This is a genomic window from Pedobacter cryoconitis (assembly GCF_001590605.1).
GTDB lineage: Bacteria > Bacteroidota > Bacteroidia > Sphingobacteriales > Sphingobacteriaceae > Pedobacter > Pedobacter cryoconitis_A.
In genome coordinates, this window is record NZ_CP014504.1 from 3863568 (window position 1) to 3921238 (window position 57671).

At 39.0% G+C, this 57671-nt stretch carries 50 protein-coding genes (2 of these 50 cut by a window edge); 23 read left to right on the forward strand and 27 right to left on the reverse strand.

All coding sequences use genetic code 11. The features are described from left to right. Nucleotides 1-351, forward strand: partial view of a type I restriction enzyme HsdR N-terminal domain-containing protein gene (locus AY601_RS15980; protein WP_068402852.1) — the 3' portion only. Its footprint begins 111 nt before the window's first position; the window shows 351 of its 462 coding nt (coding positions 112-462); its start codon lies beyond the left edge, outside the window; it ends in the stop codon at nt 349-351. Between the two features lie 518 nt (nt 352-869). On the opposite strand, the gene AY601_RS15985 is transcribed toward AY601_RS15980, so the two are convergent. From AY601_RS15985 to AY601_RS16005, 5 genes are all read right to left on the reverse strand, one after another. Then, nucleotides 870-1784, reverse strand: a complete 915-nt coding sequence (locus tag AY601_RS15985; RefSeq protein ID WP_232324616.1) for an IS3 family transposase — start codon at nt 1782-1784, stop codon at nt 870-872. A gap of 13 nt (nt 1785-1797) precedes the next feature. Then, complete coding sequence (locus AY601_RS15990) at nt 1798-2193, reverse strand: transposase (RefSeq protein WP_068402854.1); 396 nt, start codon at nt 2191-2193, stop codon at nt 1798-1800. Nucleotides 2194-2701: 508 nt separating this feature from the next. Then, the gene (locus tag AY601_RS15995; RefSeq protein ID WP_068402856.1) at nt 2702-5374 is read right to left on the reverse strand and encodes a valine--tRNA ligase; all 2673 of its coding nucleotides are present in this window, start codon (nt 5372-5374) and stop codon (nt 2702-2704) included. 50 nt (nt 5375-5424) lie between these two features. Beyond that, on the reverse strand, nt 5425-5970 hold the full coding sequence (locus AY601_RS16000) for a GNAT family N-acetyltransferase (protein ID WP_068402858.1): 546 nt from the start codon (nt 5968-5970) through the stop codon (nt 5425-5427). A 4-nt stretch (nt 5971-5974) separates the two neighbouring features. Next, a complete protein-coding gene (locus tag AY601_RS16005; RefSeq protein WP_068402859.1) occupies nt 5975-8128 on the reverse strand; it encodes a S9 family peptidase in 2154 nt (717 codons plus the stop codon). Nucleotides 8129-8475: 347 nt separating this feature from the next. On the opposite strand from AY601_RS16005, the gene AY601_RS16010 reads away from it, so the two are divergent. Next, on the forward strand, nt 8476-10515 hold the full coding sequence (locus AY601_RS16010) for a M13 family metallopeptidase (protein ID WP_068402860.1): 2040 nt from the start codon (nt 8476-8478) through the stop codon (nt 10513-10515). Between the two features lie 57 nt (nt 10516-10572). On the opposite strand, the gene AY601_RS16015 is transcribed toward AY601_RS16010, so the two are convergent. Continuing rightward, on the reverse strand, nt 10573-11589 hold the full coding sequence (locus AY601_RS16015) for a hypothetical protein (RefSeq protein ID WP_068402862.1): 1017 nt from the start codon (nt 11587-11589) through the stop codon (nt 10573-10575). 75 nt (nt 11590-11664) lie between these two features. On the opposite strand from AY601_RS16015, the gene mnmD reads away from it, so the two are divergent. From mnmD to mazG, 4 genes are all read left to right on the forward strand, one after another. Further along, entirely contained in the window at nt 11665-12354 is a 690-nt protein-coding gene (gene mnmD, locus AY601_RS16020; protein ID WP_068402864.1) for a tRNA (5-methylaminomethyl-2-thiouridine)(34)-methyltransferase MnmD, read from the forward strand. Nucleotides 12355-12452: 98 nt separating this feature from the next. After that, nucleotides 12453-13409, forward strand: coding sequence for an aldo/keto reductase (locus tag AY601_RS16025; RefSeq protein ID WP_068402866.1), 957 nt, complete (start codon nt 12453-12455; stop codon nt 13407-13409). Nucleotides 13410-13501: 92 nt separating this feature from the next. Continuing rightward, entirely contained in the window at nt 13502-14611 is a 1110-nt protein-coding gene (locus tag AY601_RS16030) for an AI-2E family transporter (protein WP_068402868.1), read from the forward strand. Nucleotides 14612-14697: 86 nt separating this feature from the next. Continuing rightward, nucleotides 14698-15504, forward strand: a complete 807-nt coding sequence (gene mazG, locus AY601_RS16035) for a nucleoside triphosphate pyrophosphohydrolase (protein ID WP_068402869.1) — start codon at nt 14698-14700, stop codon at nt 15502-15504. Nucleotides 15505-15571: 67 nt separating this feature from the next. Here the strand turns inward: mazG and AY601_RS16040 are convergent, their stop codons facing one another. Continuing rightward, a complete protein-coding gene (locus AY601_RS16040; protein ID WP_068402870.1) occupies nt 15572-16876 on the reverse strand; it encodes a DEAD/DEAH box helicase in 1305 nt (434 codons plus the stop codon). A gap of 183 nt (nt 16877-17059) precedes the next feature. Here AY601_RS16040 and AY601_RS16045 point away from each other — a divergent pair, with 183 nt between their 5' ends. Beyond that, complete coding sequence (locus AY601_RS16045; RefSeq protein WP_068402873.1) at nt 17060-19468, forward strand: alpha/beta hydrolase family protein; 2409 nt, start codon at nt 17060-17062, stop codon at nt 19466-19468. 78 nt (nt 19469-19546) lie between these two features. Here AY601_RS16045 and AY601_RS16050 read toward each other — a convergent pair whose 3' ends face one another. Next, nucleotides 19547-20767, reverse strand: a complete 1221-nt coding sequence (locus tag AY601_RS16050) for an ABC transporter permease (RefSeq protein WP_068407627.1) — start codon at nt 20765-20767, stop codon at nt 19547-19549. Nucleotides 20768-20872: 105 nt separating this feature from the next. Here AY601_RS16050 and AY601_RS16055 point away from each other — a divergent pair, with 105 nt between their 5' ends. Continuing rightward, entirely contained in the window at nt 20873-22129 is a 1257-nt protein-coding gene (locus AY601_RS16055; RefSeq protein WP_068402875.1) for an exo-beta-N-acetylmuramidase NamZ domain-containing protein, read from the forward strand. Between the two features lie 17 nt (nt 22130-22146). Beyond that, nucleotides 22147-22359 carry a hypothetical protein gene (locus AY601_RS16060; RefSeq protein ID WP_068402877.1) on the forward strand — a complete coding sequence of 71 codons (213 nt, stop codon included), beginning with the start codon at nt 22147-22149 and terminating at the stop codon, nt 22357-22359. Between the two features lie 56 nt (nt 22360-22415). On the opposite strand, the gene AY601_RS16065 is transcribed toward AY601_RS16060, so the two are convergent. Then, the gene (locus AY601_RS16065; protein WP_068402879.1) at nt 22416-22964 is read right to left on the reverse strand and encodes a 5' nucleotidase, NT5C type; all 549 of its coding nucleotides are present in this window, start codon (nt 22962-22964) and stop codon (nt 22416-22418) included. Nucleotides 22965-23052: 88 nt separating this feature from the next. On the opposite strand from AY601_RS16065, the gene AY601_RS16070 reads away from it, so the two are divergent. Beyond that, on the forward strand, nt 23053-23802 hold the full coding sequence (locus AY601_RS16070) for a DeoR/GlpR family DNA-binding transcription regulator (protein WP_068402881.1): 750 nt from the start codon (nt 23053-23055) through the stop codon (nt 23800-23802). 7 nt (nt 23803-23809) lie between these two features. Here the strand turns inward: AY601_RS16070 and AY601_RS16075 are convergent, their stop codons facing one another. Beyond that, nucleotides 23810-24859, reverse strand: coding sequence for a DNA topoisomerase IB (locus AY601_RS16075; protein WP_068402883.1), 1050 nt, complete (start codon nt 24857-24859; stop codon nt 23810-23812). Between the two features lie 114 nt (nt 24860-24973). Between AY601_RS16075 and fmt the strand changes: the two genes are divergently transcribed. Then, nucleotides 24974-25882, forward strand: a complete 909-nt coding sequence (gene fmt / locus AY601_RS16080; protein WP_068402884.1) for a methionyl-tRNA formyltransferase — start codon at nt 24974-24976, stop codon at nt 25880-25882. A gap of 8 nt (nt 25883-25890) precedes the next feature. On the opposite strand, the gene AY601_RS16085 is transcribed toward fmt, so the two are convergent. Beyond that, nucleotides 25891-26730: an aminotransferase class IV gene (locus AY601_RS16085; protein ID WP_068402885.1), complete on the reverse strand. Its 840-nt coding sequence runs from the start codon at nt 26728-26730 to the stop codon at nt 25891-25893. A 7-nt stretch (nt 26731-26737) separates the two neighbouring features. Beyond that, nucleotides 26738-27766: an RluA family pseudouridine synthase gene (locus AY601_RS16090; protein ID WP_068402887.1), complete on the reverse strand. Its 1029-nt coding sequence runs from the start codon at nt 27764-27766 to the stop codon at nt 26738-26740. A 172-nt stretch (nt 27767-27938) separates the two neighbouring features. Between AY601_RS16090 and AY601_RS16095 the strand changes: the two genes are divergently transcribed. From AY601_RS16095 to AY601_RS25755, 5 genes are all read left to right on the forward strand, one after another. After that, nucleotides 27939-28811, forward strand: coding sequence for a 1-aminocyclopropane-1-carboxylate deaminase/D-cysteine desulfhydrase (locus AY601_RS16095; RefSeq protein WP_068402889.1), 873 nt, complete (start codon nt 27939-27941; stop codon nt 28809-28811). A 39-nt stretch (nt 28812-28850) separates the two neighbouring features. Further along, complete coding sequence (locus tag AY601_RS16100) at nt 28851-29600, forward strand: hypothetical protein (RefSeq protein ID WP_157287966.1); 750 nt, start codon at nt 28851-28853, stop codon at nt 29598-29600. A gap of 195 nt (nt 29601-29795) precedes the next feature. Beyond that, complete coding sequence (gene lat, locus AY601_RS16105) at nt 29796-31127, forward strand: L-lysine 6-transaminase (RefSeq protein WP_068402893.1); 1332 nt, start codon at nt 29796-29798, stop codon at nt 31125-31127. A 5-nt stretch (nt 31128-31132) separates the two neighbouring features. Beyond that, on the forward strand, nt 31133-31537 hold the full coding sequence (locus AY601_RS16110; protein ID WP_068402895.1) for a hypothetical protein: 405 nt from the start codon (nt 31133-31135) through the stop codon (nt 31535-31537). Between the two features lie 158 nt (nt 31538-31695). Continuing rightward, nucleotides 31696-31854 carry a hypothetical protein gene (locus AY601_RS25755; protein WP_157287968.1) on the forward strand — a complete coding sequence of 53 codons (159 nt, stop codon included), beginning with the start codon at nt 31696-31698 and terminating at the stop codon, nt 31852-31854. Here the strand turns inward: AY601_RS25755 and AY601_RS16115 are convergent. The 10 genes from AY601_RS16115 to AY601_RS16160 form a co-directional block, all read right to left on the reverse strand. Then, nucleotides 31841-33097 (reverse strand): YdcF family protein, encoded by a 1257-nt coding sequence (locus AY601_RS16115; protein WP_068402897.1) that lies wholly within the window; start codon nt 33095-33097, stop codon nt 31841-31843. The genes AY601_RS25755 and AY601_RS16115 overlap by 14 nt on opposite strands. Before the next feature lie 66 nt (nt 33098-33163). Continuing rightward, nucleotides 33164-34528, reverse strand: a complete 1365-nt coding sequence (locus AY601_RS16120) for a RagB/SusD family nutrient uptake outer membrane protein (RefSeq protein WP_068402903.1) — start codon at nt 34526-34528, stop codon at nt 33164-33166. A gap of 10 nt (nt 34529-34538) precedes the next feature. Next, nucleotides 34539-37832, reverse strand: coding sequence for a SusC/RagA family TonB-linked outer membrane protein (locus AY601_RS16125; RefSeq protein ID WP_068402904.1), 3294 nt, complete (start codon nt 37830-37832; stop codon nt 34539-34541). A 90-nt stretch (nt 37833-37922) separates the two neighbouring features. Continuing rightward, nucleotides 37923-38951, reverse strand: a complete 1029-nt coding sequence (locus AY601_RS16130) for a FecR family protein (protein ID WP_084359319.1) — start codon at nt 38949-38951, stop codon at nt 37923-37925. 79 nt (nt 38952-39030) lie between these two features. Then, on the reverse strand, nt 39031-39579 hold the full coding sequence (locus AY601_RS16135; RefSeq protein WP_068402907.1) for an RNA polymerase sigma factor: 549 nt from the start codon (nt 39577-39579) through the stop codon (nt 39031-39033). Nucleotides 39580-39752: 173 nt separating this feature from the next. Next, complete coding sequence (locus tag AY601_RS16140) at nt 39753-40886, reverse strand: TlpA disulfide reductase family protein (protein WP_068402909.1); 1134 nt, start codon at nt 40884-40886, stop codon at nt 39753-39755. Between the two features lie 110 nt (nt 40887-40996). Next, nucleotides 40997-42358, reverse strand: coding sequence for an acyl-CoA dehydrogenase family protein (locus tag AY601_RS16145; protein WP_068402911.1), 1362 nt, complete (start codon nt 42356-42358; stop codon nt 40997-40999). Between the two features lie 55 nt (nt 42359-42413). Continuing rightward, nucleotides 42414-43148 (reverse strand): bacillithiol biosynthesis deacetylase BshB1, encoded by a 735-nt coding sequence (gene bshB1, locus AY601_RS16150; RefSeq protein ID WP_068402913.1) that lies wholly within the window; start codon nt 43146-43148, stop codon nt 42414-42416. Between the two features lie 38 nt (nt 43149-43186). Next, nucleotides 43187-43684: a glutathione peroxidase gene (locus tag AY601_RS16155; protein ID WP_068402915.1), complete on the reverse strand. Its 498-nt coding sequence runs from the start codon at nt 43682-43684 to the stop codon at nt 43187-43189. A 2-nt stretch (nt 43685-43686) separates the two neighbouring features. Next, entirely contained in the window at nt 43687-44307 is a 621-nt protein-coding gene (locus AY601_RS16160; protein WP_068402917.1) for a DUF4294 domain-containing protein, read from the reverse strand. A 110-nt stretch (nt 44308-44417) separates the two neighbouring features. Here AY601_RS16160 and AY601_RS16165 point away from each other — a divergent pair, with 110 nt between their 5' ends. The 4 genes from AY601_RS16165 to AY601_RS16180 all read left to right on the forward strand — a co-directional run bounded on the left by AY601_RS16165 (nt 44418) and on the right by AY601_RS16180 (nt 49908). Then, the gene (locus AY601_RS16165) at nt 44418-46625 is read left to right on the forward strand and encodes a RelA/SpoT family protein (protein WP_068402921.1); all 2208 of its coding nucleotides are present in this window, start codon (nt 44418-44420) and stop codon (nt 46623-46625) included. 142 nt (nt 46626-46767) lie between these two features. Then, nucleotides 46768-47256, forward strand: a complete 489-nt coding sequence (locus AY601_RS16170; RefSeq protein WP_068402925.1) for a Fur family transcriptional regulator — start codon at nt 46768-46770, stop codon at nt 47254-47256. Nucleotides 47257-47291: 35 nt separating this feature from the next. Next, nucleotides 47292-48569, forward strand: a complete 1278-nt coding sequence (locus AY601_RS16175; RefSeq protein WP_068402926.1) for an adenylosuccinate synthase — start codon at nt 47292-47294, stop codon at nt 48567-48569. A 79-nt stretch (nt 48570-48648) separates the two neighbouring features. Beyond that, nucleotides 48649-49908, forward strand: a complete 1260-nt coding sequence (locus tag AY601_RS16180) for an anthranilate synthase component I family protein (RefSeq protein ID WP_068402927.1) — start codon at nt 48649-48651, stop codon at nt 49906-49908. Nucleotides 49909-49949: 41 nt separating this feature from the next. Here the strand turns inward: AY601_RS16180 and AY601_RS16185 are convergent, their stop codons facing one another. From AY601_RS16185 to AY601_RS16200, 4 genes are all read right to left on the reverse strand, one after another. Further along, entirely contained in the window at nt 49950-50777 is an 828-nt protein-coding gene (locus AY601_RS16185) for a M48 family metallopeptidase (protein WP_068402928.1), read from the reverse strand. 91 nt (nt 50778-50868) lie between these two features. Beyond that, nucleotides 50869-51522 (reverse strand): glycerol-3-phosphate 1-O-acyltransferase PlsY, encoded by a 654-nt coding sequence (plsY, locus tag AY601_RS16190; RefSeq protein ID WP_068402929.1) that lies wholly within the window; start codon nt 51520-51522, stop codon nt 50869-50871. 3 nt (nt 51523-51525) lie between these two features. Continuing rightward, entirely contained in the window at nt 51526-52368 is an 843-nt protein-coding gene (gene nadC, locus AY601_RS16195; RefSeq protein WP_068402930.1) for a carboxylating nicotinate-nucleotide diphosphorylase, read from the reverse strand. 48 nt (nt 52369-52416) lie between these two features. Beyond that, a complete protein-coding gene (locus AY601_RS16200) occupies nt 52417-52812 on the reverse strand; it encodes a DUF4783 domain-containing protein (RefSeq protein WP_068402931.1) in 396 nt (131 codons plus the stop codon). Nucleotides 52813-53026: 214 nt separating this feature from the next. On the opposite strand from AY601_RS16200, the gene gpmI reads away from it, so the two are divergent. After that, entirely contained in the window at nt 53027-54547 is a 1521-nt protein-coding gene (gpmI, locus tag AY601_RS16205) for a 2,3-bisphosphoglycerate-independent phosphoglycerate mutase (RefSeq protein ID WP_068402932.1), read from the forward strand. After that, on the forward strand, nt 54547-55077 hold the full coding sequence (locus tag AY601_RS16210; protein ID WP_232324617.1) for a hypothetical protein: 531 nt from the start codon (nt 54547-54549) through the stop codon (nt 55075-55077). The genes gpmI and AY601_RS16210 overlap by 1 nt, the downstream gene beginning before the upstream one ends. A gap of 85 nt (nt 55078-55162) precedes the next feature. Here AY601_RS16210 and AY601_RS16215 read toward each other — a convergent pair whose 3' ends face one another. Continuing rightward, nucleotides 55163-55789, reverse strand: a complete 627-nt coding sequence (locus AY601_RS16215) for a tetratricopeptide repeat protein (RefSeq protein ID WP_068402936.1) — start codon at nt 55787-55789, stop codon at nt 55163-55165. Between the two features lie 277 nt (nt 55790-56066). Between AY601_RS16215 and lon the strand changes: the two genes are divergently transcribed. Next, nucleotides 56067-57671, forward strand: the 5' portion of a protein-coding gene (lon, locus tag AY601_RS16220) for an endopeptidase La (RefSeq protein ID WP_068402938.1). 870 nt of this gene lie beyond the right edge of the window; the window shows 1605 of its 2475 coding nt (coding positions 1-1605); its start codon is at nt 56067-56069; its stop codon lies off the right edge, out of view.

Here is a 57671-nt window from a genome sequence, read left to right on the forward strand (position 1 = left end):
ACCCCTGAGGAATGGGTAAGGCAGCATTTTATCCATTATTTAATAAATAATAAAAAATTCCCAAAGTCTTTGATACAAATTGAAGGCGGATTAAGCCTGAATCAACTTCAGAAAAGAACTGATATTGTTATTTTCAATACCAGTGGAGAAAGAATCATGGTGATAGAGTGTAAAGCTCCTTCCATTAAAATCTCTCAGAGTGTATTTGATCAGGCCGCCAGATATAACTCCGTACACAAAGCCAAATGGCTTGTAGTGACCAATGGCATGAAGCATTGCTATGCGCAGATTGATCATGTGGCTGCTCAGTTTTTATTTATCGAAGAGCTTCCGGAGTATTCTTTGTTGTAAGGTGATTTTATAGTAAGTGTCCTTTGTTGCCCGCGCCTGCCTGTTGTATATTTAAGATTTGGTAGTAAGTGCCTTTTCTGCATATTCTTTAGTATGAGTAATCTGCTGTAATATTTATCATTTGATGTTAAAAAACCATGTACCATGTTTTTTAAACTTATAGTAGAAAAACTATGGCCGTATAGTATTTCAAAAATTGTGAACACCGCTAATCGTTTGCTAAAAGTGCAGGGTTAGCGTATAAAAATGATGATAACAAGCTATTTTAATAAAACTGAAAAACACAAATCATTTATCTGGCGGTGCTTTTGAAGCCATATAGATATCAAGTTACTTAGAAGTTTGCATATCTAGATATACTAGGATATAGAAGCTGTCTCGTCCGGAAAAGTCTTTACAGTTGGGAGCTGTTAATACTATGTATTCTTTACAATTGCTATTTCGTCCGGTTTAGGGTTTACATTGACCTTTTAGGTGATCCTCTCCCGGCTTTACACCATTGGTTGCAGTAATCCTTATTAGGCTTTACTGAATTGACTTTGAATATCCAAAGTAGGTAATTTATTTTTCTCATCCTGCATGATTTTATTATTGTTTTCTTTCCAATAGTTTTTCCACTTTCTGGGCAAATCCCCTTCAGAGGAATGTGCTGCTTCTGGCGTCATCATATTGATGCTCAAATGAGGTCTTTTAGTATTGTAGGCCTCAATGATCCCTGATATTTTTAATGCAGTATCATACTTGGTGGTAAGCGCAGATTTGTTTAGCCATTCAGTTTTTAGAATCCCATTAACCCGCTCTGCGATAGCATTTTCTAAAGGATCACTATTCTCAGTCATACTGATGTGGATACTAAAGGATCTTAGTTTCGAAATGTACTTATCACAGCAATATTGAACGCCACGATCTGAATGATGGATAAGACCAGCTGCTTTATCAGCTGGTAACTGAGTAAGAGCCATTTCCAGAGCAGATACAGCACCATCTGCTTCTAGCTTATTCGATATGTTCCATCCAATTATCTTTCTGGAATAGGCATCAGTGATCAAGGAGAGGTATAAATGTCCCTCGCTGGTTGTAACGTATGTGATATCACTTACCCACAGTTGATGTGGACGTAATAGCTGAATACCTCTGATCAGGTTGGGATATTTACGATACCAATGCCTAGAATTTGTAGTTATGATTTTGATTTTATGGTGCCGAATCAGTAAATGGTTTTCCCTCAATAAATCAAAAAAGGCATCTCTACCCATTCTTATATTTTCTCTTTTCATTTCTGCCATAATTAAACTAAGCACCTTACGACCACCTATACCAGGTAAGCTACTGCGCTCATTTTTAATCATTTCAAGCACTATTTGAGATTGCGCCCGACATTTATACTCGTATTTCTGTAACTGATAATAAGCCTGTCTGGTAAAGCCAAACAATCCGCAGAGCTTGTCAATGCTTAGCTCTGGACATTGTTCTTTTATTTCTTTGACTGTTTGGCTCCGACTTTTTTCTGATGGAGATATTTAAATCACGCTCTGCAATATCTATCATCTTGTTTGTAGCCAGATTCATTAGGCGTTCCCTTTCCAGAGCCTCTTCCAATTCTTTAATACGTTTTGCCATGCCCTGATGAGTATCAGGCGTTTGGATTTTGGAGTTTTCTGGAGTTTTGTTCATAACAACAGTTCTGAATTCACCACCAAATTTACTAACCCATTGCCCAACTGAAGCAGGAACAGCTAATTTAAATTTATCAGCAGTTTTTTGCATGCTGTCATCAGAACTTAAGTAATGTTGAACAACCTCACGCTTGAAATCGTCCGAATAATGCCTTACAATTTTCATCTTTTATTGAGTTTTATGTGCTCAAAATTGTAAACCTAATTCCGGACAAGACAAGCTAAAGGTTCTCAAAAATAAAGACACCTTAATATACAGATATCTATACATCTCTATAAAAAAGGAACCCATATGTCTTTATATTATAGATATCTATATATAAAGACATTGCATCTTTAAACAAGATTAAGAGAACAATTATAGCTATTAATGCTAGCTAGCCCTAAATACAATCAATTCAGCAAACCAGATATCAATATTATAAAGATATCTACACATCTAAAAATATAAACATCTATACACCTTTATACATTATCAATAAAAGCGGGAAAGTATCTAACAATAAAGACATCAATATATCCAGATATATTTAAATCTAAACATCAAACAGGTAACCATCATTCATGTTCCAGTTCAAATTGCAGGTAGAAAATAAAAAAAGGAAGGGGCGTTTTCCTTGCCTCGGATGCGCTTCGCACCGTAAGCAAGGAAAACGCCCCTTCCTTTTTTTATTTTACAAACTTAGAAGAGACTCTTGAATAATCTTCACCTTAGCTTCAGCATCAGCCTTCTTATTCCTTTCATTCTGAATAATCTCTGGCTTCGCATTCTGTACAAATCTTTCATTGCTCAGCTTTGCATCTACAGATTTCAAGAACCCTTGCAAATACACAAGCTCTCCATTCAATCTCTCCCTTTCTGCATCCACATCAATCGTCTCATTCAGCTGTATAAAAAACTCATCATTTCCAACCATGAAACCAGCAGCACCCGCCACCTTATCACTTACAAAATCTACCTCAGTAATATTTGCCAGTTTAGAAATAATAGTCAACCATTTATCATAAGCTAAAGAAGAATTAACCTTCACACTCAAAGGCAAACCCTCTTTCGGAGAAATCTGTTTTGTATTCCGGATATTACGTACCTCAGCAACAATCCCTTTAACAACCTCAACATCTTTCAATAAAGATAAATCAGCAGCCCCAACCACAGGATAAGGCGCTACAATAATGCAATCCATCTCTCCTTTTGTGCCAAATAGCTCATCATGCCATAATTCTTCGGTGATAAACGGCATAAACGGATGCAGTAAGGTTAGAATCTTTTCAAAGAAACCGATCGTTGCTTTCAGAGAAACCGGGTCAATCGGATGTTGATAAACAGGTTTTACCATTTCCAGGTACCATGCACAGAAATCATCCCACACCAATTTGTAAGTAGTCATTAAAGCCTCTGACAAACGGTACTGCTTGTAATTATCTTCAATTTCAGCTAAAGCCTCATTGAAACGATTCTCAAACCACAAAATAGCCTGCGTATTAGGATTCGCTAAAGTCTCATCAACCTCCCAACCTTTTACCAGGCGGAAAGCATTCCAGATTTTATTCGCAAAATTCCTTCCCTGCTCGCAGTAACTTTCATCGAACATCAAGTCATTACCAGCAGGAGAACATAATAACATCCCTACTCTAACCCCATCTGCACCATACTTCTCAATTAAACCAATCGGATCAGGAGAATTGCCCAAAGATTTAGACATTTTACGGCCTAACTTATCACGTACAATACCAGTCAGGTAAACATTAGTAAATGGCTTTTTACCCATAAATTCATGACCAGCCATAATCATACGTGCTACCCAGAAGAATAAAATTTCAGGGGCAGTAACCAGATCATTCGTAGGATAATAATAATTAATATCTTTATTTCCCGGATCTTTCAATCCATTGAACACCGAAATCGGCCATAACCATGAAGAAAACCAGGTATCTAATACATCATCATCTTGTCTGATAAAATCAGCTAACTGGTGTTTAAATCCATTCGCTTCTTCTTCAGTAAACTTGCCATCAATATCTTTAAGCTTTAAAAACTCATTTAAAGCATCTTCTTTAGTTCTCGCAACTACCCAATCTCCTTTATCATCGAACCAGGCAGGAATACGTTGCCCCCACCACAATTGGCGGCTGATATTCCAATCCCTTACGTTCTCCATCCAATGGCGGTAAGTATTCACGAATTTCTCAGGAATAAGCTTCACGTCACCATTCAGTACATCAGCTAAAGCTGGTTTAGCCATTTCGTCCATTTTACAGAACCATTGTAAAGAAAGTTTAGGCTCAATTGCAGCATCAGTACGTTCAGAAAACCCAACCTGCGATTTATATTCTTCTACTTTCTCCAGATGACCGGCTTCGTCCAGTAATACTGCAATCTTTTTACGGGCAATAAAACGGTCTTCGCCTACCAGAATAACAGCAAGTTCATTTAAAGTACCATCATCATTTAAGATATCGATTACCGGAAGTTTATGTTTCACACCCAGTTCATAATCATTCAGATCATGCGCAGGTGTTACCTTTAAACAGCCAGTACCAAAATCCATTGTTACATATTCATCCTCAATAATCGGAATCTCACGGTTGATTAAAGGAACAAATACTTTTTTACCTTTAAGATGCGTATAACGCTCATCATTAGGATTGATACAGATTGCTGCATCAGCCATAATCGTTTCAGGACGTGTAGTTGCAATCGTTAAAAATTCAGTGTCGGAACCTGTAGCAGGAGCGATAGAATATTTAATATAATACAACTTCTGATTTACTTCCTTACGGATTACTTCTTCATCAGAAACGGCAGTTTTACCAGCCGGATCCCAGTTGACCATACGGACACCACGGTAAATTTTCCCTTTTTTATACAGGTCAATAAAACAATCGATTACAGATTCTGAAAGATCATCTTCCATTGTGAAACGCGTCCGGTCCCAGTCGCAGCTTGCACCCAGTTTCTTCAGCTGATCCAGAATAATACCACCGTATTTTTCTTTCCACTCCCACGCGTAGGCCATGAATTCTTCTCTGGTCAGATCTTTTTTACTGATCCCTCTCTCTTTCAACATGGCAACCACCTTTGCTTCAGTAGCAATAGAAGCATGGTCAGTTCCAGGAACCCAGCATGCATTTTTACCTTGCATACGTGCGCGGCGAATCATGACATCCTGAATTGTATTGTTGAGCATGTGGCCCATATGTAATACCCCAGTGACGTTTGGTGGAGGAATTACAATTGTATAGGGTTCACGTTCATCTGGTTCAGAATGAAAGAACTTTTTTGACAGCCAGTAGCTGTACCACTTGTCTTCGGTTTCGGCGGGATCGTATTTAGTAGAAATGCTCATTTATAGGGTGCTGATTAAAATGCAAAAATAAGGTTTTTAGCGGAAAATAGTTAAGCTTTCCACTCTTCGTCCAGAATGGCGTATTCAAAACTATCCATCCAGCCGGTCACTAACGGCAAAATTTGTCGCTTCCTGCCTTCCTGGGTCATTCCTGCTTTTTCCAGTACACGGATAGAAGCTAAGTTTTCTACTGCGCAGCCAGCTTCAATACGGTGTAATTTTAAACGGTCAAATCCAAACCTGATGATCGCTCTGATTGCCTCTGTAGCATAACCCTGATTCCAGAAATCTACATTGATTTTATACCATATTTCTGCACTGTTGAATTTAGAAGAGGATAGTTTAAGGGATACCAGTCCAACAAAGCCACCTTTCTCAAATTCCACAGCAAAAGTGTAATTCTTAATCGTTTTTTTCTGATGGTCATTAATCCAGCCATCTACAATAATATTAGTCTCCTCCAGATCTTTAGGAATACCTAAAGTATTATACTGATCTGTTTCAGCCAAATGGTGCAATACATGAATCGCTTCAAGATCAGCCATTTCTACTAATCTGAGTTTTAGTCTTTCCGTAAAAAATTTCAATACTACCATGCTCCTATTTAAGATTTTGCATAAAATAATCTGTTACTTTCTGGTAAAGATGTGTTCTGTCTTTACCCAATACATTATGTTCGTGCCCCGGATAAATCATATAATCCAGCTGTATATTATCATCTACAGCTTTTTTTACGAGTTCAACGGTATGTTGCTGTAGCACTACATTATCCTGTAATCCATGAATAAGCAATAATTTGCCTTTTAGTTTTTGAATCTGGTTAGTCAGGTCAGTTGCGGCATAACCTTCAGGGTTTTCTTTCGGTGTATCCATATAACGTTCTGTATACATAGCCTCATAAAAATTCCAGTTCGTCACGGCTCCGCCAGCTACTGCCGCTTTGAAAACACCGGGATGGTTCACCATAAAATCTACGGTATTAAAGCCACCAAAGCTCCAGCCAAATAAGCCCATATTTTTCTCATCAGTATAAGACAGCCCTTTCAAATAGTCTACAGCAGACATCATATCTTCCATCTGTACATCACCGACTTTTCTAAACATCGCTTGTTCAAATGCCTTTCCACGGTTATCACTTCCCCTGGTATCAATCACCATCACTACAAAGCCCTGCTCTGCAAGATATTGGAACCAATAATTACTTCCTCCTCCATTCCACTGGTCAAGAATTAATTGTGCATGTGAACCGCCATACCAGTAAACTACAACAGGATGTTTTTTAGTACTGTCAAGCCCTACAGGCTTAAATAAATTACAATAGATAGGATCGCCACTTTTTCCCTTGATCGTAAAAATGGATGACGCACCTAAAGCATAGTTCGCTAATGGATCTGCCGATTGGAAGATTTGCTTTTTAACTCCTTTTTTAACGTCCAGCAGCTCGACAGTGCCTGGATTTTTAGTAGAGCTGAAATTATCAAGGACAGTATTCCCCGAAGTACTTACTTCTGTTTTGTGCGCTGCAAAGCCCGAAGTGATTCTTTTCGACTGACCAGATTTAATGTTTACGACATATAAGTTCCTGGTGATCGGTGATTCTGCAGTGGAGACATAAAATAAGTTCTCACCTGTTGCATCGAAACCTTTGACTTCGGTAACTTCCCAATTCCCCTTAGTTAGCTGTTTAACCAATTTACCGTCTGTATTGTATAAGTATAATTGATTCCATCCATCACGGTTACTTTGCCAGATAAATTGCTGAGGATTCTTTTTAAGAAACAATGCAGGAACAAGTGGTTCGACATATTTCTCATCCCGCTCTTCAAAAAGTGTTTTTACATAACGACCAGTTTGCGCATCAAACTGTTTAAATTCCATATGATTTTGTCCGCGGTTTAAAACAGCGATATAAATAAATTTGTCGTCAGGGCTCCAGGCGATATTGGTCAGATACTGTTCTGCCGGCTCTCCTGTTTGAAGATAAACGACAGTTTGGGTTTCCGCATTGTAAACACCTACAGTTACTTCATGGATTTTATCTCCTGCCATAGGATATTTGATATTGATGTTTTTTGCCGGGCGGGTTGTCCAGTCAATGATTGGATAATCCGAAACCATGCTTTGATCCATCCGGTAAAAGGCTAGCTTTTTGCCTTGGTTACTCCAGAAAGTTCCTTTTGAAATGCCAAATTCGTCACGGTGTACTGAGGAGGCATAAACGATATTATCTGTTCCGTCAGTCGTTACTTGTTTTGCTTTTTTACCATCGGTCACAAATAAATTGTAATGATCCAGGTAAGCAGTATAGCCGGCAACACTTCTTTCGGCTTTATTTTGGCCAGCCAATTTACTGTCCATCAAAGTGGTGAAACTGCTTTTTACTGGATTATAAGCTAAGGATGCCCCATGAACAGGAATAATCCAATCTGCCCCCTGATTAAAGGAAATATCAGGCATCGTTTTTAAAGTATCCAGTTTTGCCGCACGCAATTTTTGATTGAGCTGAGTTAAGTTGAGCAATAGTTTCTCTTCTTTTGCTGCCGTACTCCCTGTAAACCAGACTACTCCACCATTTACAGTTTTACTATATGCGTAATCTTCTTTTCCATACAGAAATTGCAGATTCTTCAATTTTTGAGGGGCAAGCGTCGTACGTGCGTTGAACATAGCGTCTGTCATGCTCAGGTTTTTCTGCTGGCCGTTCACAATAACGGCGGCAGAAAGCAATACAGCGAATAAAACTAGTTTCTTCATTGATTTAAATTTGATGGCCAAATATAGCAATTATGGCTTACTGGGATGAATTTTACCCAATTTGGAAAATGCCTTGATAAACTAATATTTCGTATCAGCACAATAATAAATGTTAAATTATGTTAATACTGTAATTAATTCATCTGGTTATATTTTATGAAAGCGATCAAAGTATTCCTCCTTCCGGGATTAATCATCAAAAAATTGGGACTGACCAAACTCTATTATTGGTTCAACAGATAGCGGAACAAGCATCCGGCTACTCAGTAATATTTTCATTAGAATAAGCTTTTTTAAATCCCATTTGTTATTTTGAGCGGATTAGGCAAGCCTTATTAAAAAAACTGATGAATACAAAACACCTGAAAAACTATTTTGCAGTCTTAGGAATATTAGCAGCAAGCTATTCTTCTTATGCGCAAAAGGTTCCCACAAAGTTTATTGATCCTGCAAATATGGATCTGACTGTAAAACCCGGAGACGATTTTTATGAATATGCTAGTGGAACCTGGATTAAAAACAACCCTGTCCCTGCCAAGGAAACACGTTGGGGAAGTTTCAACGAATTAAGAGATTTTAACATTAATGCGGTCAAAAGCATTGTTGAAGAGGCTGCTGCAGACCGTTCTGCACCGGCTGGATCACCAAAGAAACGTGTGGGTGATTTTTACGCAGCCGCAATGGATAGCGCTACGATTGAAAAAGCAGGCTACACGCCTATTAAAGCCGATCTTGCCAGAATTAACAAGCTTAAGGATATCAAGGGCATACTGGATGAAGTTGTCCTGATGCGTACTTCTGGTATTGGAGCTCCGATGTATAGTTTCTATGTAGGCCAAGACAGGAAAAATGTAAATAAGTATGTAGCACAGCTTGGTCAGGGTGGAACGACTTTACCAGACCGCGATTATTATTTAAAAGATGATAGCAGGACTTTAAAAATCCGTGAAGCTTATCTGAATTATATGACTACTTTATTCACTTTGACTGGTAGTTCAGCAACAGATGCGAAACAAAAAGCAAATACAGTGCTTTCTATAGAGAAAAAACTGGCTGAGGCTCAGATGTCGCGCCTTGAAATGCGTGATCCTTACAAAACCTACAATAAATTTACAGTTGCTGATTTCGATAAAACGACACCAAATATTAACTGGACGGCTACTTTACCAAAACTTTTGGTCAAAGGACAGGATACTGTTTTAGTAGGCGCACCTAAGTTTTTTGTCAGCTTGAATGCTATGCTGACTACTGTACCAGTTTCAGATTGGAAAACTTACCTGGAATGGAACATCCTTAAAAATTCAGCATCGAATTTAAGTTCTCCTTTTGTAAAAGCAGTATTTGCCTTTAATCAAGCACAAACTGGCCAGAAGGTACAAACACCAAGATGGCAGACCATGTCTTCTAAAACTGACGGTTCTATTGGTGAGTTATTGGGACAGCTGTATGTGGCTAAATATTTTAAGCCTGAGGCGAAAGCCCGCATGACAGAAATGATCAAAAATCTGCGTACTGCCTTTGAAATCAGAATTAAGGGGTTAGAGTGGATGAGTGATGTGACCAAAGAAAAAGCGCTGGCTAAACTAAATGCTTTTGTCCCTAAAATTGGTTATCCTGATCAATGGAAAACTTATGATGGATTGAATATTGACCGTAAAACTTATTTCCAAAACCTTAGAAATGTAGGTGCCTGGGGATATAATGATATGGTTTCTCAGTTGGGCAAACCGGTTGACCGTACCCGCTTTGGAATGACGCCGCCAACTGTAAATGCTTATTATAGCCCAACAATGAATGAAATTGTTTTCCCGGCTGGGATTTTACAGTTTCCCTTCTTCGCAGCAAATGCTGACGATGCGATCAACTACGGTGGTATTGGTGCAGTAATTGGTCATGAGATGTCACATGGTTTTGATGATAGTGGCAGCCAGTATGATAAAGATGGTAATCTGCGCAATTGGTGGACAAATGAGGACCGTACAAAATTTGAAGCCAAAACAAAAGCATTGGGCGAACAATATGATTCTTACGCAGTACTGGACACTATTCATGTGAACGGTAAACTGACTATGGGCGAAAATATTGGTGATTTAGGAGGTTTAAATGCTGCTTATACTGCATTTAAATTAACGAAACAAGGGCAGTCTGAAGAGAAGATTGATGGGTTTACACCTGATCAGCGTTTCTTCCTTTCGTGGGCCCAGGTATGGAGAGGTAATATTTTACCGGATAATGCTGCACAGCTGATTAAAACTGACCCGCATTCTCCAGGACAATTCAGAACTATTGGTGCTCCTGTAAATATGGATGCCTGGTATAAAGCGTTTGATGTGAAACCTGGTGATAAATTATACAAAAAACCAGAAGACAGAATCAGGCTTTGGTAAATTGCTGATCAATAAAAAAGCCGCTGCGAGATATTTATCGCAGCGGCTTTTTTTGTTTTAAAACCTGGTTAAGACTTTTCTGCCTAAATCAAAGGTTAACCGGAATGCCTGCTGACTACTCATCCTGGATGGGGTATTGTGTAAGCTAAAGACGAACGATCCTCTGATGTTCTTGAAAATCAAAGGGGTATACATCAGATCAAGCCTGTTATAGGTTTTATTGTGATAAAAACCGTCTCCATAATTGATATTTGACCCCTGTCCTTTGTAAAACTCATCGTATAAGGCAAAACGTTTGTAACCCAGGTAAGCACTGGCCACAAATCCTTTTGGGGTATTCAGGTCTGTGACATTTCTGATTCTTTCAATAGACATCAAAGCTCCGGCTTCAATTGTTAAAGAATCCAGTACGGTCTTGTGACTAAAATCCAATCCTAGCTTCACTTGTAAACCACCATTATCTTCTATATGGTCACCTGCTTGCTCATTCGAGGTATACGCATTGTGCATCAGCTGGAAATAATGCGTCACATAAAAAGGGCCTGTAGTTACGGGACGATATTTCCCTGATAATCCGACCAAAAACTGTTCTCTGTCGGTTGGTGATTGTTTACTCAGCCAGTCAATCCAAACTGTTTCTGTAAAATGCTCATTTTGATATTTTAATAACATCCCTTGTACATTTGGACGATAATAGCGTAAAGTATCATTTAATAAAGCACGGGGATAATCACTGAGCAGTCCTTCTCTCGAAAATGCACCAATATTAAAATTCCAGTTTTTGCTGGTATAGTTGTAATAAGCAACCGGATCTACCTTCATAAAGCGGCTGGAACCGAATTCATGTAATCCGTTTACCCCTACAATAAAGTGATTATTACTGTCCAGGTTTAAACCCAGATCAAGGGCAAGCCTGGTACCTGAATAAGTATTAGATCTGGAAATGTAATCTTTATACTCCCTGTTATCCATAAAGCCCATTCCATTAAAGTGGATATCAAGGCTTCCTTGTGCGAATGCTATAGTACTTGAAAATATTGAGACAATAATGATCAGGTAGATTTTTTTATTCATAATTGTATTTTAATCTTAATAATTTAGCGCTAATCTACAAAGCTTGTTTAGAATTTATGTGGTAAATTTGTAGAAATGAATATCATCACACAAACCGCAGACGGCTCTAACACTTTATATAACGAAACCATTGGTGAACACTACCATTCTAAACATGGGGCATTACAGGAAAGTAAGCATGTATTTATTGATGCGGGGCTAAAACAGGCCGAAATAACTTTCCCTGATCAGCCTATAACCATACTTGAAATTGGTTTCGGTACAGGGCTCAATTTCCTGCTGACTTCTGCTTATGCAGATGAGCATGGGCTTTCTTTGAGTTACACTGGAATTGAGGCTTATCCATTAAGCAAAGAAGAATTAATCTCTACACAATATAATCAATACGTACCTGCACCGATCTGGGATAGCCTGATGAATGTCTATGCAGAGGCATTATGCGCAGCGACTGCTTTAAATAAAGATCAGGAGTTGACCATAGCACATACTACCCTGGATGCTTTCAAGGCAGAGAAACTATTTGACCTGGTTTATTTTGATGCTTTTTCGGTACAACATCAACCGGAAATGTGGTCGGATGAAATCATTTGTCATGTTTGTTCTTTCTTGAAACCAAATGGGATCTTTGTGACCTATGCCATTACGGGAAAACTAAAACGTGCCTTAAAAAGTTGCGGTATGAAGGTTGAAAAGCTTCCTGGTGCTCCTGGAAAACGCGAAATGCTGCGTGCAACTAAAATTCCTGCTGAAGCATTGGAGTTTTAATTTACAAATTCCGGACTAAACTTGAACTTTTGCCATTTAGATTTGTTTTTAGGGCTACCTTGGATAAGACAACTTACTAAGAAAAACAAATATTTACAATGGATAAAAGAAAATTAGGTAATACAGATTTACTGGTTTCGCCAGTAACTTTTGGGGGAAATGTTTTTGGATGGACATTAGACGAGAAAAAATCTTTTGAGGTTTTGGATGGTTTTATAGCAGCGGGGTTTAATTTCATTGATACTGCTGATGTATATTCCAGATGGGTACCAGGCAATACGGGTGGTGAATCTGAAACTATTATCGGCAATTGGATGAAGTCAAGAAATAACCGTAATCAAATCATATTAGCGACAAAAGTAGGGAGCAATATGGATCCCAACGGGAAAAAGTGCCTTTCAAAAAAATATATACTGGAAGCTGTTGAGGCTTCTCTGCTCAGGTTAAAAACTGACTATGTTGACCTTTATCAATCTCATTATGATGATTTGGAAACACCTGTAGAGGAAACGCTGGAGGCTTATGACCAATTGATCAGAGCAGGCAAGATACGGTGGATAGGTGCATCAAATTTCAGTGCTGAAAGATTTAAAGAGTCTTTGGAAACCAGTGCACGTTTGAGCTTACCAAAATATCAGAGTTTTCAGCCAGAATATAATTTATACAAAAGAGAGGGATTTGAAAAAGAGCTGGAACAGATTTGTCTGGATCACCAGGTTGGTGTAATCAATTATTATTCACTTGCTAGTGGTTTTCTAACCGGAAAGTATCGTTCAGAGGCAGATCTGGGCAAAAGCCAGAGAGGCAGCGCGGTCAAAGAATTTATGGACCCAAGAGGTTTCAGGATTTTAAAGGCATTGGATGAAGTTTCTGAGCAATACAATTCATCTGTGGCAAGTGTTGCTTTGGCCTGGCTAATGGCCAGACCGTCGGTAACTTCACCGATTGCAAGTGTAACCAGCCTGGAGCAATTAAAGAATCTGACCAAGGCAGCAGCTTTACGTCTTGATGTGGAAGTCATTTCTATATTGGATGAAGCCAGTGCATGGGAGTAAGAAGCTAATAACAAATTGTTTAGGATGCCCTGCTAATTATTTTGGCAGGGCATTTGTTTTTAGCCAGACTTTATTATTAAATTCACCTAAGCATGAAAAACATCTCCCCTCCTTTTTACGCCAAACTCGCTTTGGTTTTATTTTCAATTATATGTCTTGGGTACCTGGCTATTTTAGGCCACAGCCTGCTGGCACCGCTACTGGCTTCTTTTTTATTAGCACTTTTGTTATTACCACTGGCAAATTTCCTGGAGCGGAAATGGAGGTTTAAAAGAAGTCTGGCCTCTATTGTATCGGTTATTCTCATGATTGCGGTTATTGCCTGCATTATGCTTTTTCTGGCGAGCCAGCTCACCGATTTAGGTCAGGACTGGCCTTTACTGAAGCAACAAGCCGTACATTCTTTTGAATCACTGCAAGTGTGGGTGTCCCATACTTTTAATGTAAATGCACATAAACAAATTGATTACTTAAAGGATAGCGCGACCAGCGCATTGGCATCCAGTGCCACTGTTTTAGGAGCCACTTTAATGACGTTATCTTCGACGTTATTATTTCTGGCTTTTCTTTTATTGTTTACTTTCTTCATTTTGAATTACCGCCGTATCCTGTTTACTTTCCTGATTACTGTTTTTAAAGAAGAACATGCAGAAAAGGTTAAACAAATAGTGGAGCAAATTCAGTACATTATTAAGCGTTATATTTTAGGATTATTTCTTCAGATGCTGATAGTGACGACCTTGACAATGATAGTATTATCCTTACTCGGGGTAAAGTATGCAGTCTTGCTGGGTTTGATTACAGGTATTTTTAACCTGGTACCTTATATCGGGATTTTCTCTTCTTTACTGATCAGTATGCTGATTACTTTTGCAACTGCTGGTGCAGCCAAAGTCTTGTTCGTTCTGATTGCTTATGTAGCTATACATACATTGGATGGCAATATTCTGATGCCACTGGTGGTAGGTTCGAAAGTAAAAATCAATGCTTTATTTGCGTTTATAGGCATTGTTGTTGGCGAAATGCTATGGGGTATTTCAGGGATGTTCTTATGTATTCCTTACCTGGCTATGTTGAAGATCATATTCGACCGCGTAGATGAGTTAAAGCCCTGGGGTCTTTTATTAGGTGAGGAGAAACCGCAGCGGAAACGAAAGGTATACCGCATTACCAAGAAAATAAAACTGGAAGAACCTGAGTAGCAGGATTGCCGTATTTTTAATAACAAACCCATTCTTTTAAATAGAATGGGTTTGTTATTTTAGCGCTTTATATTAAATAAAATCCCATGCCAAACCATATCCCTCCTATTACCGCAGCCGATCCTTCTGCTGCATTTCAAAGGCTATTAACTGTACTTGATACCTTGAGAACGGAATGTCCATGGGACAGAAAGCAAACTATGGAAACTTTACGTCACCTCACAATTGAGGAAACCTATGAGCTTTCTGATGCGATTCTGGATGGTGATTTAACTGAGGTTAAAAAGGAGTTAGGTGATGTGATGATGCACTTGGTTTTCTATGCGAAAATTGCTTCGGAAACGAATGACTTCACCATAGTAGATGTGCTGAACAGTGTTTGCGATAAACTGATCAACCGCCACCCTCATATTTATGGTGATGTGGAGGTACAGGATGAAAATGATGTTAAACGCAATTGGGAGCAAATTAAGTTAAAAGAAGGCAACAAGTCAGTATTAGGCGGTGTGCCTGCTTCTCTTCCGGCTTTGGTTAAGGCCAGCAGAATTCAGGAAAAAGCAAGAGGAATCGGTTTTGACTGGGAAAATAAAACTCAGGTTTGGGAAAAGGTAGAAGAAGAGCTTCAGGAATTTAAAAATGAATACAATGTCGTTGACAATGAAGCGATAGATCTTGAAAAAGCGGAATCAGAGTTTGGGGACCTTATTTTCTCTTTAGTCAATTATGCAAGATTTATTGGTATCAATCCTGAAAATGCGTTAGAAAAAACAAACAGAAAATTCATCAAGCGCTTTCAATATATAGAAAGTAAGGCGAAAGATAATGGGAAGGCCTTGCAGGATATGACTTTAGCAGAAATGGATGTGTACTGGAACGAAGCTAAAAAACTATAAATGACCTGATAATATTGTAAAAATAAGGGGCCTGTTTATGAAAACAGGCCCCTTATTTTGTATAGGCTTAAGAGTGTTTTTTCTTCATAGTCATCTTTGCCTTCTGGCCGATACCATAATTATAATTCTTTGAATTGCTTTCTTTTTTCTCATGGTAAGCTCCGCCACCAGCAGGCTCTTCAGCTTTCACCTTTACTACACGGTTTTTATCAAAACCTTTTGTTCTCAGTGTTTTTTCTACTAAAAGCTCTTCAGGTAAGTCCATTAATTCAAGTTTCTGACCAATTGACTGCTCAATCTTTTTTACCTGAACAAGCTCCATATCTGTCGCAAATGTAATAGCTACGACCTCTTCAGGATTTTCCTTGTTTTTAATAATACGGCTTAAGAAAGTTTCCTTTTCTTCAGGTACATCAAAATGGAAGATAAATGGAATACCATCTAAATTTAAGGGGCCTTCACCCTGATTGGCTACCACAAGGACTCTTGCTTCTTCACTTTGTTTGAAATCTTCAAAATCGTCAAAACCATTTTCATCAAAATGTAAAGGCCTGAACATAGAAAATTCCATTTCTTTAGGGCTTGCGATACTGATCGCCACTTTTTGTGCAGTAAGCCTTGAATTCACAAAAACTACTACTTTATTGAATACTTCATCATCACGTAATAAATGACGCAGCAGATTTATTTTAGTCTTATAATTCGGAACCTGGTAAAGTACCTGTGCAACGGTTTCAGTTTTTGAATCCCCAAAATCCTCTACTTCAATTACAGTAGGGAAATTCAGGAACTGATCCGTCATTTTTGTTAATTTTTCATGGATAACCTCTGTGAAAACCAAATGCTGACATTTACCAGCACTTCTTGCCAATTCACAAACAGGCAACTGCATTCCCTGTTGTACAATCAGCGCAGCATCATCTACAATAAAAGTCTGAAGTTTACTTAAGTTCAAACCCAGTTTCAAATAGATAGCTCTTGCCCTGGTTGGTGTAGCGACAACAATATCGATACCTAAAACCAACTCATTAACTTCAGCTTCTACCCCACCAGTACCATAAAGACCAACAATATTCAGGTCTCTGTTTTTACTTAATGAAATAAACTGATCAATTACAGCAATTGCACGGTCCTTATCTGCCACTAATATTAATACTTTTGGCGCATCATCTTTCGTATACTTCAACCGCATTAAAACGCCAAGGATATAGGCTGTTGTTTTACCTGATCCCTCCGGACCTACAGCAAGTATATCCTGTCCACCCAGAATTCTAGACATAGTTTTCGCCTGGATTTCTTTGGGAGTTAAGTACCCTGCATCAGTCATTGCTGTAATCAGGGGCTTACTTAGTTTTAATTTATCTAACGACACAGTATTTCAGTTAAAATTGATATTTCGCCAAATTTACGGAAATAAGCACAATATCCGGTATAATCTATGCGAAACCGTAAAATATCAGATTTAAATTGCTATTGTATCAATATTTTGATACGATAAAAGCTGATCGGGTGACTGCTTTTTGTAGTTTTACCAGATTAACAAATCCCCATCAATATGAAAAAATCATTACTGACCTTATTTTTATTTACGGCTGCCACAAGCGTATTTGCACAAGATGCGGTCAATTACCAACTGCCACCTCAAGCAATTTCCGATCTTTTATTAGCCAAGCCCACACCTACAGTGAGCCTTGACAGTAAAGCAGAATGGATGCTGCTCAGTACCAGAAACTCCTATCCTTCTGTAGAAGAATTGGCAATGCCAGAATTCCGCATCGCAGGATTGCGCATTAACCCTAATAATTTCTCTCCAAGCAGACAGACATTCATTAACGACTTTACGCTAAAAAATATTAAAACAGGAAAAATTGCCAAAATTATTGGCCTTCCTGCGCCATTGGCTGCAGCTAACGCAGCCTGGAATCCTTCACAAAATAAAATCTCCTTCACACAGACCACACAAAAAGGTGTTGATTTATATATTATAGATATTGCGACGTTAAAAGCGGTTAAAATCAATCAACAACCTTTAAATGTAACTTTAGGTGGCGGAATTACCTGGGTAGATGATCAGACCGTTTTATATAGAGTAGCGACAAAGCCAGCCAGTGCGGTCCCGGTCAAACCGTTATTGCCTAAAGGCCCATCTATACAACAGAATGTTGGCAAGGCTGCACCAAACCCAACCTATCAGGATTTAATTAAAACCCCATTTGACGAGCAATTATTTGAATTCTTTGCAACTTCGCAATTGGTTCAATATAAAAATGGAACGCAGACCTTAATCGGACAGCCTGCGATGTATGCTGATGTGAATGTTTCTCCAGACAAAAAATACCTGTTGCAAGAAACAATCAGCAAGCCTTTCTCTTACCTGGTACCTGCTTATGGTTTCCCTGTTATTGTAAAAATCACGGACCTGTCTGGTAAATCGATTAAAGTTCTGGCAGAATTACCTTCTAAAGAAAGTACGCCATCCGGAAATGACAATACACAGAATGTTCCCCGCGGTTATGAGTGGAGAGCAGATGAGGCGGCAACCATCACCTGGGCACAGCCACTGGACAGCGGACTGATCAAAAAACAAGTTCCATTTCATGATGCAGTCTATGCGTTAAGCGCACCATTCTCTGGTGAGGCTAAAGAGCTTTTTAAAACAGTTACCCGTTACCGTGAAACTATCTGGGGAAATGGAACTCTTGCCCTGGTTAAGGAAGAACTTCGTGGTAAGCAAACCATCAAATTAAGTCGCTATAACCCAACTACTGGAACAATCGAAACTTTGTATGAATTGAATGAAACTGATAATTACAATAATCCTGGTAATCCGGTTACAGAAAAGAATGCTTTTGGCCGTCAGGTTGTACAAACTGTAGACAACGGGACCAAGTTATTAATGAACAATATGATAGGCTCATCTCCAAAAGGAGATTTACCTTTCCTGGCGAAATTTGACCTGGCTTCTAAAAAGAACGAGATTATCTGGCGTAGTGCAGAAGGTTCTTATGAATATGTAGCAGATGTACTGGACGCTAATAAATTAGTGTTGTTAACCAGAAAAGAGTCACAAAAGGATGTGCCTAACTATTATATTAAAAACCTGGTACTTAGAATAGCAGACAGACCAGTAACTGATTTTACCAATCCGTACCCGGGTCTGGAAGGCACTACTAAAGAAAAAATTACATACAAGCGTGCTGATGGTATAGATCTGACTGGTAATTTATATTTGCCAAAAGGTTATGACAAGGCTAAAGATGGCCCATTACCTACCTTAATCTGGGCTTATCCACGCGAATTTAACTCTGCGGCTGATGCAGCGCAAATCAGAGGTTCCAAAGATCGTTTCACGATGTTAAGCTGGGGTTCTCCGATTTACTGGGTTACACAAGGATATGCAGTGCTTGACAATGCAGAAATGCCAATTGTGGCCAAGGAAGGAAAAAAACCTAACGATACATTTGTTGATCAGTTAAAATTAAATGCAGAAGCTGCGATCAATAAGCTTGCTGATCTTGGTGTTGGAGATAGAAACAGAATGGCAGTAGGCGGACATAGCTATGGTGCATTCATGACCGCAAATCTCTTAGCCCATACCAACCTGTTTAAAGCTGGTATTGCCCGTAGTGGTGCATATAACAGAACTTTGACTCCTTTTGGATTTCAGAATGAAGACCGTACTTATTGGGAAGTTCCACAGTTATATTATGAAATGAGCCCTTTCAGTTATGCGGATAAGATCAAAACCCCACTGTTATTGATTCATGGAGACTCTGATGACAATACAGGTACTTTCCCAATTAACAGTGAGCGTTTATTTAATGCAATCAAAGGTCATGGTGGAACAACAAGGTTAGTCTTCTTACCTTATGAAGCACATGGTTACCGTGGTAAAGAAAACATCTTACACTGTCTGTGGGAGATGAATTCCTGGTTGGACAAATATGTAAAAAACGCAAAGTAAAATAATAAATAGCCCTCAAATAAACAGCCCTCATAAAAAGGTTGCATCTTTCTGAAGTTACCTTTTTATGAGGGCTGTTTATTTAAAACGTATCGCTTTTAGCGGAGATATTCTGCTGACCAGTAACGAAGGCAGGATCAATACCACGAAACAAATTACAATTATGGCGAGATTAAGAAGCAGCACATCGGCAAAATGGAATTCTATAGGCACATAAGACAAATAATAAGATCCCTGATCCAGCCTGAATATGTGCGTATATTGCTGTAAAAAGCCCAAACCTAAACCCAGGATGTTCCCGAGTATCAAGCCTACCCCGACCAAGTATAAAGCGTTGTATAAAAAGACCTTCATTACACTGTAATCAGTCATTCCAAAGGCCTTTAACATTCCAATCATATTGGTTCTTTCCAAAATCATGATCAGCAGTGCTGTAATCATATTAATTACCCCAACAATCATCATTAAAACAAGTAATACCCTGGTATTCACATCTAATAACGACAGCCACGTGAAGATATTAGGAAAGTATTCTTTGACAGATTCCGATTTAAGATTAATCTCCATAGAAGAATAAATTTTATCTGAGGCTTGCTGCAAACGCGAGAACTCTTTAAGCTTGATCTCAATCGCACCAATCTCATTAGGCTGCCAGTTATTTAAACGCCTGATTATATTGATATCACCCAATACAAAACTTTTATCAATTTCCTCTACTCCGATATCATAAATCCCTACTATCTTAAATGGGCGCTTCCGTGGAGGATTTTGCACGAAATACATGATAAAGCTATCTCCGGTTTTAAGTTTGAGCCGGTTAGCAGTGAAAGAAGAGATCAGGATTTCTTTAGTTGCTTTCGTACTGTCAGAAAAGTCCATGATCCTGCCACTAACTAAGTGTTTCTTAATATAATCCCAGTTAAAATTATGCGCTATCCCTTTAAAATTAACCCCTTCTACTTCATCGTTCGCAGAAATGATGGCTGGCTTTGTAGCATAAGACTGAAAATAAGCAATATCCTTATTCTGTTTCAGATCAGCTAAAGTTTTAGCCGTAGGTACGAAAGGTGTAAGCTCAAAGGAGTTGTTTAAATCGAGTTTAAAAATCCTTACATCCCCAACAAATCCTCTGACTTTTTCTTGTATTTCTGTTTTAAAGCCTTTAATAATGGCAACAGACAACATCATAACAGCAAGACTCAGCATCACCCCCGCAATAGCAATACGGACGATCAGCTTAGAAAATGTGCGTTCTGATTTAATGGCAATTCGCCTGGCTATGAAATATTCTGTATTCAAAATTTTTAATAAACTGTAACTTAGGGCCTGGTTAAACAAAAACAGACAATAGCAAAAATGGTTATTTGATTTTGAATTCAATCATAATAAGTAAAAAAAGGTCTTATGAAACTATCTTCCTCAATAATACTTCCGGTTTGCCTGGCTATGTTTAGCCTGCAGGCCTGTGCCAATGCTAAAGTGACTGATAGCGATAGTTCCAGCCTGAAGCCAATAGTACGGAAAACTGAGAACCATGAAATCCGGACCGGAGCCGCACAAACTGAAAGATACTTGCCACTGCTTAAAGGAAAACGGATTGGAATGGTAGTTAATCCGACTTCCGTAATTAATGAGACTACAGTTGTAGATAGTCTTTTAAAACGCGGTGTCAATATTGTCAAAATCTTTGGGCCTGAGCACGGTTTCAGAGGCAATGCCAGTGCGGGAATCAAAGTAGACGATGCGATAGATCAGAAAACAGGGATTAAAGCAATCTCCTTATATGGTAAACATGAGATTCCTACCCCGGCCGATTTAGCCGATGTTGATCTCATGGTATTTGATATTCAGGATGTGGGTGTACGTTTCTATACTTATATCAATACCCTGCAATATGTGATGCAGGCTTGCGCAGAAAATAAAAAAGAACTGCTCATTCTGGACAGGCCAAATCCTAATGGTTTTTATATTGATGGCCCTATTCTGGATTCCAGATTGATATCGGGTATCGGATTGAAACCAATTCCAATTGTCCATGGACTTACCGTTGGAGAGTATGCGCAGATGTTAAATGGAGAAGGCTGGCTGAAAAATAAAGTGCAATGTAAAATCACGATTATTAAAGTAGCAGATTACAACCATGATATGCCTTATGATTTACCTGTTAAGCCCTCTCCGAATTTAAATACACAGCAATCTATTTTACTTTACCCTACGTTATGTCTTTTTGAAGGGACATATTTGAGCCAGGGCCGTGGAACGCTGTTTCCTTTTACAGTTTTAGGGGCGCCGGCACTGAAAGGGAAGTATAGCTTTTCTTTCACGCCGAAGAGCATCAAAGGAATGGCGGAAACTCCTTTACATCAAAACCAGGAATGCTATGGGCTGGACCTGAGAAATTATAATATTTCAAACCTTAGGAAGGAAAAGGTGTTAAACCTTAAGTGGCTTATTGAATTGTACCAGGCTTATCCGGATAAAGCAGATTTTTTCAACTTCAAGCTCAGCAAGCAAATGAATAATTTTGATAAGCTCGCTGGTGTTTATAGCTTAAAGGAGCAAATTATTGCAGGCAAATCTGAAAAAGAAATCAGGGCAAGCTGGGAACCAGGATTAAGTCAATATAAAAAGATGCGCAAGAAATACTTGCTGTATCCTTAACCTCAAACTGAGCAGTGATGAACAAGGACCCTAAAAGAAAAAACGAAAAACCAAGCAGCAATTTTCAGGAACCTATTCCTGAGGTTGATGAAGGAAATAAAGCGGTAAAAAAACCAGAGGACGAAGATTATACCAAAGATGAACCTCAGTTTAAGAATCCGGCAAAAAAGAGAGAACGGGAAGAACAACCTGTTGAATCTATAAAAAAGGCACCTAAAAAAGACGCATAAAGAAATCTCTTCCCAAATGGGAGGAGGTTTATCTTTATTCTGGTCTCTTAAAAGATTTATACCGATAACTCTTCTTGTGCAAACAACGCTAACACTTCATCCCAATTCATTACCCGGGTATGGTGTAATTGATTCACATTGTGTGATCCGTTAAACATAATAGGCTTTCCTTTACAAAAGTCAAGATTCTTACAATGATCATCAATGAGGTAATCTGTATCGATAATACTCTTGTCACCACACAAAACGATATTTGTCCAGCTGATAAAAGGAAAATATTCATTTAACCATTCCAGCTTCTCTGCTAAACATTGCGGAAATTCTGTCGCAGCAGATACAATGAAAACCTCATAATCTTCCATTAAAGTTTTTACTGCTTCAATTGCTCCCGGCATGACCGGAATTGTCCTGAAAAATCCCGGAGTATAGACATATCTTCTGACAGCAGTCTTGTCAGGAAATCCATCCTGCTCCGGCACACCTAGTCTTTCTTCTCTTGGAACCCGTATTCCGTGTTCCTTTTCATACCAATCCATAAACTGTGCTTCTGTATCGGCAATTACTCCATCCATATCGATGGCTATTGTTTTTCTGTCTCTATTCATAGTTCGTAATATATTGCAACAAATATAGCAATAAATTGCAATATACTGCAACAATACAATAGTTTTTATTTGTATATTTGCAACTAAGATGATTAAGGCCGAAAGATTACAACTGATTATTGAGCATATCCGTAAAGAACGAAAAGTACTTTTAGGAGATTTAAGCACGCTTTTAGCGGTATCTGAAGATACCGTAAGACGTGATATTAAAGAGCTATCAGACCAGGGCTTGTTAAAAGCAGTGCGTGGCGGAGCTATTTCCCGCTCTCCTATCCCGCAGCATTTCAGAGAAAGAGAACATTATGACGTATCTCACAAAGAAATCATCGCACAAAAAGCAATAAAACTGATCAAAAATGGCCAGGTTGTTTTATTTGACTCAGGGACTTCTGTACTGGCTATTGCAACACATTTACCCAGAGACCTGCAAATTACGGTAGTCACCAATAGCTTTCCAGTAGCTACTGTACTGGAAGATCACCCTTTTATAGAAGTTATTTTTATAGGTGGCAGATTAAATAAATCATCTTTTTCTACCACAGGTTTTGAAGTCATACAAACGATCCGGGGTATCCGTCCGGATATCTGTTTTCTTGGAATATGCAGTATTGACCTGATTTCAGGGGTTACAGGCATTAGTTATGAAGACTGCCAGATTAAAAAGGTTATGGTGGAAACTTCCAAACAAGTGATCGCGATTGCTACATTTGAAAAGCTGGACACCACAGAGCCCTATTATATTACCAGTGCAAGTGACCTTGACATCATTATTACAGATACAGATCCTGACCATGAAAACCTGAAAAGCTATCGTGATCTGGGCATCAGATTAGCATAAAATCAAGCTATAATTTCTTTTGTACTGCTTTAAGAAACTTCATTAAGACTTTTTCATCATTTTCCATCGCCTGGATAGTATCGGGCCTGGTGGTATGTATTTTCTTCATATACTTTAACAATTGATCCTGTTCAAAAGCTTCAATCAGCAGCGGATATACATAGGAACTTTTGCAGACCGCAGGTGTATTGCCTAATTTACTGGCCACACATTTCATGACTTCGGTCACAATCTTTTTCTTAGGCCGTTCTTCTTCTACATTACCAGTGCAAATGGCCAGCTGCCTTAAAGCTTCCAATGTCCCGCCCCAGGTACGAAAATCTTTAGCAGTAAAATCACTTCCGGTAATTTCTTTGATATAATTGTTAATCATCCCTGAATCTATCGCCCTGCGTTCTGAATCAGCGGTATAGTATTGAAACAAGTCTTGTCCGGGAATCTCCATACAGTTTTTGACCATTTTGGCGAGGTTTTTATCGTTAAGGGCAACTTCTTGCTTTACCCCTTTTTTACCTACAAATTTTAACTGGAGTACATTCCCATTTATTTTAGCATGTTTATTTCTGAGCGTAGACAAGCCATAACTACCATAAAGCTGCGCGTAAGCCTCATTGCCAACGCGAATGAGTGTCTTTTGCATGAGTTGTACACAAATAGCCAAAACCTTCTGTTCGTCGTACACAGGCCTTTTCAAGTCTTTCGCGATCCTCTTCCTGGCTTGTGGTAAAGCTTTTCCGAACTCCAGTAACCGGTAATATTTAAGATCAGATCTTCGGGAAGTCCATTTGGTATGGTAACGGTATTGTTTGCGCTTTGCAACATCCATTCCGGTTGCTTGCAAATAAGCATTCTTTTTTGCTGCAATCCAGACCTCAGTCCAGGCAGGTGGTAATACCAATGCTTTAATTCTTTCCAGCTGCGCTTCATCTTTTACCCGCTGACCGTTGTGGTCTTCGTAATAAAATTTTCCGGGTTTTCCTTTACGGTAAAGACCAGGCATACTGTCAGTAACATATACCAAACCAATTTCTTTAATTTCTTCTGAAGTCTGAACCATATAGATTAAACAAAATATGCGTTAAATTTTTAGTTATTTTGCTAAAGAAAGACAGGATGCTTAACCATCATGGCCTTACAATAATTTGATCACGAATAAACCAAACAAACACAGATGAAAATAGTTTTCATGGGCACGCCCGATTTTGCCGTTGCCTCTTTAAATGCTTTAGCAGAAGCCGGATTTGAAATTGCAGGAGTCGTTACCGCAGCAGATAAACCAGCAGGAAGAGGGCAGAAATTACAAGAAAGTGCGGTTAAAAAATATGCTGTAGAAAAAGGTTTAAAAGTATTGCAGCCATTAAAATTAAAAGACCCTGATTTCATCGCAGCACTGAAAGCTTTAAATGCAGATCTGCATGTTGTGGTCGCTTTCCGTATGCTGCCAGAAGTGGTTTGGAATATGCCAGCTAAAGGAACAATTAATTTACACGGTTCTCTTTTACCACAGTACCGCGGTGCTGCGCCAATTAATCATGCAATCATTAATGGAGAAAAAGAAAGTGGAGTAACCACGTTTTTCCTGAAACATGAAATAGATACCGGAGACATTATTTTCTCAGAAGCTGTACCTATCGCTGAAGACGACACAGCTGGAGATCTGCACGATCATTTGATGAAGGCTGGTGCTGGTCTATTGGTTAAAACAGTAAAAGCAATTGAAGCCAACGACTATAAAGAACAGCCTCAGATTTTTTCTTCTGAACTGAAACATGCGCCTAAAATATTCAAAGAGTTCTGTAAAGTGGATTGGAATAATTCTGCAAAAACAATCTATAACCTGATCAGGGGGCTTAGTCCTTACCCTACTGCATTTGCAGAATTAAATGAAAAGACGATCAAGATTTTTAAAGCAACATTTGAAGAAACAACTCCTTCGGTAAGCCCTGGCATGTTTATAACCGATGGTAAAAGCTATTTAAAGTTTGCTGCTCAGGATGGTTATATCTCTTTACTGGATGTACAATATGAAGGTAAAAAAAGAATGATGGTTAATGAATTTTTAAGAGGAATGCGTTTATAGCTGAATAGCTATAACGCATTGAGTAAAGAACTTAAAGACTTGGTTATCTCATTAAAATATCGTTTTTTACCATACCCCATCACCCAGCGGATGCCAGATGTAGCGTTGGTTATAAACACCTCGTCTGCCTCATTTAAGACTTCAGGGTTAATTTGTGCTTCTATTACAGGGATCTGGTTTGTTTTAGCCACTTTCATAACTACGTTACGCATTACCCCGGCAATACATCCTTCGGAAAGTGCTGGGGTATAAATTTGCTTATCGTAAACCACGAAAACATTGGAACTGATACTTTCACAAAGAAAGCCATGCTGATTTAAGATAAAAGCTTCGTCCAGGCGGTTTTGTTGTTTATATAAACCTGCCATCACATAGAGTAATGAATTACTGGTCTTATAAGTAGAAAGTTTATTAATCGGTTTAGTGATCTCATCGTAAACATTGATGATGAGTCCTTTTTTATTCAGTTCATAACCTCCCGCAGTAAGCGGGCTTGCTTCCAGTACATATCCTGATTTGTTACCATCAGGTGTATATAGTCCTTCACCTTCCCGGTAAACAGACAAGCGAAACCTCACATTATCTTTTAGTTTATTACGTTTACAAAGCTCGGCAGTTTTCTGTTTAAGGAAATAATCATCAAATAGAATCCCTCCTTCCATTTTCAACGCACTCATGCCCGCTTGTAAACGATCAGCATGCAATTCAGCGAACTTCAGTTTACCGCCAGACATCCGCATAGATTCAAACAGCCCGTCACCATACCTGAAGCCTCTGTTTCTGGCTGTCAGGATAGCTTGGTCTATCGCAATGAATTGATCGTTATGTAAAATATATTCTTGTTGCATTAAATTTTTATGGCTGTGCGACGTAGTTTCTCCATTTGTTAAGTACAGAATCAAAATCCGGAGGCAATGGGGCTTCAAACTCCATATATTCCTTAGTCGTCGGGTGTATAAAACCTAAAGTCTGTGCATGTAAAGCTTGGCGCGGTAACATCTCAAAACAGTTGGCTACATATTGTTTATACTTTGTAAACGTCGTTCCTTTAAGGATCTTATCTCCACCGTAATTCGCATCGTTAAATAAAGGATGACCGATATGCTGCATATGAGCTCTGATCTGGTGTGTACGACCTGTCTCCAGCTGACAACTGATTAGCGTGACATAGCCTAAACGTTCTAAAACAGTGTAATGGGTAACTGACCACTTTCCTTTATCTTCTTCTTCATAAACATCCATAACGATCCTGTTTTTGGCACTGCGCCCGATATAACCGGAAACTGTACCGTTTTCTTTGATATCTCCCCAGGCTAAAGCCAGGTATTTTCTGGTAATACTGTGGTCAAAAAATTGTTTAGCCAGCTTAGTCATCGTAATTTCATTCTTACTGATGATCAGCAATCCTGAAGTATCTTTATCAATACGGTGTACTAGTCCGGGTCTGCCTTCATTACCGGGTAATTGTGGCAGGGATTCAAAATGGAAGGCAAGTGCATTCACCAACGTACCTGTATAATTGTTAAATCCAGGGTGTACAACCATTCCTGCGACCTTGTTTACAATCAGTAAATCATCATCTTCATAGACAATATCCAATGGGATATCTTCCGGATAAACTTCAGTATCTCTTGGCGGATGAGGAAACACAATTGAAATCTCATCGGCCGGTTTAACTTTATAGCTAGCTTTTATAGTGGCTTTATTCACCAGTACATTACCTGCTTCAATCGCATTTTGGATACGATTTCTTGAAGCATTTTCCATACGGTGCATCAAAAATTTATCTATTCGCAATAGGGACTGTCCTTTGTCTACAACAATATTAAAATGTTCGTATAAATCCTGCTCTTCTAATTCCAGTCCGCTGTTATTGTTTTCCATTATTTATTTTATCAGATTTTATGGACAAATACACAGCCTGACACTCTTTAAGAGAGCAGACCCTATACTAATTCCATTTTACAAAACTAATCTTTAAGTTGTAGAAAAGTTGAAATTTAGCCGATAAAATTGTTTATAGCTTAATTTTAAGCTAAACGCGTTAAATTTGTTCATGTTTACAGATTTACACAGCCCGTTACAACAGTTAAAACATTCACATTTATCGGGGCTATGGGTCAAAAGGGATGATTTAATTGATCCTTATATTTCGGGAAATAAATGGCGTAAACTGAAGTATATATTAAAGGCTGCTGCTACTGAAAATAAAAATCATCTGGTCACTTTTGGCGGAGCTTATTCTAATCACCTGGTGGCTACTGCTTCCGCAGCTGCGAGATCAGGATTAAAAGCCACTGCTTTTGTAAGAGGAGAAAAGGTAAACAATGAGATGCTGGTCCTTTGTTCTCTATATGGAATGGAGCTGATTTTCATTGACAGAGAGACTTATAAGGATAAGCGTGCTTGTTATCTTCAATATGCCGCAAAACATGGTGATACTTATTTTATTGATGAAGGTGGGGCTTCTGCCGAAGCAGTATTGGGTTGTGCAGAAATTATTGCTGAGCTTCCCAAAGATATAGACCATCTTTTTTGTGCAGCAGGAACTGGTACAACGGCTGCAGGTTTATTACAGGGGATTCAAAAAGCAGGCTTAAAAACGAAGCTCCATGTGATCCCTGTATTGAAGGGCGGTGAATTTATCAGAAAAGAAATAGGGCATTATGTGGCTACGGATGATCCACGATTGGTTTTACATACGGATTATCATTTTGGTGGTTATGCGAAAACGAAACCGGAGTTACTGGATTTTATTAAGGTCTTTACGGCTGAACATGGGATGTTGATTGACCCTGTTTATACAGCAAAGATGTTTTTTGCAATAAATGATCTGGGGTTTAAGGATTATTTCGCTCCACAGGAAAAAATTGTGGCTTTGCATACTGGCGGATTATTGGGAATTATGGGAATGAAAGACTTGTTTTAAATGTTGATTAATTTAATTATCTTTATAAGAAAAGTCGAAATGAAAAAATTGTTATTATTAATCTCAGTCACCGCACTATTTGTAGCTTCCTGCACAAAAGATGAAAAGGATCCTGAGATAGAATTACCACCAGTAAAAGTAGATGGCTGTGTATTGAAAGAGACCAACTATACTATCCTGAATGTTGGTGGTCCAGGCCCAAAAGGAAAAATCACTTATACTTATGATAGTAAAGCAAGAGTAGTGACAGCTAAATATGGCGACTCCTTAAATCTTTATAGTTACTCAACTGATCAGATCATCTTAAAAAAAGCAAATGGGGCTACTACTACCTATAAATTAGATGCTGGTGGGAGAATTGTAAAAGAAACGTATTCTGATAATATTAGTATCAAAGATTATACTTATAATCCAGAGGGATACCTGATTATGGAAGTTTTAAAGAAAGGAGAGACTTATCTGAAAACTGAATATCTATATACAGCTGGAAATCTTAAATCTAAACTTCAAAATGGTGAACAAGTATTATCAATTGCTTACAAGGATGAGTTATCTCAAAAGAATTTCATTGATGAAGGTATAAATGCATTACCACTCTTTTATTATGGAATTCTGAGACCTTATTTTGGCAAGGCCTCAAAGAATTTACCTGATTATACAGTACTTGGCCTCTCTTATTATCAGAATTACGCCTATAAAAAAGATGACAAAGGCAATATTATTAATGTAGACTATCTTACCAAGTATAGCTTTGGATATAATTCAGATATGAAATATGAATGCAATTAATATTGCGCTTTCTGGATTTAAAAGACAAACCTTCGTAAAGAAACTTCCCGGGTTTGTCAGTCCAAAACCAATTTTATTGTAAAATCACACTTTAAACAGTTTAAACCTTGTTTTTGGTTTTTTATGTAAAATATGCCCCAGACTTGTTATTCAGGGGCATTTTACTAAATTTGGATAAACCAAAATATAAGAATTATGTACCAACTTACTGTAGCTCCTGATCAGGTTAATGAGATTTTAAGTCAGCATGTTTTAGCTGACGGATTTGATTTAACCTACGATATGGGACAAAGCCAGGGAGCATACATTTACGACTCAAAGTACAAGCGGACATTATTGGATTTCTTTACTTGTTTCGCATCTGTTCCCCTTGGATATAATCATCCAAAAATGGTTAATGATGCTGTCTTTACACAAAATCTGTTGCAGGCGGCAATGGCAAACCCTTCAAATTCTGATGTGTATACACAGCAGTATGCAGAATTTGTAAAAACTTTTGGCGCGGTTGGTATCCCTTCTTACCTTCCGCATGCTTTTTTCATAGCTGGCGGTGGATTAGCTGTTGAAAATGCGATTAAGGTTGCGATGGACTGGAAAGTTCAGAAAAACTTTGCTAAAGGTCATAAAGAGGAAAAAGGCTTTAAGGTACTCCATTTTGAAAAAGCCTTCCATGGCAGAACTGGTTATACTTTAAGTTTAACAAATACATTACCGGATAAAACTAAATGGTTCGCCAAGTTTGACTGGCCAAGAGTTTCTGTACCTACAGTAAAGTTCCCGCTGGAGCATGATAATTTAGCAACAGCAATAAATACGGAAGAACTTTCCATTGCTCAGGTTAAACAAGCTTTTGCTGATTATAAAGATGATATCTGTGCAATTATTATTGAACCAATCCAGTCTGAGGGTGGCGATAATCATTTACGTGAAGAATTTTTAATTCAATTACGCAGCATTGCTGATGAAAATGATGCATTCCTGATTTATGATGAGGTACAAACAGGTGTTGGCTTAACTGGTAAGTTCTGGTGTCATCAGCATTATAGTGAAAAGGCACGTCCTGATATCCTTGCTTTTGGTAAGAAAATGCAGGTTTGTGGAATATTAGTGGGAAATAAGGTGGATGAAGTAGAAAACAATGTTTTCCGTGTTCCTTCAAGAATTAATTCTACATGGGGTGGTAATCTGGTTGATATGGTGAGAGCGACAAAGATCCTTCAGATCATAGAGGAGGATAAATTGTGTGATCATGCAGCTGGTGTTGGTGCGTATTTAAAGGAGAATCTGGAAGGGCTGGCCCAGAAATATGATAAGATTAGTAATGTACGGGGCAAGGGTCTGCTTTGTGCTTTTGATTTCCCTGATTCGGAGATGCGTAATGCATTTATTCAGAAAGGTCTGGAGCATAATGTAATGTTCCTGGGCTGCGGCCCGCAAACAGTTCGTTTCCGTCCTGCATTGATTATGGAGAAAAGTCATATTGATCTGGGTTTAGAGGTTATGCATAAAGTGTTGGTTGATTTATAAAAAGGATGCGAAATACAAAGATTAATATTTTTCTGGGTGTAATGGTCGTGGTTTTATTAGGCTGGATGTTGAAGGGTACGTTTTTTCAGCCTGGAGCAGGCGATCTTAAGGCTGGCTTCAAGGAGGTTGCTCAGTATAGAAACGAGAATAACACAGGCCCGGTTCAGTATGTGTTCGCTGTTACGGTGAAAGATACAATCTGGTCGGAAATGGAAACTTACGGAAATTATAAGCCGCATCATAAGGGTGGAAATACAAAGGTTTATTATTTTTTGGAGGGGACTAAGGTACCGACCGAGCTAGGGGCCGGAAAGGTGAATTTTGATAGTTCGTTCGATAGGAGTTGTGTGGGGTTGTACGAGAAAAGTGCCATGGGGAACACGAGTATTACCAAACGGCCATTTAACTAGGATCTGAGGTTTTTCAAGATAGAAACAAAAACCACCCTGCTATATTTCTGACGGATTTAACCGCGAAAAGCGATTAAACATGTCAGAAATATAGCAGGGTGGTTTTTGTTTTTCTAAGAATCCTTCTTTCTTGAAAACCCTTATTAGATGTTAGATAAATGGATGGATTTGGGTTGTTTCGTGTTTGGTTGAGAGAAAGAAAGAAAGAAAGAAAGAAAGAAAGAAAGAAAGAGAAGGAGCCTAAAGAAAAAAGATGCAGCGACCGGATAGAAGAAACTAAATGGGAAAAGATTTTGATGAACACTATGGATCCATAGGTTCATCAAAATCTATTTGTAAGGATTTAGTATTTGGGTAAAATTCAAGGTCATTTTCTGATAAACGTTTTCCGGCTTTGTAGGGTTCGTATCCTAGTTCTTTGATGCAGCGTTGAGGCATGATATCACTAATGTACATGCTTTGTGATTTTGTGGTCACTACCAGTGCGGGTTGTTCCATTGGGATGTGGTAACGGTAGATGAGTCTTGAGGCATTACGCAGGTTGGTGGTAGTGTGCCTGGCGTGTGGCTCCATCAGAATAGCACTTTCTGGGATTTGTAAGGTTTGCATCAGAAATTTTTTCATTTCGTAGGCTTCGTTGTATTTTGTCTTGTACGGGTGTACTCTCCCACCGGAAACCATAATATAGGGTGCTGCTTTCTTTTGGTATTGTTCTGCTGCTAAACGGCAACGGAGCATCCCTCCTGCACTAAGTTCTGTATCGCGTTCTTCGGGGCCTTCTCCGGGTACAAGAATCAGGGTGTAGGGATAGGCTTTGAAATTTGTATTTCTAATGGAGGAAAGGGCAGCTTTATTTACGGTGGTGGCCATGGGCTCGTAATCGGCAGCGTCATTTCTTTCATTGAGCTCCAATGCGGTTAACGCAAATTGCAGGGAGGGTTCAAAGTATAGGTTATTTTTGGGGGCCAGGCTTAATTTTGCGTTAGTGTTAACTAGTTCGGGATAGTTTTTGTCTTTCAGGTCAAAACTAATAGAGTCTATAGCCGGGTAATTAGGTTTTTGACCGTTTACATAAACGTCGATGACATGGTTTATGGCATTAGCATCTTGTTCCCAGGCTTTGGTTAGCATTTCTACGGGTTTTAGGTTTTCATAGCTGTTGTAACAGCCAGATGGAATAAGATCGTGATTGATCAGCAGGGCTAATGCATTGCCTGGTTTAAAAAGGGCTTGGAGACGGTTACTGACTGCTGCTATTTCTTCAGGACTGAATTTAATTGTTGTAGTGAGACATGGGATGTTGCTGCCACAGTTTTTTAAGGCAGCGTTGATGTTGATTGTCTTGTTTTTTAAGAGCTCGCTGAACACGGGGTCTTTTTGGATCAGTGCCTTTACCGTAGCATCTTTTTGTAATAGAGTTAGCAGGTAGTAGTTTTTATATTGAACTGGGTTAGCTGTATTTTGAAGGATGTATTGGTTGGATGGCCCATGATTTTGATTTTGGGCGATGGCTGTTATTGTGATAAGCCAGCTGCAAAACATCAGGAAAGAAGCTTTCATAGTTTTTTTGTTAAAGTTGTTAAAATCGTGGTAGTTACCAGAATAACTGCCACGATTTCTCATTTTTTAGTAGCCATTATTTTGCCAGCCGTCCTTTTTATTGACGTTGTCAATTTCTACTTGTGGTACCGGATAAAGGCTTCTGAAGGCTGGAATGCCAGGGAAGATTGCGGCCATTTGATTGGTTCTCACAATGTCAAACCAGCGATCGGCTTCCAGAGCCAGTTCTAGTCTTCTTTCTAAATAAAGAGCTGTTCTGAATGCGTTCTGCGAAGTTAGCATGACAGGCGTTTTTGCAGTTATCCCTGCATTTGTGCGGACTGCATTTAGCGCTGTAAATGCATCCGGGTTTCCGTAAGCGACTTCATTTAATGCTTCTGCATACATTAACAGCACTTCAGCACAGCGGAGCACCGGAAAATCACTGCTGGTTTCATTGTTTACCTGCGGAGTATTAAACTTCCCCGGACGGCCACCTGTACCGGTTACAGCAAGAAGTGCTTTACGGTTGTCGCCAGCTTCAAACAAGCTTTGTGGCAGGTTAATGATGTTAGTATTGTTATTGTTTCTATAACGGTTATCTTGATTTACAAACTCTTTTACACCACCTGAAAGATATTGAACTGCGAAGATGACATCTTTACTCGTCTTTAATGCATTAGGAAAAGTTGTAGTTTGTGGTACGGTTGCCAAGGTGGATCCGGCATAGATAGCAGTAACTACAGGTTGCAGGGTTGAGGCTGCCATGGTGTAGTTTTTCTGATAAAGATAGACTTTACCTAAAAGGGCTGAAGCAGCATAACTGGTTGCTCTTCCTCTTTGGGCATCAGACCAGGAGACAGGAAGTTTCGTTGCTGCATCGGTCAAATCACTTATAATTTGCTGATAAATCTGCGCGGGTGTAGAACGGCTGTTTTCACGGGCTTCTTCTGTTTTCTGAACCTTGGTTACCAATGGGACATTACCCCAGAGCCTGGTTAAGTTGAAGTAACTTAGCGCACGGATAAATTTTGCCTGCGCAATGACCTGGTTTTTTGTGGTTTCATTCATCACGATTGCAGGGGCTCTGTCCAGAATAATATTACTCCGGTAAATAGCTTTGTAGTGCCCTTGCCAACTGCCGGAAAGGATATTATTGGCTGAAGTTTCAGCAAATACCTCAATTTGATTCCGCACACCTGCTCCTGAACCAGGATCATTGTCCGTAACATTGTCCCCGCGGATTTCTCCCAGAGTTAACAGATTGTTTCCGTAGAGGCTATCAGTTTGTAAAGCATCATAGCAACTGATCAGACCTCCTTGAAGTCCTTTCTCATCCACATAAAAAGTGTTTTCGGTGTAGGAATCCTGTGGCTTTAAATCCAGGAATTTCTTGCAGGAAGTGGCTGTCAGTATTAAACCACCAATAAGAATGTATATATATTTTTTCATGGTTCTGATTTTATAAAGTGATGTTGATACCTAAGGATATGGTTTTTGAGGTTGGATAAACGCCATAATCTTCACCATTTGTGGTGGCATCAGATCGGTTGGTTACCTCTGGATTGTATCCAGAATACTTCGTGAAAGTAAAAGGGTTTTGTACTGAAAGGTATACTCTAAGCTTTGTCAGGGTCATTTTCTTAACTAAACCAGTTGGGAAAGTATAGCCTAAAGCGATGTTACGGATTCTTAAATAAGATCCGTCTTCAACATGCCAGGTAGAAGTTGTACCATTACTGCCTTTTGCAGCACGGTTAGCCCGCACATCCTCACCACTTCCCGGATTACTTTCCGACATCCAACGATCCAGAGAGCTTATCATATTGTTCATATTACCTTCTTTGTTCGCAAAATACCTGCGGGAAAGATTCAGGATTTTATTTCCATAGACACCCTGCATTGAAACATTCAGATCCACACCTTTATATTCTGCTGAAGCCGCAAAACCGTAAGTAAATTTAGGCAGGTAATTTCCAACAATCTCCCGGTCTTTTGTCAGGTCGATCACCCCGTCACCATCTACATCTTTAAATTTAAAATCACCGGGTTTAGAGGTATTCAGATCATAATTCCCTTGTGTGTCAGTATAATGAGGGTAAGCATTAACCTCTGCCTGGTTTTTGAATACACCCAAAACTACCGGCAGGTAATAAGAACCGATAGGCTCGCCAACTCTGGTAATAAAATAGGCATTGGCAACAGATCCTGTCTTGATAATATCTGCGTTACCCGGGCCTAATTCTACGACTTTATTGATGTTCTTCGAGAAGTTCGCATTTGCTGTCCACCTCACCCCTCCAAATTGCTGCTGAGTACCCAAATTAATATCAATCCCCTTATTATTGACCTTGCCAATGTTTTTCAGCTCGGTAGAAAAACCTGTAGATATAGGGACAGGTACATTTAATAGTAAATTATTAGTGTTACTGTTATAAACATCAACAGATAAAGTCAGCTTGTTTTTGAAAAAGGAAGCATCAAATCCAAGATTCAATTGCGCAGTTTTTTCCCATTTCAAATCATCATTAGGTTGTGCAAATGGTGCAGCACCATTTATAACGGATGGAGTAGCACCGCCAAATACATAACCGTAATTAGTCATCGCACCTTGTGATCCGTAATTCGGGATGTTAAAATTACCGGTCAGACCGTAACTCGCTCTTAATTTCAAATCAGAAATTGCTTCTGAGTTTTTAAGAAAATCTTCTTCTGATAATCTCCAGCCCAGGGAAGCTGAAGGGAAATAACCCCACTTATTGTTTTTTCCAAATTTGGAAGAACCATCCGCTCTTACCGAACCCGTAAACAGGTATTTTCCTTTATAACTATACTGCAACCTTGCAATACCAGATGCCAATGCCCATTGCGTACGGGTAGAGGTTCCATTGGTCACCAAACCAGCACTCAGAAATTCTACCTGATCACTAATAAATCCTTTGGAAGCAAAAGCGTAATTCCCACTTAAATCATCCTTCTGATTAGACCAGCCCAACAAAGCATTAATATTATGGTCTCCGATAGTTTTAGCATAGTTTAAGGTGTGTTCTAACAACCAGTTGGTTTCTTTGATCGTTCTGGAAGAACCTGTAGCTTCTGACAATGGGTTGCCGGCAGTATTGGATTGAGGGATTGTAGAAGGTCTGAAAGTATCTTCTGAACTATTGAAAATATCAAATCCCAACTGCAGTTTATATTTCAGGTCTTTAAATATTTCAGCCTCAACAAATGTACTACCTGTCATTCGTTGAGCACTCACGTCATCTTTTTGCAGCCTGGCTAAAGCAACGGGGTTCCATGCTTGTGTTTCACCATTACCACTTGCAACAGTATTGTTAGGCAGCGTAGTAATTGTACCAGGACTCCAGGAGTTTTGTGCATAACTGTAAGAGCCATCTGGATTATATACCGGAAATATAGGTGAATAATGCAAAGCAGAGGCAACGATCCCTCCCCCATTCGAGTTATAGGCACCATTTGCATTTACTCTCTTCTCATTGATGACCGATGGATTGAAGTTAACGCCATACCTTACTTTTCCTTTTTTCCCTTCCAGGTTTAACCTACCGCTGTAGCGTTTAAAACCACTATTTAAAATAATACCATCCTGATTAAAATATTCAAGTGAGGCATAATATTTTAGCAATTCACTACCACCCGCAGCAGAAATGGAGTGATTTTGTATAGGTGCTACTCTAAAGATTTCATCCTGCCAATCCGTATTGGTCAAGCCTTGCTGACCTTGCAGATAAGGTATAATTTCTTGTGGGATTACCGTATTGGTATTGTTCGAAGTATTAAACAAACGAGTGCCATTACTGTCATTGATGTTGTAATTAACAGCAGGCAAACCTAAAGCATTGTTTTTCCTGTTAGCGGCCTCCATCGCATCTGTATAGGAATTGTTCCTGGAATCAAGCACCATTTGAGAATATTGATAGGCATCCATCATTTTGATTTTGTGTGATAGTGTCTGCCAGCCGGTATAACTGTTTACATTAATGGTAGAAACACCATTCTTACCTTGTTTGGTGGTAATTAAAACTACACCGTTAGAACCTCTGGAACCATAAATAGCTGCTGAAGACGCATCCTTCAGTACTTCAATAGAAGCGATGTCATTGGTATTTAAAGTATTAATATTATCATTGGAAATTGGTACTCCATCAATGACATACAAAGGACTGGAACCAGCGGTAATAGTCCCTACCCCTCTGACTTTAATGGATAATGCCCCTCCAGGCGTACCAGAACCCTGTGAAACCTGAACACCAGCCATTTTACCGACCATTGCCTCTGCAGCATTACTGATGGGCTGATTTTCGATATCTGAAGCTTTAATGCTGGCAATTGAAGTGGTTACGTCTTTTGCTTTCTGACTTCCGTACCCAACAATGACCACGTCTGATAAAGCTTTGGAATCAGGGTTTAACTGAATCAGCAAAGTTGCCTGTTCGCCTGCTTTAAGCAGATAATTATTCATTGTTTTTGTCGCATAACCGATGTAAGAAGCACTAATCGTATAGGGTATATTTGCAGACAGCCCGTTGATCAGGAACTTGCCTTCTTTATTCACCATGATCCCCTTCTTCTCATTGGTTTTCATATTCTGTAAAAGTATGGTGGCACCAATTAAGGGCTCTCCCATTTCATCTTTTACGATCCCGGTAATCTCAGAGGTCTGAGCCCAGGCTTTTACCGAAACTGCGATCAGCAGCAGGCAAAAGAACAGATGTTTAGTAAATTTTCTAAGCATAATTTATGGTTTTTGGTGGTTTAATTTGGCAAAAGAATTCCCCTCCTGCTTATTTAGCAGGATATTAATATAAATGATATGGATTTGATTTTACTTGCTGATCAGGTAACCTTGAGTTGTTTTGGTTTGACTTAATTTATTTAATTCGGTTATTTCTTCCAGTATAATTGCTATGGATTGTGTTAATTTTAAACTTCCTGTAAACGACATTTCCGATATATCTGCCGGATTATAAATAATCTTAACCTGGTAGTGCTGCTCTAAACTGGCAAAAACATCAGCTAAAGGAGCCTGTTTAAAGTTTAACAGGACCGGGCTATCTTTTTGCTTAAGTGCTGCAGGTAGTTTAGCATCGATGAGCTTTACTTTATTCAGTAAAGTATTATAGACCAGCTCACCGCCTGGCTTTAAAATTTCACTGAATGGTTTGATATGCTTTGTGGAATCTATGTTTTTGACCCACACTTTTCCTGTATGCAGTTGTACTTTAACTAATTTGCTTTTCTCTAAAGCAGTAATCGTAAAAGAAGTTCCTAAAGCGGTGGTAGAGACACCTTTTGCATAAACGATGAAAGGGTGTTTTTTATCTTTTGTAACCTGGAAAAAACCTTTGCCTTTCAAATAGATTTCCCTGTTATGCGCAACAAAAGGAACGGTATATCTTAATTCACCGCCCGGATATATTTTTACGGTAGAATTATCCGGTAAGGTTAGCAATTGATCTTGTTCAGTGTAATTCACGACTGATTTCCAATTGACAACCTGCTTGATTTCAGTCCGGGGATTTTCCTGTTCAGCCAAATCAGGCTTTGGCTGATTCCGGTTCAAACTCAAAAGTCCAATGCCCAGCACAGCCAGCACAATTGCAGCAGCAGCGGTAATTTTAAGCCAGCTTACCTGGCGTATTTTCGCAATGGTTTGTTTTTTCACAGTCTCAAACATCTGGAATGTTTCTGCATCAGAGATAATCGCATCCGGAGTTTCATCCCATTCGTCTTTGCTGAATACGCCTGCTGGTAAATCATCGGTTTCATTCAAATACTGTGTAACCAGGATTTTTTCCTCTGGTGTACAAGTTCCTTTAAAATACCTATTCAGCAGCTCATCTGACATATTCATAATACCAATACGATTTGATTTGAGCAAAACCCGTAATGCCTGAAAAATAAATTTTAATTTCTTCTCAGACCTTTAGTTCCTATTGAAAAAACCTGATCAGGAAAATAAGTGCAGGGATTGAAGAATAACCATGAAGTTGTTTCATGGCCAGAGAGATGTGCTTTTCTACCGTTCTTGGTGAGATAGAGAGCTGTTCAGCAATCTCCTTATAAGAGTAGCCATGGAGTCTGTTTAACATAAAAACCTTTTTACGTGTCGGTGGCAGAACGTTTAAAACCAGATCCAGTTGTTGTTTAGTTTCAAAACTCTGATCTTGCTCCACAATTTCTTCAGTTGCTTTATGGTAAAATAGCTTCAGATTGCGTTCCTCGTTAGCCAGTTTTCTAAAATAATCCAGTAAAGTAGTTTTTGCAATTTTGAACAGCTGAAGATCGAATGGATATTCTTCGGACAGGGTGTGTTTAAAGTTCCATAGCTTAATGAAGGCCATCTGGGTAAGCTCCTTCGCCTGATCTCCGGAAGCTGTCTTTTTAAAAAAATAAGCGTAGACTTTTTTATGCCATAGCTTAAAAACTATCTCAAAAGATATATGGTCACCCTCTTTTATATTCTGAGTATAATTCAACATTTCAGCAAAACTAACTGGTCAATGTTAGCTGTACCTAAATATAGTATTAATTCTATCAGAAAAAACAATTTTACCCGACCTGGAAGCCGGAACAAAAAAAAGCACTAAGTCTTTTGAAGGACTTAGTGCTTTTTATCATCAGAAAGAGCTGATCAAACAGTTCTTTGCTGCATCTATTTCAGGAGCTCTGCAAGTTTAGCATGCAATTCTTCTCCTCTTAAGTTAGTCGCAACAATTTTACCCGCCGGATCAATTAAGAAGTTTTGAGGAATTCCTCTTACACCATAAAGTGCTGCTGCTTTGTTATTCCAGAATTTAAGGTCAGAAACCTGTGTCCAGACTAAACCATCTTTCTTAATGGCAGCCAACCAGGCATCTTTTTTACCCGGCTGATCTAAAGATACACCAAGGACAGTGAATTTTTTGTCTTTGAATTTATTGTAAGCAGCAACCACGTTAGGGTTCTCCGCTCTGCATGGTCCGCACCAGGAAGCCCAGAAATCAATCAGGACATATTTACCACGGAAACTTGATAATTTAACTGGTTTATCATTCACATCATTCTGCGTAAAATCAGGCGCCATTACCCCTACTGAGGTTGAACGGGCAACATCAATAGCTTTTGCGAATTCAACTCCTGCTTCAGTCGTACGTATTTTTTCAGAAAGACCTTTATAAGCCGGCTCAATTTCTGCAACATTGATACTTTGTCCTGCTATTTCACGCAAAGCCAGCAGACTGAAGTAAGAATCAGGGTTAGCTTTAATAAAAGTTGACTGAAGTGCTTTCATTTCACCTTCTGCTTTATCATATCTGGTTTCCAAGGATTTTCTGAATGCTTCATCTTTCTGCTTTTCTTCAGAAGCATCACCGTATTCTTTGTTTATAGCAGTTAAAACAGCAAGGGGTGCAGCAATAATTTTCATATAGCGTGCATTCTCGTCATTTAGTTTTGAACCCGTCACAACGCCTGTTTTCACTGAGTCTTTAGCGGTCAGGGTAATGGTTGCCGGCTCCAGGTAAACAATAGCATTGTCTACCGATCTTCCCAGTACTTTTAAACTTTCACCTTTATGCGCAACAAGCACTCTTGCCATAGTGGGGCCAGCCACTTTTCCTTTAAATACAAATGCACCTTTGTTAACTACTGCCGAGTCCATTACCGCATTTTCTCCGCTTCTATAGCTCAGGTATACTTTTGCCGGAGCATCCAGTGCACCAATTTTTCCGTTTAAGGTGAAATCTCCCTGCTGTGCAAACACGAAAGCCGGAGTAGTCATTAATAGTGACAGCACTAATCTTTTCATTTATGTATTTTTAATTGTTTTATTTACTGTATATCCAAAATTAAGGTAATATTCTGGAGGAAATTGCATGTAACCAAAATATAACGAACTATTTCTGTTTAATTTATATATTAAACAAAGGCAGAAAATCCTGTAATGGCACGACCAACGATTAAGGAATTGATTTCTTTAGTTCCTTCGTAAGAATATATCGCCTCTGCATCGGCCACAAAACGGGCCACATCATATTCAAGCAGAATTCCATTACCGCCCATTACTTCTCTCGCCCTGCTCACAACATCACGGGTTCGCAACGAACAAAATACTTTAGCTAATGAAGCATGTTCATCAGTCAATAATCCCTGATCCTGTAATTGAGATAAACGGAAACATAAAGTTTGCATCGCTGTCAGATTAGACAACATTTCTACGAGGTGATTCTGGATGAGCTGGAAAGATGCGATAGGTTTACCAAACTGTTTACGGGTCCTGGTATAGGCTAATGCACTTTCATAAGCTCCACGTGCACAACCTACAGCTTGCCACGCCACGCCTGCCCTGGTCATTCTTAATACTTTAGCAGTATCTTTAAAAGAATTGGCATTTTGTAAACGGTCTTCTTCATCTACTTCACAATTGGTCAGTGTAATCAGACCGTTTTGCACAATTCTTAAAGCCATTTTATCCTGCATTTTCTCTACAGCGAAACCCTTATTTCCTTTTCTGATCAGAAATCCTTTAACCTGGTTATCATCCACATCTCTTGCCCAGATAATCGTTACATCCGAAAATGTAGAATTACCGATCCATTTTTTCTGACCGTTCAGGATCCATTTACTTCCTTGTCTTTTAGCTGTGGTGGTAAGGCCGCCCGCAGCTGCAGAGCCTACTTCGGGTTCTGTTAAACCAAAAGCACCGATAATTTTCATCTTTTGCATCGCTGGCAGCCATTCTTGTTTTTGAGCTTCTGAACCTAAAAGATAGATTGAGCCCATTGCTAAACCACTTTGAACGCCAAAAAAGGTAGACATGGAAGTGTCTACTCTGGCCATTTCCATCGCCAGCATTCCTTCCATGACATTTGATTTACCAGGGCATCCATAGCCCTGGTAAGTCAATCCACAAATATTCAGTTCTGCAATTTTAGGGATCAGCTCAAAGGGGAATTCCGCTTTCAGCCAATACGCGTTGACCAGCGGTTTAACTTCTTTCTCTAAAAACGCACGCACTTTTAATTGCAATGCACGATCTTCCTCGTTTAATGCCGTATCTCCCAAATGATAGAAATCACCGTTAATGGGTGGAAGTTCCTTCTTTTGATGTGGAGAGCCCAGCATTTTCATTAAACCGGAAAGCTGTGTTTCATCCAGACCGGCTACCGAATCCACTATCTTTTTAAGATCTACTTTTTTTGATAGTGCATCCAGTTTTTCGAGATCTACACTTTGAAAAAGTGTATACGCATTTTTTATCTTAGAGAATATACCGGCCATAGTTGAAACTGTGTTAGATTTATACTAACAACAGCCGAAAGCCCCATTTTGTTCCCTAACGCAGTTCGAAAAGGTTATCTACTCCTAAAAGTTTAGCAGAAGTAAAGCCTTCTGCATAAGTGGCACCGATAGGTTTTCCCATCTCCCTGGCTCTTGCAATTACACTCTCAAAAAATTCTGGTGAAGAAATGTAAGTCGCCGGGCCGTCAAGCTCTGGGTTTTTATTCAGTTCAGGGCTATGGAATTGAGTTTTGAAAGCTTTGATAGAATTGATTTTCGTTTCAATATAAGGCGTAATGTCTATAATTACATCTGGCTTGATATAGGTATCCTGAATGTATTGAAGGAACAACCGTGGTCTCCATGCCTGTTGCGCTACACCGTTGTCTATAGTCTCCACTTTGGGCAGGCCAGACAGGAAACAAGAATCGCTCGCTAAAGAGGCAGCTCTTCCGTGGTCAGGATGACGGTCACGTATCGCATTACCCAAAATGATTTCAGGCTGGTATTTACGGATCATCCGGATTACCTCCAGCTGATGTGCTTCGTCATTTTTGAAAAACCCGTCTTTAAACCTTAAATTTTCACGGGCATGCAAACCTAATATTTTTGCTGAATCCTTCGCTTCCTGATCACGTGTTTCAGCTGTTCCGCGGGTGCCTAACTCCCCCCTGGTAAAATCAACTATTCCTACTTTTTTACCTTGCGCAATATGCTTTAAAATTGTTCCTGAACAGCCTAATTCTGCATCATCAGGATGTACAGCTAATACTAATATATCTAATTTCATTGTTTTGTTTTAGAATTGGTGGGCACTCGCGCACCGTTTTAGAGCAAGCGTTGAATTTTCTTTCTGACCTTGGAAGATAATGGTTTGGTAAACGGGAAAAAGTAATCCACTACTTCGCCGTTCTTATTGATCAGATATTTATGAAAATTCCACCTTGGTGTAGATTTAATGTGACCATTGAGGTCTTTATTACTCAAAAATTTATAGATTGGATTTGCTTGCGAACCCCTGACCATGATTTTTTCAAATACAGGAAATTTAACACCGTAGTTTGCTTCACAAAATTCATAAATCGCAGTTCCTACTAAAGGTTCCTGCCCACCGAAATCATTGGAAGGGAAACCCAGAACTTCAAATTCTTCCTGATTAAACGAATCTCTGAGCTCCTGAAGTTCTTTCAATTGAGGCGCGAATCCACACGCAGAAGCAATATTTACGATCAGAAGCACTTTACCTTTATAATCTGCTAATTCTTTATTTTTTCCATCGATTAGTTTTGCATTAAACTGGTAAATACTTTGAGGGTTTTCTTCCATGCTTATTGATGATAAAAGCCCGAAGACTGAATAATAGATTCTATATCTCTTTCTTCTTCAGGATTATAAGTGCTTTTTAAATTATGGCCCACTACTCTTGCAACGGACTGGTAAATAAAGGCTTTTACACCTCCTTGTGTTTCTTTGACAATTTCGTAAGTAGTACGGCCGACTTCCCTGTCAATTAACTTGGTCAGAATCTGGCCCTGCGTAATTGTCAGTTCTTTGATCTCTGTATTAAACATTTTTTTGATTTCAGCATCGCAAGCTTTCACGAGCTTTTTATGCGCTTTGCGATCTGTGGTTACCGCAAGGTCGCGCTCCAATTGCTCATACCTTCTCTTTGCAAAAAGGGCATAAGGCATAACTTTTAGTACATTGTAACGGAGCCTGTTAAAGGCGGCACGGTCTGCAGGAGTTTTAAAAATTCTGGCACCATAGATAACTACCTCATTCAGAGGTATCCATGGTATCATTTCACCATCTTCGTTCGTAGAGGCTACTCTGATGGTATCATTTTTGCCCCTTACAGGAAACTTAACAGGCACAGAACTTTCCTGGGCCTTTAGTTCACCTACGGCAATAATGACAAATAACAGAATAAATAAACTGCAAAATTTCATAAATTTATACTCCCACGAAGTTAAAGCAAATTTAATACATTAGGTTTATAACTAAATCTAATATATTCTTAAACGATTAACAAGCTATAATTATTACGAAAATAATACAAATGAAGAATACCTTAGTGATTGATTTAGAAGCGGAAAAGCAAGAAATCCTGAAGAGATACCGTGCTCTCTTGCGTGCCTGTAAGCCAACATTACAAAAAGGAGATAAAAAAGAAATCAGAAAAGCATTCGATGTGGCCCTTGAGAGTCATAAAGATATGCGCAGAAAATCTGGTGAGCCTTATATTTATCACCCGATTGCTGTGGCTCAAATCGCTGCTGAGGAAATCGGGCTGGGAACTACATCTATTGTCTGCGCACTATTGCATGATGTGGTGGAAGATACAGATATCACGCTCGAAGATATTGAGAGAGAATTTGGGAAGAAAACTGCCAAGATCATTGACGGCCTGACTAAAATAGCAGGTGTTTTTGATTATAACAGCTCTTTGCAGGCCGAGAACTTCAGGAAAATGCTGCTGACCCTGGCAGATGATGTAAGGGTAATTTTAATTAAACTGGCAGATCGTTTGCATAACATGCGGACCATGGATTTTATGCCAAGGCACAAGCAGTTAAAGATTGCATCTGAGACTATTTACCTCTATGCTCCTTTGGCACACAGGCTTGGTCTGTATGCGATAAAATCTGAACTGGAAGATCTTTCCATGAAATACCTGGAGCCGGATACCTATAAATTTATTGCAACCAAACTGAATGAGAAAAAGGCAGAACGTACGCTGTTTGTTAAACATTTCGTTGATCCGATCAATGAAATATTAGCAGAACAGGGTTTTGTGGCGAGTATTTATGGCCGGCCAAAATCTATCCATTCGATCTGGAATAAAATGAAAAAGAAAAACATTCCTTTTGAAGAAGTGTATGATCTTTTTGCCATCCGGATTATCCTGGACAGCTCTCCTGAAAATGAGAAAGCTGATTGCTGGAAGGCTTATTCTATAGTGACCGATTTATACCGTCCCAATCCGGACCGTTTACGCGACTGGGTATCTTCTCCGAAAGGGAATGGCTATGAATCTTTGCATACGACAGTAATGGGCCCAAAAGGCCAGTGGGTCGAAGTACAGATCCGCACGCAGCGCATGAATGAAATTGCGGAGAAAGGTTTTGCAGCACACTGGAAATATAAAGAGTCAAGCAATGACAACGGACTGGATCAGTGGATCCTGAAAGTGAGGGAGATGCTGAACAATCCGGAAGCGAATGCCCTGGATTTCCTGGATGACTTTAAAATGAACCTCTTTTCGGATGAGATCTTCATCTTTACCCCGAAAGGAGCATTAATACAATTGCCATTGGGTGCTACGGCACTGGATTTTGCTTTTGAGATCCATACCGATGTAGGGGCTAAATGTATCGGTGCGAAAGTGAACCATAAACTGGTACCGCTTTCTTACAAACTACAAAATGGTGACCAGGTAGAAATTATAACTTCTGGCAAACAGGTCCCAAAAGAAGACTGGCTGAATATTGTGGTTACCGCAAAAGCAAAGTCAAAAATCAAGTCTTCGTTAAAGGAAGAAAAAAGGAAGATTGCAGAAGGTGGTAAAGAAACACTGGAACGCAAGCTTAAATCTTTAAAGATTACCTATAATACAGATAATCTGAATAAACTGAGCTATTTCTTCAAGCTGACTTCTACCCAGGAACTTTTTATTGCTGTAGCAACCGGAAAGATCGAACTGAAAGATCTGAAAGAATATTTGGCGAGTGAAAAGGAAATCGAAAACAGAGGCATTGAGCGCAACGATGGACAGCAGATTGAAGCTTTATTAAGTAAAGTAAAAGGCCCTGAGTCTGATATTTTACTGATTGGCGAAGACCTGCAGAAAATTGATTACACGCTGGCTGCCTGTTGTAATCCTATTCCTGGCGATGATGTTTTTGGCTTTGTTACCGTAAGTGAAGGAATTAAAATACACCGGACCAATTGTCCGAATGCTGCACAGCTGATGGCCAATTATGGCTACCGCGTGGTCAAAGCGAAATGGAACAAACAACAGGAACTAACCTTCCTGACCGGGCTGCACATTATCGGAATTGATGATGTAGGGCTGATTAACAATATTACCAAAGTAATTTCTGGTGATTTTAAGGTGAATATGCGTTCTATTACTGTAGACACGGACAATGGTATTTTTGATGGTTCCATCATGATTTTTGTCAACGATAAAGAACACCTGGACAACCTGATCAAAAATCTGATGGAGGTCAAAGGGGTGACAGGTGTAACACGTTTTGACGCTTAAAATTGATTATACTATAAAAACTGTTTAAGTTTATCTGTTTAAATTGCTTATGAGTCAAAATGAAGCAATAAACAGATAAATTTTAAACAGTTTCATCGCGTTCTATATAAAAAATGATACCTTTGAGAGGAGTTTTAAAACTATGTCTACAAACCATAACAGCGAGTTGGTTAGAAAAATATTCGAAGCTTATCTCGAAAATAAAAGTCTGAGAAAAACGCCTGAGCGTTTTGCCATCTTAGAAGAAATCTATTCCAGAGATGATCATTTCGATGTAGAGACCCTCTACATCCATATGAAAAATCAGAAATACAGAGTAAGCAGGGCTACCGTGTACAATACACTGGAGTTACTCGTTTCCTGTGATCTGGTAACCAAACATCAGTTTGGGAAAAACATGGCCCAGTTCGAAAAATCGTATGGCTACCACCAGCATGATCATGTAATCTGCATTGATTGTGGTAAAGTTGTTGAATTCTGTGATCCAAGGATCCATCAGATTCAGAGCATGGTAGGTGACCTGCTGAAATTCGAAATCAAACATCACTCTTTAAACTTATATGGCAGCTGCTTTGACTGTTCAGCTAAAGCATCCATTAAACAGAAAGAGGATATTAAACACGCAAGTTAAACAACACAATTATAATCTTTTCTTAAATTAAAATAATGACGCAAGTAGACGTGCTTCTTGGCCTGCAATGGGGCGATGAGGGCAAAGGAAAAATTGTTGACGTATTATGTCCGCAATATGATTTGATAGCTCGTTTTCAAGGCGGACCGAATGCCGGCCACACCTTAGAGTTTGATGGCAAAAAGTTTGTTTTAAATACTATTCCATCTGGTATTTTCAACAAAGACACCATGAATTTGATTGGTAATGGTGTGGTAGTCGATCCCATCATTTTAAAAAGAGAATTAGATAACCTGAAAACTGCAGGTCATGATCCTGTTGCCAATGGCAAACTGGTGATCGCACGTAAAGCACATCTGATTCTTCCTACTCACCAGCTTTTAGACGCTGCAAATGAGCAGAAAATGGGTAAAGATAAAATCGGTTCTACACTTAAAGGTATTGGCCCGACTTATATGGATAAAACCGGACGTAATGGTTTACGTGTTGGGGATACCACCTTACCAGATTTCAAAGAACGTTATAACAAACTGGTTACTAAACACAAGGAATTACTTTCTCATTATAACTTTGAGTATGACCTGACAGAAAAAGAAGCTGCTTTCTTCGAGGCTATTGAGTTTATCAAAACTATTCCTCATGTAGATAGCGAGCACTTTGTAAACGGTTATCTTAAAGAAGGCAAAAAAGTTCTTGCTGAAGGTGCACAGGGAACATTACTGGACATTGATTTCGGTTCTTATCCTTTCGTAACTTCTTCAAATACAACTACTGCTGGTGCTTGTACTGGTTTAGGTATTGCGCCAAACAAAATCGGAAGTGTGATCGGAATTTTCAAAGCTTACTGCACACGTGTTGGAAGCGGCCCGTTCCCTACTGAACTGGAAGATGAAGTAGGTGAAAACCTGCGTCAGGTAGGTCACGAATTCGGTGCGACTACCGGAAGACCACGCCGTTGCGGATGGATTGACCTTCCTGCTTTAAAATATGCAATTATGCTGAATGGTGTGACTGAAATGGTCATGACTAAAGCTGATGTATTGAGCGGATTTGATACCATTTATGCTTGTACACATTATGAGCACAATGGAGAGACGATTGATTACATGCCGTATGACATCATTACGATCAAACCAAACCCAGTTCTGAAAGAAATTGAAGGCTGGAAAACTGATATTACTAAAATCACTGAAGTTGATCAGATCCCTGCTCAGCTTGCTTCTTATATTGCTTTCTTAGAAAAAGAATTAGAAGTACCGGTAAGATACCTTTCTGTAGGTCCGGACAGAGTACAAACGTTGATTCTTCCTTAAGAGATCAATTCATATATAAAAGGCGGCCTGGTGCCGCCTTTTTTTATTTAAACGTGTTGAATACCAATTTTTAAATACAATGAATTCCCAGGAACTAATTTCATTTAAACAAAAAGCTTTACAATGGGCAAATCAATTTGAAGTCTGCTGTTGTTTTGATTCAAATGAATACACTGATCCTTATTCCAAATATGATTTTCTGCTTGCCGCAGGTACTGAGCATCAGCTGAATGCTCCAACAGGCAATGCTTTTAAGGCGCTGAAAACATTTTCTCAAACTCATCCGGGTTGGTTATTCGGCTTATTAAGCTACGATCTTAAAAACGAGGTAGAAGAGCTGACATCCGGCAAAGAGAATAAACTGGATTTTCCAGACCTCTTCTTCTTTGCACCAAAATACCTGATTGCGGTTAGCAATGGCCATATTGAAGTATTGGCAGGGCCTGCGGATTTGTTGGAGACCATTAATGGACTACAGCAGCTTCCAGTAAATTCTGCCCCTGCTTTGCAGCTGGAGCCAAAAATGGACAAGGCAACTTATTTGGCTAAGGTCAACGAATTGAGAGATCACATTGTAAGGGGTGATATTTATGAGGTTAATTTCTGCCAGGAATTCTTTGCAGAAAATGCTTCTATTGATCCCTATCAGGTTTATCTGAATTTAAATGAATTATCCCCTACCCCATTTTCAGGCTTCTTTAAGGTGGATAAGAAGTATATTCTTTCTGCAAGTCCCGAACGTTTTTTATGCAAACGTGGAAACTTGCTAACTTCCCAGCCGATTAAAGGAACAGCGAAAAGAAGTCCTGATGTTCAGGAAGATGAACAGATTAAGATCGATTTAAAAAACAACATTAAAGAACAGGCCGAAAATGTAATGATCGTAGACCTGGTTAGAAATGATTTAACAAAAAGCGCAGTACCAGGAACGGTTAAAGTCAAGGAGCTTTTTGGAATTTACAGCTTTCCGCAGGTGCATCAGATGATTTCGACTATAAGCTGTCAGCTTAAACCGGAATTACACGCGGTTGAAGCTATAGAAAATGCTTTCCCAATGGGCTCGATGACAGGTGCTCCGAAAGTAAGAGCAATGGAATTGATCGAAGATACAGAATGTAGCAGAAGAGGGATTTACTCTGGTGCTTTTGGGTATTTTGATCCTGAAGGGGATTTCGATTTCAATGTAGTGATCCGCAGCATCCTGTACAATGAAGAAAATAAGTATTTATCTTTCCAGGTGGGTGGAGCGATAACTTTCGCTTCTTCTGCAGAGGCTGAATATGAAGAATGTATGCTGAAAGCTTCAGCAATGATTAAAACGTTAAAAGGGTCGCATTAGCGGCCCTTTTATAGTATAGAATCAGAAAATTACTCTTCTGATTATCTGATTGGCTTTCCCGTAGGAGAGTTAAAATATCTTTGTGCTTCTGGCAAGTCTCTTTGAATCTGTGCAATCCTTGTACCATCTGCAGGGTGTGTACTTAAAAACTCAGGTGGTTTTTGTGAACTCTGACTTACAGCAGCCATTCTTTGCCAGAAACTCACTGCACTTGAGGGATTGTAACCAGCCATAGACATAAAGATCAGTCCTAAGTGATCGGCTTCTAATTCCTGTGTCCTTGAATTAGGCAACAAGTAAAACCCTTGCGCACTAACCCCGTAGATTTTGCTGATTGCAGCTTGCGTGGTTTCAGACTGACTACCAGCTGCAGCACCAACTAAACCTCCCAGACCTTGTGCTAATGCCGCTTTTGAAGCACGTTCTGAAGAGTGCTGCGCAATTGCATGTGCAATCTCATGTCCCATTACTGTGGCTAGTCCTGCATCGTCTTTAGTTACAGGCAAAATACCAGAATAAACAGCAACTTTACCACCCGGCATACACCATGCGTTTACTTCTTTACTGTCAATCAGGTTAAATTCCCATCGAAAACCCTGAATTTGTGCAGCATAACCATTGGCATTCATATATTTTGTAACTGCAGCAGCAATTTTTTGCCCGATTTGCTTAACTCTCTGGGCATCAGCATTATTTAATATTTTGGTTTTCGGATCTTTTAAAAGTGTGGTATAACTCTGTGCAGCGGCAGTCTGCATCTCACTTTCATTGACAAAACTTATCCTGTTTCTCCCTGACAGAGGAACTGTAGAACATGCATAAGTCATAGATACTACAGCAGCAATACCCAGTAACGTTAATTTTTTCATAAGTTGATATTTTTTTCAAGGATCATGAAGCTTGCATGAGCTTGCAGGTCTAATTTTAAGAACAGTAAGCTCATGCAGGTTTCATCGGTTTTTAGTTAGTATTTGTTTTCTTTTTAAACAGATACACTTTAGATTCTTTGCCCTTAAGTAAACGTTCCAGGTTTTTCTGGTGTGTAACCAATATCAGGATGCAAACACACATCCCATACAGAACTTCAGACTTAATTGTGGAATGCAGTATAAAAACAATCCCTAAAGGAAAAGTAAATCCCGCACATATAGAGCTTAGAGATACATATTTTGTAACCAGCAATACGACCACAAAAACAAGAACACAAAGCATAGCAGCCGGGAAGTTAACTGCTAAAATCATTCCAAAAAGCGTAGCTACTCCCTTACCTCCTCTAAAACCAGCGAAGATTGGGAACAAATGTCCCATCACAGCAGTTACACCCAGTGCAAGTTCATAGTTAACAAATTGAGAAGAATTATGTGGGCCTGTTACAGATAGCCCTATAAAGTAGGCAAGCTTGGTCGCAGTGTATCCTTTAGCGATATCGATTGTCATTACTGCCATACCAGCCTTTTTACCCAGTACACGGAAAGTATTGGTCGCACCAGCATTTCCACTGCCGTATTCTCTTACGTCAATACCATAAAATGCCTGTCCGATCCAAACTGCCGTAGGTATAGACCCGCAGAGATAGGCTAAAATAACCGCAGAAATAGAGTAGATAGATATCATACCTTAATAGGCTTTTAAACTCATGTCTAAACTTTTAACTGAGTGGGTCAATGCGCCCATAGAGATAAAATCCACTCCACACGCTGCATATTCAGTTATATTCTCTTCGGTAATCCCACCAGACGCTTCTGTTGTAAACTGATGATCAATCAATTTCACAGCCTGTTTAAGGTCAGCAAAGCTGAAATTATCCAGCATAATCCTATTTACCTTACCTGTATTTAATACCTGGGCCAATTCTTCCAGGTTTCTTACTTCAATTTCTATTTCAAGTTTTTTACCACTATCTGCAAGATACTGATTTGCAGCTGTAATTGCATTTGAAATTCCACCTGCATAATCTACATGATTATCTTTGATCAGGATCATATCATACAAACCAATCCGGTGATTTACCCCACCACCTATTCTAACTGCCCATTTCTCCAGATATCTCATACCCGGGGTAGTTTTTCTGGTGTCCAGAATTTTAGTCTGATAAGGTAAAAGTAAATTTACAACATGATTGGTCTTAGTCGCTATCCCGCTCATTCTCTGCATGCAGTTCAAAACCAGTCTTTCGGCCAGTAAAATAGCATGGGAGCTGCCAGCAACAGTGAAGGCAATATCTCCATATTTCACAGCATCTCCATCATTTAAAAAAACTTCCGTCTGAAGCGTTGAATCTACTTGATTGAAAATTTCAAGCGCAAGTGCTACGCCGGCAAGTATACCATCCTCTTTAACCAATAGTTTGGCTCTTCCGGTTGTTCCGGCCGGGATGGTAGACATAGAGGTATGATCGCCATCGCCAAGGTCTTCGGCGATCGCATTTTCTATAAATAGGTCTATTAATTTCTTATCCAAAACATGTATTTTAGATCAAAAATAGCATTTTTACCTAAATTTGCATTACTATTTATCGGGTTCAATTCTTAATTCGGTGATAAAAAAGGTGTTAGCAGTTTTTTTCAGCGTAATTGCCACCCTGAATTTCCCGCTTTTTGTACTCAGGGACAGGATGCCAAACCTATAATTAGCATTGGTATTGATCAAATGTACAACAGTTGAATTCACAGGCGCATTCTTAGTGAAAAAATCTCTGAGTATTTGTTCTGCCTGTGCTTTAGTATATACATCTTCTTCCTCATTTATAGTCAGCTCCACAGATGGGGAAAAGCTTTTACTGATCTCTTTTGAATTCGCAGACTTGAATAACGTTGATATAGAATCAACAATATCTCCTTGAATTAATCCAGGATGGAATAACTGGGTCAAAAAAATCAATGTCGAAAGTATGGGTCTAATCATATTCTAAAGATAACAATAATTCCGCACACAAATTATGCCATTATATAAACTGGACCTTGTACAGGAATTCAAGTGATCATATAACCATGAAGAACTGAAACTCCTGTGGTAAAGATCAGATCAGTGTATAAATTACAATTAGATGCTTCATCAAAATCAATAAGAGTTATATTTGTTTGACATTATTTATCAGCGAAATATCAATTCAATTTAAATGAATAATAAAAAAGTGATGCTCCTCATTCTTGATGGATGGGGTTACGGAAAACAAGACAACTCAGACGCAGCTTACGCAGCAAATACACCTTTCTTTGATTCTTTACTGAAAAACTATCCAAACTCAAAACTGGAAGCATCCGGTGAGGCTGTAGGCCTGCCTGCCGGACAGATGGGGAATTCTGAAGTTGGGCACATGAACCTGGGTGCAGGAAGAGTCGTTTACCAGGAACTGGGAAGAATTAACAAAGCAATCAGCGATGGCTCTATTCTAACTAATCAGACTTTAGTTGATGCTTTTGATTACGCTAAGAAAAATAACAAAGCTGTTCATTTTATCGGACTAGTATCTGATGGTGGTGTGCACGCCCATATCAATCATTTAAAAGGATTATGTGATGCTGCAAATGATCAGGGACTGAAAGATGTCTTTATTCATGGCTTTTTAGATGGCAGGGATACAGATCCGAATTCAGGCTTGGGCTTCATTAAAGAACTGGATGACCACTTAAAAACCTCTACCGGCAAAATAGCCAGTTTAATTGGCCGTTATTATGCGATGGACAGAGATTCCCGCTGGGAACGCGTTAAACAAGCTTATGATGTCATGACTAAAGGAGTAGGTTTACCTACACAAAATCCTTTAAAAGCTATCGAACAATCTTATGCTGATGGCATTACAGATGAGTTTGTTAAGCCTATCGTAGTTACTGGAGCAGACCATCAGCCTTTGGCCGTGATCGCTCCCGACGATGTCGTGATCTGCTTCAATTACAGAACAGACCGTGGCAGAGAAATTACTGCTGCCCTGACTCAAAATGACTATCCTGAATTTGAGATGCACAAATTGCCATTGTACTATGTAACAATGACTACTTATGATGAGAATTTCGAAGGTGTAAAAGTTATTTTTACTAAAGATGACCTGACAGAAACGCTGGGAGAAATCTTAGAGAAAAATCATAAAAACCAAATCCGTATTGCGGAAACAGAAAAGTATCCTCACGTTACTTTCTTTTTCTCTGGCGGCAGAGAACTGCCTTTCGAAAACGAGAAGAGATTAATGGTTCCTTCTCCGAAAGTAGCAACTTATGATCTTAAACCAGAAATGAGCGCGCAGGGAATTACAGATGCAATTACCAAAGAGCTGGAAACAGGCTGGGCAGATTTCATTTGTCTGAACTTCGCGAACCCAGATATGGTAGGCCATACAGGTGTATTTGAAGCTGTTATTAAAGCCGTTGAAACTGCAGACCGTTGTGCACAGGAAGTAGTTACTAAGGGCCTTGAAAATGGTTACTCTTTTATTATTCTCGCAGACCACGGAAATTCAGAATATATGGTAAACAAAGATGGTTCTGTAAATACGGCACATACCACCAACCTGGTTCCTTGTATTTTAGTAGGTACAGATTATACGGCAATCGCTGATGGTAAATTAGGTGATGTTGCACCTACAATCCTGAAGTTAATGGGAATTGAGAAGCCTGCGATCATGACAGGAAATGAATTGATATAATGAAGAAACTGTCATTCCTTTCTTTAAGCATTTTAGTTTTTGTGGCCTGTACTTCTACAGCGCCCAAAAACCAGCATGCGCCTTTGACTTATTTTGATCTGAAGGATTATATAGCGACAGAGGCTAAACGTTTAACGGCATTAAATCCTGAGATTGATAAAACCGTTATTGTGAATAAAGCTTCGGAGCGTAAAAAACTGAAGATTGCAGACTGGTCAAAAGAATTGTCCTCTTTTTCTGATGCTGACATCAATAAATCTGCCTGGCAGGGACTGTTTACGGCAGAAAAAGCTAAAGATTCAGAAACCTATCTTTCTAACGATGAAAAGGTACCTGTTAAATCACTTATTGTAAACTATAGAAACGGTAAGATTCACGGCATAAAGCTGCTGATCAGCAATACCAATTCACTGTATACTTCAAATGATACACTTTCTTATTTTCCTGATAGCTTATATGAGGTGAAGAAAACGCAGAACATTAAGTTACTGAATGGAAAAAGTTATGCGATTACAGGAAGATTCAATTAAAAATCATTGACCTTTAAAATAAGTTATCAATAAAAAAAGCCAGAGCGTATACTCTGGCTTTTTTTATTGATAACTTATTTGTGTTTTATTTCAAACTTGCCACCTGTGCTTTCACATAGTCTATCAAAGAAATGATATCCTTACGCAAAGGCTGAACAGTTAACACTTTTTGAAAATCTGCAACTGAATTGTTAAATAAAACAATACAAGCATCTTTATCTACGCGTTTCTTGATTTTATAAGATTTATAAATTGCATAATCTTTATAAGCTAAACCTCTGTTCTGCAACAATTGGGTATCTTCTTCTCCGTTGATCTCAATTGCTTTAGTGAAGTCTTTAATCGCCGACTGGTAAAATGTATCACGCATCTGGTTCAAAGATTCCTTAGGATCATTTGCAACATTCTGTCTGGCTTTACCCCGATAGTAATAAGCTGAATAATCAGAAGGTTTTACCGTAATAAGTCTGCTATAGGTTTCAATAGAACTCTCAAAATTACCACATTGAAAATAAGAATACCCAAGCATCTTTAGTACGCTTGGATTATTTGGAGTTTTAGAATCGGCTTTTTCTAACTGAGCAACAGCTCCTTTATAATCACCTTTCATCATTGCCTGCATTCCTAATTTATCGTAACTTCCGCTTTGAGCGAAAGCGGCATTGGCAGAAACAACCAAAAATAGTATAAGCGCTTTTTTAATGTAGTTCATCAAATTTTATTTAATAAAGAATAAAGATATAAAATGATAGGTATTATGTACCCATAATTTACATATCATTTATTGATATTTAAAGGGTAAACGTTGAAAAAAGGAAAATATGATACATCAGTCAAATAATTTTACATATTCTGACTTTTTAACAGATAAAAACCGATATTCAATCTTTGGCACAGGAGTTGAAATTATACCCACCAATATATAATTATAATTTTCATAAGCGGCAGACTGTCACATTGTCGTTTTTTTATTCTAGAAAGGCCTATTAATGAGTATAAAAGATCAGTTTGATTTTGGCAATGCACTACCCATCATAAATGAAGATACGGAATTTTTCCCTTTAATGTCCCAACAGGATGAAGATGAGATGAATAACGAAGAAACACCTGAGATACTTGCCATACTTCCATTGAGAAATACGGTATTATTTCCTGGAGTTGTCATCCCAATTACCGTTGGAAGAGACAAGTCTATAAAACTGATAAAAGAAGCCTATAAAGGTGACAAAATTATTGGTGTGGTTTCCCAGCTTGATGTATCCATTGAAGATCCAACCTTTGAGCAGTTAAATAAAGTCGGTACTGTAGCACACATCATTAAGATGCTGCAGATGCCTGATGGTAACACGACTGTAATTATCCAGGGAAAACAACGCTTCCGATTAATTGAAGAGGTACAGTCTGAGCCCTATATTAAAGTTACTATCAGTAAATTTAATGAGGCAAAGCATAAAAAAGATAAAGAATTTAAAGCACTGGTAGCTTCTATCAGAGAGATGTCTTCACAGATTATTCAGCTTTCACCAAATATTCCAAGTGAAGCCGCAATGGCCCTGAAGAATATTGAAAGCACTTCATTCCTGATCAATTTCATCTCTTCTAATATGAATGCAGATGTCAAAGACAAGCAGAAAATGCTTGAAATGGACAATCTGAGAGCAAGAGCTTTAATGGTTATGGAACTATTGACACTAGAACTGCAGATGCTGGAATTAAAAAACCAGATTCAATCTAAAGTCCGTGTTGATTTAGATAAACAGCAAAGAGATTACTTCTTAAACCAGCAGCTGAAAACAATTCAGGAAGAATTGGGAGGAAACTCTTCAGACCTGGAATACGAAGCACTTGAAGTCCGTGCAAAGAAGAAAAAATGGTCAGTACAAGTGAAAGACCATTTTGGTAAAGAACTGGAAAAGCTGGGAAGAATGAATCCTGCTGCTCCTGATTACTCTGTACAGATCAATTACCTTGAATTATTGCTTGATTTACCATGGAATGATTTCACTAAAGATAATTTCGATCTTAAGCGTGCACAAAGAGTATTAGACAAAGATCACTTCGGACTGGAGAAAGTAAAACAGCGTATCATTGAATATTTAGCGGTATTAAAGCTAAAACGTGATATGAAAGCGCCAATCATCTGTTTGGTAGGCCCTCCGGGAGTTGGTAAAACTTCATTGGGTAAATCAATTGCCAAAGCACTGAACCGTAAATATGTCCGTATGGCATTAGGTGGTATCAGAGATGAAGCTGAAATCCGCGGACATAGAAAAACTTATATAGGTGCTATGCCAGGCCGTATTATTCAGTCTATCAAAAAAGCAGGTGCCGCTAACCCGGTATTTGTATTGGATGAGATTGATAAAGTTGGTTCTGATTTCAGAGGAGATCCTTCTTCTGCCCTGCTTGAAGTATTGGATCCTGAACAAAACAGCGCATTCAATGATCACTATGTTGAAACAGACTACGATTTATCCAATGTATTGTTCATCGCTACAGCGAACTCACTGAGTAACATTCAACCAGCTTTGCTGGACCGTATGGAAATCATTGAGGTGAACGGCTATACAATTGAAGAAAAAATAGAAATCGCC

Coding starts and splice junctions, on each gene's coding strand:
- plsY (WP_068402929.1), bottom strand. CDS start 51,522: ATGATATCTATCTACTCTATTTCTGCGGTTATTTTAGCCTATCTCTGC.
- AY601_RS16135 (WP_068402907.1), bottom strand. CDS start 39,579: ATGTTGAATTATACTCAGAATATAAAAGAGGGTGACCATATATCTTTT.
- AY601_RS16200 (WP_068402931.1), bottom strand. CDS start 52,812: ATGATTAGACCCATACTTTCGACATTGATTTTTTTGACCCAGTTATTC.
- AY601_RS16075 (WP_068402883.1), bottom strand. CDS start 24,859: ATGGTTCAGACTTCAGAAGAAATTAAAGAAATTGGTTTGGTATATGTT.
- AY601_RS16010 (WP_068402860.1), top strand. CDS start 8,476: ATGAATACAAAACACCTGAAAAACTATTTTGCAGTCTTAGGAATATTA.
- gpmI (WP_068402932.1), top strand. CDS start 53,027: ATGAATAATAAAAAAGTGATGCTCCTCATTCTTGATGGATGGGGTTAC.
- AY601_RS16130 (WP_084359319.1), bottom strand. CDS start 38,951: ATGAATATGTCAGATGAGCTGCTGAATAGGTATTTTAAAGGAACTTGT.
- AY601_RS16045 (WP_068402873.1), top strand. CDS start 17,060: ATGAAAAAATCATTACTGACCTTATTTTTATTTACGGCTGCCACAAGC.
- AY601_RS16085 (WP_068402885.1), bottom strand. CDS start 26,730: ATGCAACAAGAATATATTTTACATAACGATCAATTCATTGCGATAGAC.
- AY601_RS16060 (WP_068402877.1), top strand. CDS start 22,147: ATGAACAAGGACCCTAAAAGAAAAAACGAAAAACCAAGCAGCAATTTT.
- AY601_RS16025 (WP_068402866.1), top strand. CDS start 12,453: ATGGATAAAAGAAAATTAGGTAATACAGATTTACTGGTTTCGCCAGTA.
- mnmD (WP_068402864.1), top strand. CDS start 11,665: ATGAATATCATCACACAAACCGCAGACGGCTCTAACACTTTATATAAC.
- AY601_RS16120 (WP_068402903.1), bottom strand. CDS start 34,528: ATGAAAAAATATATATACATTCTTATTGGTGGTTTAATACTGACAGCC.
- AY601_RS25755 (WP_157287968.1), top strand. CDS start 31,696: ATGGATGGATTTGGGTTGTTTCGTGTTTGGTTGAGAGAAAGAAAGAAA.
- mazG (WP_068402869.1), top strand. CDS start 14,698: ATGCCAAACCATATCCCTCCTATTACCGCAGCCGATCCTTCTGCTGCA.
- AY601_RS16005 (WP_068402859.1), bottom strand. CDS start 8,128: ATGAAGAAACTAGTTTTATTCGCTGTATTGCTTTCTGCCGCCGTTATT.
- AY601_RS16160 (WP_068402917.1), bottom strand. CDS start 44,307: ATGAAATTTTGCAGTTTATTTATTCTGTTATTTGTCATTATTGCCGTA.
- AY601_RS16090 (WP_068402887.1), bottom strand. CDS start 27,766: ATGGAAAACAATAACAGCGGACTGGAATTAGAAGAGCAGGATTTATAC.
- AY601_RS16070 (WP_068402881.1), top strand. CDS start 23,053: ATGATTAAGGCCGAAAGATTACAACTGATTATTGAGCATATCCGTAAA.
- AY601_RS16065 (WP_068402879.1), bottom strand. CDS start 22,964: ATGAATAGAGACAGAAAAACAATAGCCATCGATATGGATGGAGTAATT.
- AY601_RS16165 (WP_068402921.1), top strand. CDS start 44,418: ATGAAGAATACCTTAGTGATTGATTTAGAAGCGGAAAAGCAAGAAATC.
- bshB1 (WP_068402913.1), bottom strand. CDS start 43,148: ATGAAATTAGATATATTAGTATTAGCTGTACATCCTGATGATGCAGAA.
- AY601_RS16030 (WP_068402868.1), top strand. CDS start 13,502: ATGAAAAACATCTCCCCTCCTTTTTACGCCAAACTCGCTTTGGTTTTA.
- AY601_RS16110 (WP_068402895.1), top strand. CDS start 31,133: ATGCGAAATACAAAGATTAATATTTTTCTGGGTGTAATGGTCGTGGTT.
- AY601_RS16125 (WP_068402904.1), bottom strand. CDS start 37,832: ATGCTTAGAAAATTTACTAAACATCTGTTCTTTTGCCTGCTGCTGATC.
- AY601_RS16015 (WP_068402862.1), bottom strand. CDS start 11,589: ATGAATAAAAAAATCTACCTGATCATTATTGTCTCAATATTTTCAAGT.
- AY601_RS16100 (WP_157287966.1), top strand. CDS start 28,851: ATGAAAAAATTGTTATTATTAATCTCAGTCACCGCACTATTTGTAGCT.
- AY601_RS16115 (WP_068402897.1), bottom strand. CDS start 33,097: ATGAAAGCTTCTTTCCTGATGTTTTGCAGCTGGCTTATCACAATAACA.
- AY601_RS16155 (WP_068402915.1), bottom strand. CDS start 43,684: ATGGAAGAAAACCCTCAAAGTATTTACCAGTTTAATGCAAAACTAATC.
- AY601_RS16180 (WP_068402927.1), top strand. CDS start 48,649: ATGAATTCCCAGGAACTAATTTCATTTAAACAAAAAGCTTTACAATGG.
- AY601_RS16170 (WP_068402925.1), top strand. CDS start 46,768: ATGTCTACAAACCATAACAGCGAGTTGGTTAGAAAAATATTCGAAGCT.
- AY601_RS15990 (WP_068402854.1), bottom strand. CDS start 2,193: ATGAAAATTGTAAGGCATTATTCGGACGATTTCAAGCGTGAGGTTGTT.
- AY601_RS16140 (WP_068402909.1), bottom strand. CDS start 40,886: ATGAAAAGATTAGTGCTGTCACTATTAATGACTACTCCGGCTTTCGTG.
- AY601_RS16215 (WP_068402936.1), bottom strand. CDS start 55,789: ATGAACTACATTAAAAAAGCGCTTATACTATTTTTGGTTGTTTCTGCC.
- AY601_RS16175 (WP_068402926.1), top strand. CDS start 47,292: ATGACGCAAGTAGACGTGCTTCTTGGCCTGCAATGGGGCGATGAGGGC.
- AY601_RS16095 (WP_068402889.1), top strand. CDS start 27,939: ATGTTTACAGATTTACACAGCCCGTTACAACAGTTAAAACATTCACAT.
- AY601_RS16185 (WP_068402928.1), bottom strand. CDS start 50,777: ATGAAAAAATTAACGTTACTGGGTATTGCTGCTGTAGTATCTATGACT.
- AY601_RS16055 (WP_068402875.1), top strand. CDS start 20,873: ATGAAACTATCTTCCTCAATAATACTTCCGGTTTGCCTGGCTATGTTT.
- AY601_RS16145 (WP_068402911.1), bottom strand. CDS start 42,358: ATGGCCGGTATATTCTCTAAGATAAAAAATGCGTATACACTTTTTCAA.
- AY601_RS15995 (WP_068402856.1), bottom strand. CDS start 5,374: ATGAGCATTTCTACTAAATACGATCCCGCCGAAACCGAAGACAAGTGG.
- AY601_RS16210 (WP_232324617.1), top strand. CDS start 54,547: ATGAAGAAACTGTCATTCCTTTCTTTAAGCATTTTAGTTTTTGTGGCC.
- lat (WP_068402893.1), top strand. CDS start 29,796: ATGTACCAACTTACTGTAGCTCCTGATCAGGTTAATGAGATTTTAAGT.
- AY601_RS16000 (WP_068402858.1), bottom strand. CDS start 5,970: ATGGTAGTATTGAAATTTTTTACGGAAAGACTAAAACTCAGATTAGTA.
- fmt (WP_068402884.1), top strand. CDS start 24,974: ATGAAAATAGTTTTCATGGGCACGCCCGATTTTGCCGTTGCCTCTTTA.